The 57,671-nt window shown below is 33.0% G+C and carries 49 protein-coding genes, 4 tRNA genes and 1 pseudogene (2 of these 54 only partly in view); 27 read left to right on the top strand and 27 right to left on the bottom strand.

The genetic code is table 11. The features are described 5' to 3' along the window. Positions 1–968 carry the 5' portion of an MFS transporter gene (locus tag GQ594_RS01345; RefSeq protein ID WP_160411118.1) on the bottom strand. The gene continues 226 nt to the left of window position 1, outside the view, so only the first 968 of its 1,194 coding nucleotides appear in the window; it begins with the start codon at positions 966–968; its stop codon lies beyond the left edge, outside the window. Between the two features lie 234 nt (positions 969–1,202). Further along, the gene (nfsB, locus tag GQ594_RS01340; protein WP_160411117.1) at positions 1,203–1,847 is read right to left on the bottom strand and encodes an oxygen-insensitive NAD(P)H nitroreductase; all 645 of its coding nucleotides are present in this window, start codon (positions 1,845–1,847) and stop codon (positions 1,203–1,205) included. Positions 1,848–2,294: 447 nt separating this feature from the next. On the opposite strand from nfsB, the gene leuA reads away from it, so the two are divergent. The 5 genes from leuA (at position 2,295) to GQ594_RS01315 (ending at position 7,905) form a co-directional block, all read left to right on the top strand. Further along, a complete protein-coding gene (gene leuA / locus GQ594_RS01335; RefSeq protein ID WP_160401294.1) occupies positions 2,295–3,842 on the top strand; it encodes a 2-isopropylmalate synthase in 1,548 nt (515 codons plus the stop codon). Between the two features lie 67 nt (positions 3,843–3,909). Further along, positions 3,910–4,989 (top strand): 3-isopropylmalate dehydrogenase, encoded by a 1,080-nt coding sequence (gene leuB / locus GQ594_RS01330; RefSeq protein WP_160401295.1) that lies wholly within the window; start codon positions 3,910–3,912, stop codon positions 4,987–4,989. Between the two features lie 87 nt (positions 4,990–5,076). Next, a complete protein-coding gene (leuC, locus tag GQ594_RS01325) occupies positions 5,077–6,477 on the top strand; it encodes a 3-isopropylmalate dehydratase large subunit (RefSeq protein ID WP_160401296.1) in 1,401 nt (466 codons plus the stop codon). Between the two features lie 11 nt (positions 6,478–6,488). Continuing rightward, positions 6,489–7,091, top strand: a complete 603-nt coding sequence (gene leuD, locus GQ594_RS01320; protein ID WP_160411116.1) for a 3-isopropylmalate dehydratase small subunit — start codon at positions 6,489–6,491, stop codon at positions 7,089–7,091. A gap of 49 nt (positions 7,092–7,140) precedes the next feature. Continuing rightward, the gene (locus GQ594_RS01315; protein WP_160411115.1) at positions 7,141–7,905 is read left to right on the top strand and encodes a class I SAM-dependent methyltransferase; all 765 of its coding nucleotides are present in this window, start codon (positions 7,141–7,143) and stop codon (positions 7,903–7,905) included. Positions 7,906–7,935: 30 nt separating this feature from the next. Here the strand turns inward: GQ594_RS01315 and GQ594_RS01310 are convergent, their stop codons facing one another. The 5 genes from GQ594_RS01310 to yccX all read right to left on the bottom strand — a co-directional run bounded on the left by GQ594_RS01310 (position 7,936) and on the right by yccX (position 11,560). Beyond that, positions 7,936–9,351, bottom strand: coding sequence for an RNA polymerase factor sigma-54 (locus GQ594_RS01310; RefSeq protein WP_160411267.1), 1,416 nt, complete (start codon positions 9,349–9,351; stop codon positions 7,936–7,938). Beyond that, positions 9,351–10,076: an LPS export ABC transporter ATP-binding protein gene (gene lptB, locus GQ594_RS01305; protein WP_160401299.1), complete on the bottom strand. Its 726-nt coding sequence runs from the start codon at positions 10,074–10,076 to the stop codon at positions 9,351–9,353. The genes GQ594_RS01310 and lptB overlap by 1 nt, the downstream gene beginning before the upstream one ends. Before the next feature lies 1 nt (position 10,077). Beyond that, positions 10,078–10,632, bottom strand: coding sequence for a lipopolysaccharide transport periplasmic protein LptA (lptA, locus tag GQ594_RS01300; protein WP_160411114.1), 555 nt, complete (start codon positions 10,630–10,632; stop codon positions 10,078–10,080). Between the two features lie 3 nt (positions 10,633–10,635). After that, positions 10,636–11,199, bottom strand: a complete 564-nt coding sequence (gene lptC, locus GQ594_RS01295; protein WP_160411113.1) for an LPS export ABC transporter periplasmic protein LptC — start codon at positions 11,197–11,199, stop codon at positions 10,636–10,638. Between the two features lie 82 nt (positions 11,200–11,281). Continuing rightward, positions 11,282–11,560 (bottom strand): acylphosphatase, encoded by a 279-nt coding sequence (gene yccX, locus GQ594_RS01290; RefSeq protein ID WP_160411112.1) that lies wholly within the window; start codon positions 11,558–11,560, stop codon positions 11,282–11,284. Between the two features lie 145 nt (positions 11,561–11,705). Here yccX and GQ594_RS01285 point away from each other — a divergent pair, with 145 nt between their 5' ends. Further along, positions 11,706–12,302: a CHAP domain-containing protein gene (locus GQ594_RS01285; RefSeq protein ID WP_160411111.1), complete on the top strand. Its 597-nt coding sequence runs from the start codon at positions 11,706–11,708 to the stop codon at positions 12,300–12,302. Between the two features lie 90 nt (positions 12,303–12,392). Here GQ594_RS01285 and GQ594_RS01280 read toward each other — a convergent pair whose 3' ends face one another. The 5 genes from GQ594_RS01280 to manD form a co-directional block, all read right to left on the bottom strand. After that, entirely contained in the window at positions 12,393–13,076 is a 684-nt protein-coding gene (locus tag GQ594_RS01280; RefSeq protein ID WP_160411110.1) for a GntR family transcriptional regulator, read from the bottom strand. Positions 13,077–13,271: 195 nt separating this feature from the next. Next, positions 13,272–14,753, bottom strand: coding sequence for a mannitol dehydrogenase family protein (locus tag GQ594_RS01275; protein ID WP_160411109.1), 1,482 nt, complete (start codon positions 14,751–14,753; stop codon positions 13,272–13,274). Positions 14,754–14,776: 23 nt separating this feature from the next. After that, a complete protein-coding gene (locus GQ594_RS01270; RefSeq protein ID WP_160411108.1) occupies positions 14,777–16,126 on the bottom strand; it encodes an MFS transporter in 1,350 nt (449 codons plus the stop codon). Positions 16,127–16,189: 63 nt separating this feature from the next. Next, entirely contained in the window at positions 16,190–17,206 is a 1,017-nt protein-coding gene (locus GQ594_RS01265) for a Zn-dependent oxidoreductase (RefSeq protein WP_160411107.1), read from the bottom strand. Between the two features lie 15 nt (positions 17,207–17,221). Further along, positions 17,222–18,436, bottom strand: coding sequence for a D-mannonate dehydratase ManD (gene manD / locus GQ594_RS01260; RefSeq protein WP_160411106.1), 1,215 nt, complete (start codon positions 18,434–18,436; stop codon positions 17,222–17,224). Positions 18,437–18,729: 293 nt separating this feature from the next. On the opposite strand from manD, the gene GQ594_RS01255 reads away from it, so the two are divergent. Together GQ594_RS01255 and pabB are read left to right on the top strand one after the other, a co-directional pair. Further along, a complete protein-coding gene (locus tag GQ594_RS01255) occupies positions 18,730–19,299 on the top strand; it encodes an anthranilate synthase component II (protein ID WP_160411105.1) in 570 nt (189 codons plus the stop codon). 7 nt (positions 19,300–19,306) lie between these two features. Further along, positions 19,307–21,052, top strand: coding sequence for an aminodeoxychorismate synthase component I (pabB, locus tag GQ594_RS01250; protein WP_160411104.1), 1,746 nt, complete (start codon positions 19,307–19,309; stop codon positions 21,050–21,052). A 48-nt stretch (positions 21,053–21,100) separates the two neighbouring features. Here pabB and GQ594_RS01245 read toward each other — a convergent pair whose 3' ends face one another. Genes GQ594_RS01245 through GQ594_RS01235 form a run of 3 tightly spaced genes read right to left on the bottom strand, consistent with a single transcriptional unit; the run spans position 21,101 to position 24,583 of the window. Next, positions 21,101–21,685, bottom strand: coding sequence for a PqiC family protein (locus GQ594_RS01245; protein ID WP_160411103.1), 585 nt, complete (start codon positions 21,683–21,685; stop codon positions 21,101–21,103). After that, on the bottom strand, positions 21,685–23,322 hold the full coding sequence (gene pqiB, locus GQ594_RS01240; protein WP_160411102.1) for an intermembrane transport protein PqiB: 1,638 nt from the start codon (positions 23,320–23,322) through the stop codon (positions 21,685–21,687). Before pqiB ends, GQ594_RS01245 begins: the two co-directional genes overlap by 1 nt. A gap of 7 nt (positions 23,323–23,329) precedes the next feature. Beyond that, positions 23,330–24,583, bottom strand: coding sequence for a PqiA/YebS family transporter subunit (locus GQ594_RS01235; RefSeq protein ID WP_160411101.1), 1,254 nt, complete (start codon positions 24,581–24,583; stop codon positions 23,330–23,332). Between the two features lie 361 nt (positions 24,584–24,944). On the opposite strand from GQ594_RS01235, the gene recA reads away from it, so the two are divergent. The 10 genes from recA to GQ594_RS01185 all read left to right on the top strand — a co-directional run bounded on the left by recA (position 24,945) and on the right by GQ594_RS01185 (position 32,106). Further along, positions 24,945–25,997: a recombinase RecA gene (gene recA, locus GQ594_RS01230; RefSeq protein ID WP_160401315.1), complete on the top strand. Its 1,053-nt coding sequence runs from the start codon at positions 24,945–24,947 to the stop codon at positions 25,995–25,997. After that, a complete protein-coding gene (locus GQ594_RS01225; protein WP_160411100.1) occupies positions 25,990–26,490 on the top strand; it encodes a regulatory protein RecX in 501 nt (166 codons plus the stop codon). The genes recA and GQ594_RS01225 overlap by 8 nt, the downstream gene beginning before the upstream one ends. Before the next feature lie 202 nt (positions 26,491–26,692). Then, complete coding sequence (gene alaS, locus GQ594_RS01220; RefSeq protein ID WP_160411099.1) at positions 26,693–29,326, top strand: alanine--tRNA ligase; 2,634 nt, start codon at positions 26,693–26,695, stop codon at positions 29,324–29,326. A 138-nt stretch (positions 29,327–29,464) separates the two neighbouring features. Then, entirely contained in the window at positions 29,465–29,665 is a 201-nt protein-coding gene (csrA, locus tag GQ594_RS01215; RefSeq protein ID WP_160401318.1) for a carbon storage regulator CsrA, read from the top strand. Positions 29,666–29,786: 121 nt separating this feature from the next. After that, a tRNA-Ser gene (locus GQ594_RS01210) sits at positions 29,787–29,879 on the top strand. Positions 29,880–29,898: 19 nt separating this feature from the next. Continuing rightward, a tRNA-Arg gene (locus GQ594_RS01205) sits at positions 29,899–29,975 on the top strand. An 18-nt stretch (positions 29,976–29,993) separates the two neighbouring features. Beyond that, positions 29,994–30,070: transfer RNA gene (locus GQ594_RS01200), tRNA-Arg, on the top strand. Positions 30,071–30,089: 19 nt separating this feature from the next. Further along, positions 30,090–30,166, top strand: a tRNA-Arg gene (locus GQ594_RS01195). 198 nt (positions 30,167–30,364) lie between these two features. Continuing rightward, positions 30,365–31,573 (top strand): tyrosine-type recombinase/integrase, encoded by a 1,209-nt coding sequence (locus GQ594_RS01190; RefSeq protein WP_160411098.1) that lies wholly within the window; start codon positions 30,365–30,367, stop codon positions 31,571–31,573. 44 nt (positions 31,574–31,617) lie between these two features. Then, complete coding sequence (locus GQ594_RS01185) at positions 31,618–32,106, top strand: helix-turn-helix transcriptional regulator (RefSeq protein ID WP_160411097.1); 489 nt, start codon at positions 31,618–31,620, stop codon at positions 32,104–32,106. A gap of 49 nt (positions 32,107–32,155) precedes the next feature. Here the strand turns inward: GQ594_RS01185 and GQ594_RS01180 are convergent, their stop codons facing one another. Genes GQ594_RS01180 through GQ594_RS01170 form a run of 3 tightly spaced genes read right to left on the bottom strand, consistent with a single transcriptional unit; the run spans position 32,156 to position 33,149 of the window. Then, entirely contained in the window at positions 32,156–32,464 is a 309-nt protein-coding gene (locus GQ594_RS01180; protein WP_160411096.1) for a hypothetical protein, read from the bottom strand. Between the two features lie 19 nt (positions 32,465–32,483). Then, the gene (locus GQ594_RS01175; RefSeq protein WP_160411095.1) at positions 32,484–32,777 is read right to left on the bottom strand and encodes a hypothetical protein; all 294 of its coding nucleotides are present in this window, start codon (positions 32,775–32,777) and stop codon (positions 32,484–32,486) included. Between the two features lie 48 nt (positions 32,778–32,825). After that, positions 32,826–33,149 carry a hypothetical protein gene (locus GQ594_RS01170; protein ID WP_160411094.1) on the bottom strand — a complete coding sequence of 108 codons (324 nt, stop codon included), beginning with the start codon at positions 33,147–33,149 and terminating at the stop codon, positions 32,826–32,828. 735 nt (positions 33,150–33,884) lie between these two features. Between GQ594_RS01170 and GQ594_RS01165 the strand changes: the two genes are divergently transcribed. Both GQ594_RS01165 and GQ594_RS01160 read left to right on the top strand, forming a co-directional pair. Continuing rightward, on the top strand, positions 33,885–36,554 hold the full coding sequence (locus tag GQ594_RS01165; protein ID WP_160411093.1) for a DotA/TraY family protein: 2,670 nt from the start codon (positions 33,885–33,887) through the stop codon (positions 36,552–36,554). 1,066 nt (positions 36,555–37,620) lie between these two features. Continuing rightward, positions 37,621–38,760 carry a site-specific integrase gene (locus GQ594_RS01160; protein WP_160411092.1) on the top strand — a complete coding sequence of 380 codons (1,140 nt, stop codon included), beginning with the start codon at positions 37,621–37,623 and terminating at the stop codon, positions 38,758–38,760. Between the two features lie 52 nt (positions 38,761–38,812). Here GQ594_RS01160 and GQ594_RS01155 read toward each other — a convergent pair whose 3' ends face one another. Genes GQ594_RS01155 through GQ594_RS01145 form a run of 3 tightly spaced genes read right to left on the bottom strand, consistent with a single transcriptional unit; the run spans position 38,813 to position 40,568 of the window. Continuing rightward, entirely contained in the window at positions 38,813–39,748 is a 936-nt protein-coding gene (locus tag GQ594_RS01155; RefSeq protein ID WP_160411091.1) for a DNA-primase RepB domain-containing protein, read from the bottom strand. 32 nt (positions 39,749–39,780) lie between these two features. Next, positions 39,781–40,077: a hypothetical protein gene (locus tag GQ594_RS01150; protein WP_160411090.1), complete on the bottom strand. Its 297-nt coding sequence runs from the start codon at positions 40,075–40,077 to the stop codon at positions 39,781–39,783. A 56-nt stretch (positions 40,078–40,133) separates the two neighbouring features. Next, entirely contained in the window at positions 40,134–40,568 is a 435-nt protein-coding gene (locus GQ594_RS01145; protein ID WP_160411089.1) for a hypothetical protein, read from the bottom strand. Positions 40,569–41,670: 1,102 nt separating this feature from the next. On the opposite strand from GQ594_RS01145, the gene GQ594_RS01140 reads away from it, so the two are divergent. From GQ594_RS01140 to rarD, 4 genes are all read left to right on the top strand, one after another. Continuing rightward, positions 41,671–42,465 carry a RepB family plasmid replication initiator protein gene (locus GQ594_RS01140; RefSeq protein WP_160411088.1) on the top strand — a complete coding sequence of 265 codons (795 nt, stop codon included), beginning with the start codon at positions 41,671–41,673 and terminating at the stop codon, positions 42,463–42,465. A 213-nt stretch (positions 42,466–42,678) separates the two neighbouring features. Beyond that, complete coding sequence (locus GQ594_RS01135; RefSeq protein WP_160411087.1) at positions 42,679–43,212, top strand: hypothetical protein; 534 nt, start codon at positions 42,679–42,681, stop codon at positions 43,210–43,212. A gap of 364 nt (positions 43,213–43,576) precedes the next feature. Beyond that, positions 43,577–44,869, top strand: a complete 1,293-nt coding sequence (gene serS / locus GQ594_RS01130; protein ID WP_160411086.1) for a serine--tRNA ligase — start codon at positions 43,577–43,579, stop codon at positions 44,867–44,869. 81 nt (positions 44,870–44,950) lie between these two features. After that, positions 44,951–45,850 (top strand): EamA family transporter RarD, encoded by a 900-nt coding sequence (gene rarD, locus GQ594_RS01125; RefSeq protein WP_160411085.1) that lies wholly within the window; start codon positions 44,951–44,953, stop codon positions 45,848–45,850. Between the two features lie 44 nt (positions 45,851–45,894). Here rarD and pflA read toward each other — a convergent pair whose 3' ends face one another. The 6 genes and pseudogenes from pflA to GQ594_RS01095 all read right to left on the bottom strand — a co-directional run bounded on the left by pflA (position 45,895) and on the right by GQ594_RS01095 (position 54,979). Next, positions 45,895–46,674 carry a pyruvate formate lyase 1-activating protein gene (gene pflA / locus GQ594_RS01120; protein ID WP_237398396.1) on the bottom strand — a complete coding sequence of 260 codons (780 nt, stop codon included), beginning with the start codon at positions 46,672–46,674 and terminating at the stop codon, positions 45,895–45,897. Between the two features lie 324 nt (positions 46,675–46,998). Continuing rightward, positions 46,999–48,663 (bottom strand): annotated as a pseudogene (gene ltrA / locus GQ594_RS01115) (group II intron reverse transcriptase/maturase). Positions 48,664–49,886: 1,223 nt separating this feature from the next. Beyond that, positions 49,887–52,169, bottom strand: coding sequence for a formate C-acetyltransferase (gene pflB / locus GQ594_RS01110; RefSeq protein ID WP_160401321.1), 2,283 nt, complete (start codon positions 52,167–52,169; stop codon positions 49,887–49,889). 67 nt (positions 52,170–52,236) lie between these two features. Beyond that, entirely contained in the window at positions 52,237–53,085 is an 849-nt protein-coding gene (gene focA / locus GQ594_RS01105; RefSeq protein WP_237398448.1) for a formate transporter FocA, read from the bottom strand. A gap of 545 nt (positions 53,086–53,630) precedes the next feature. Next, positions 53,631–54,701, bottom strand: coding sequence for a membrane-bound lytic murein transglycosylase MltC (gene mltC, locus GQ594_RS01100; RefSeq protein ID WP_160411084.1), 1,071 nt, complete (start codon positions 54,699–54,701; stop codon positions 53,631–53,633). Positions 54,702–54,709: 8 nt separating this feature from the next. Further along, a complete protein-coding gene (locus tag GQ594_RS01095; RefSeq protein ID WP_160400628.1) occupies positions 54,710–54,979 on the bottom strand; it encodes an oxidative damage protection protein in 270 nt (89 codons plus the stop codon). Positions 54,980–55,196: 217 nt separating this feature from the next. Here GQ594_RS01095 and argD point away from each other — a divergent pair, with 217 nt between their 5' ends. From argD to GQ594_RS01080, 3 genes are all read left to right on the top strand, one after another. Next, on the top strand, positions 55,197–56,408 hold the full coding sequence (argD, locus tag GQ594_RS01090; protein ID WP_160411083.1) for a bifunctional acetylornithine/succinyldiaminopimelate transaminase: 1,212 nt from the start codon (positions 55,197–55,199) through the stop codon (positions 56,406–56,408). Between the two features lie 67 nt (positions 56,409–56,475). Next, a complete protein-coding gene (gene yihA / locus GQ594_RS01085; protein WP_160411082.1) occupies positions 56,476–57,087 on the top strand; it encodes a ribosome biogenesis GTP-binding protein YihA/YsxC in 612 nt (203 codons plus the stop codon). A gap of 8 nt (positions 57,088–57,095) precedes the next feature. Further along, positions 57,096–57,671: the 5' portion of a serine/threonine protein kinase gene (locus tag GQ594_RS01080; RefSeq protein ID WP_160411265.1), read on the top strand. 411 nt of this gene lie beyond the right edge of the window; the window shows 576 of its 987 coding nt (coding positions 1–576); its start codon is at positions 57,096–57,098; its stop codon lies off the right edge, out of view.

Here is a 57,671-nt window from a genome sequence, read left to right as displayed (position 1 = left end):
ACATGTGTTATCTGTGCGGCTAAATTGATTAGCATAATACCAATAATTAAGACAATGATTGATGACGGGGCGAAGGATATTGGTAGCCATGAAAATAACAGTACTCCTAATCCAGAAAGAATTAACCAACTACCTTTTCCTTTATCTGATAATTTACCGACGATGGGTGATCCTAATGCACTTACACTACCTGCTAGTCCAAATAGACCAATAATAAAATCGGAATACTTATAAGGAGGATGACTCAATAAAAATGTTAATGGCGTCCAAAATAAACAAAATAAAGCAAAAGATAAACTACCAATTATGGCGAAAACTCGCAAAGAACTATTGCGTAATAGAAGCATAAAAATAGAGCCAATAAGCGGCCAATATTCAATAGTGTTGTTACTTTTATAACGTGGCAGTAAATATATAAATAACAATGTAATTACCACCATGCAACTGGCAGCAATTAAATAGACCATTCGCCAATCCATTAATGTAGAAATTGCACCAGCAAAAGTACGTCCAAGTAAAATGCCTAATAACATTCCACTCATTATCACACCTACAACTTTACCTTTATGACTAGGCTTAGCCAAAGTTGCAGCAAATGGCAATAATACTTGTGCTACTGCCGAAAATAGCCCTGTGATTGCCGTGCCAACAATTAATAATGTCAATGAATGAGAAAGCCCACTAATTAACAAACCTACTATTGTTAATAACATTAAAGCAATAATTAAAGTTTTACGCTCAATTTTATCGCCTAAAGGTGCAATAAATAATAGACCTAAAGCATAACTAAACTGAGCCGTTGTCATAATAGAACCAGCACGATCAACAGAAATATTTAAATCTTCGGTTATTGAATGTAATAATGGTAAAGCATAATAATTACTGGCAACGGTGATACCAACAGCAATAGCCATTAAAAGTATCATTCCAAATGAAAGTATAGGTTTATGCGGTTGGGATAAATTCATAACAAAATTCCTAAAATGATTAGGTAAAATATTATTAATAAATTATATTCATAAAAACAATTAGTTAGTTTTAACTAAATACTATTATATAACCCCAAAATTATTGCAAATATTTATAAAAATTTAAATATTATGTTGTTATTTTAATAACAGCGAGTATATTTAGTTAGAATAGTAAACAAAAATATCCACCATATCTTAGTACAATTAATACGGAGGATATTTCAATTTATTTTATAAAAACGTGATAATTTGTTCTTTAGGTAGGCGTGATTTTGGACGATGTGCATTGCCGTCATTTTCAGCGCGATAGCCTAATGTTACAACAACTACACTTTTCAATCCTTTGCTTTTAAGATCTAATATTTCATCCATTTTTTCGGCGTCATATCCTTCAATAGCTGTTGAGTCAATACCAATTGCCGCTGCAGCAAAAAGCAGTTGCCCCAATGCAATATAAGCTTGTTTACTTTCCCAACATTGTTGTGATTCACTGGTTGTACTATTGAGCTTTACAAAGTGCCTACGACCTTGATCTTGAGCTTGTTTAAGATCGGCTGACGGGTATCTACCGTCTTTATCTTCTTGATTGAGTAGATTAACTAAATGGGCGTCGTCTAATGGTGTTTTAATGCAAAAAACAATAGTATGTGAAGCACCCGTCACTCTTGGTTGATTAAATTCAAGTATAGCCGGTAAAATTTTATTTTTTGCCACATCATTATCAATAACATAAAAATGCCACGGCTGAGAATTTACAGACGATGGACTGTTTCTTAAAACTGTTAACAATTGTTCCAACTGATTGGCAGGAATTTTTTTTGTTTCGTCGTAATGTTTGGTGGTATAGCGGTTTTGTGAAATATCAACGATATTCATGGTTATCCCCTCATGATGTTGTGCTTTTAATTATTATAATTAGGTTAAATTACATCTCAACTTATCATTTTAATAGATTTGTTAAATAATCTATCTACGCTTGTTACTTAATTTTTATGATTTAAAAATTTTTATGACTTAAAAAATTAGGCTGTATTAAGATTGAAGGAAATAATCATTGACATAAATAATATCATTTGGTAAAAGTATTACTAGTTTAGTCTATTTTAATAAAAACGAAATCAGAGATTATTATGTTTATTAGCTTTTTATCACTTAACCTCAGCCTCCTCCTCGCATCAACTTGCGCGGATAGCTTGTGTGTGGAGTAAAGAAGTTATTTAATAAATATCTCAACAAATCAAGAACCCGCGCTAAAGTGCGGGTTTTTTTGTTTTCATAACTTGAAATACCGAGCTAGCGCTAAAATATATAAAAGGAAAAACAATGAGCGATCAAGTCATTATTTTTGATACAACATTACGTGATGGCGAACAGGCATTGCAAGCAAGTTTAAGTGTTAAAGAAAAGTTACAAATCGCACTTGCGTTAGAAAGAATGCGAGTCGATGTGATGGAAGTTGGCTTTCCTGTTTCATCGCCTGGTGACTTTGAGTCGGTTCAAACCATTGCAAAAACTATTAAAGATAGTCGTGTTTGTGCTTTGTCTCGTTGTGTTGATAAAGATATTGATGTTGCAGCAGAAGCCTTAAGAGTGGCCGATCAGTTTCGTATTCATACTTTTATGGCGACCTCAACATTACATGTTAAAGATAAATTAAAAATGACATTTGAGGATGTCATTGAACGGGCTGTGCACTGTATTAAGCGTGCACGTAATTATACTAATGATGTGGAGTTTTCTTGTGAAGATGCAGGCCGTACCCCAATTGATAACTTATGTCGGATCGTTGAAGCAGCAATTAAAGCAGGGGCAACAACGATCAATATTCCAGATACTGTCGGTTATACTGTCCCTTATCAATTTGGTGGCATTATTCATACCCTATTTGAACGTGTCCCGAACATTGATAAGGCGATTATCTCTGTTCATTGCCATGATGACTTGGGCATGTCGGTGGCTAACTCGATTAGCGCGGTTCAAGAAGGTGCTCGGCAAATTGAAGGTGCGATGAATGGTTTAGGTGAACGTGCGGGTAATACCGCACTTGAAGAAGTCATTATGGCAATAAAAGTTCGCCAAAATATCTTAAATGTTCACACCAATATTAATCATCAAGAAATTTATCGTACTAGCCAAATTGTTAGCCAAATCACGAATACTCCAATCCCTGCAAATAAAGCCGTTATAGGTAGCAATGCTTTTGCTCATTCTTCTGGCATCCATCAAGATGGTGTGCTTAAAAATCGTGAAACCTATGAAATTATGACACCTGAATCAATTGGCTTAAATCAAATCCAATTGAACCTAACTTCACGCTCTGGGCGTGCTGCTGTTAAACATCGTTTAGAAGAACTTGGTTATCACGATAAAGACTATAACTTGGATCAAGTCTATGCATCATTTTTAGAGCTTGCAGATAAAAAAGGTCAAGTGTTTGATTATGATCTAGAAGCGTTAATCTTTATCAATCAATTAAAAGATGAAAAAGAGCATTATGTTTTAGATTACTTTAATGTGCAATCAGGCTCTACTGTTGTGTCTACCGCATCAGTCAGCCTTATCATTGGAGATGAAAAATTTTCTGATGCCGCAACCGGTAATGGCCCTGTTGATGCGGTTTATCAAGCAATCAACCGAATTACTGGCGAGCCGATTTCGATCGTTAAATATCAATTAGCCTCTAAAGGACAAGGTGAAAACGCTTTAGGGCAAGTGGATATTGTTGCTGATTATAAAGGCCGTAAATTCCATGGCGTTGGACTAGCAACCGATATTGTTCACTCATCCGCTTTGGCCTTAATTAATGTGTTAAATAATGTCTATCGAGCAAACCAAGTTGCACAAGAAAAACAAAAATTACACCAAGATTAAAAATAATTTGTTTTGCTCGCTTAATAGCAAAACAAGCAAATTAAATGAGATTGTAAAGGAATAAAAAATGTCACAAAACTACCATATAGCAGTATTACCCGGCGATGGCATTGGCCCAGAAGTAATGAAACAAGCCTATAAAGTATTAGATGTTATCCGCCAAAAATATCAACTTTCAATCACCACTAGTGAATATGATGTTGGTGGTGCCGCGATTGATATTCACGGCTGTCCACTACCGAAAGAAACACTAGAAGGATGCGAAAAAGCCGATGCTATTTTATTTGGTTCGGTTGGTGGCCCAAAATGGACAAATCTACCACCTGAAAAGCAACCCGAACGTGGCGCGTTATTACCATTACGTAAACACTTCAAATTATTTGCAAATATGCGCCCTGCTCGTTTATATCAAGGTTTAGAAGATCTTTGTCCATTACGTGCCGATATTGCAGGACGTGGTTTTGATATTTTATGTATGCGCGAGTTAACGGGTGGTATCTATTTTGGTTTGCCAAAAGGACGTGAAGGAAGTGGTGCTCAAGAAAAGGCTTTTGATACTGAAGTGTATCACCGTTTTGAAATTGAACGTATCGCCAAAATGGGCTTTGAAGCCGCACGTTTACGTCGTAAAAAAGTCACATCAATTGATAAAGCGAATGTATTACAAACCTCGATTTTATGGCGAGAAGTCGTGACAGAAGTTGCGAAAAACTATCCTGATGTAGCGCTTGAGCATATGTATATTGATAATGCAACAATGCAACTTGTTAAAGATCCTTCACAATTTGATGTGATCTTATGCTCAAATTTATTTGGTGATATTTTGTCTGATGAATGTGCCATGATAACTGGCTCTATGGGGATGTTACCTTCTGCTAGCCTTAATGAGCAAGGTTTCGGTTTATATGAACCAGCTGGCGGTAGTGCACCTGACATTGCTGGTAAAAATATTGCTAATCCTGCTGCGCAAATTTTGTCATTGGCATTGTTAGTCCGTTACAGTTTAAAACGTGACGATATTGCATCCGCCATTGAAACTGCAGTAAATAAAGCATTAGAACAAGGTTATCGCACTGTCGATCTTGCGCAAAAAGAACAATCCGTATCGACTGATGAAATGGGTGATATTATTTGTAAACTGATTTAAGCGCATTGTTTAATGATAACTGAAAATAAAATAATGTGATAAAACTGAGTCTTTAGTACTTGTTGTAAAAATAATAAGGAATATGCAATGTCAAAAACACTGTATCAAAAATTATATGATGCACACGTCGTTTATGAAGCGCCAAACGAGACGCCTATTTTATATATCGATCGCCATTTAGTGCATGAAGTAACTTCACCTCAAGCGTTTGATGGTTTACGTGCTATGAACCGTAAAGTGCGTCAACCACAAAAAACATTTGCAACCATGGATCATAACACTTCAACAAAAAGTAATGATCTTAGCGCATGTAGCGAAATGGCACGAATTCAGTTAACTGAACTGGCAAAAAATGCCAAAGAGTTTGGTGTTTCGTTATATGATTTGCAAAGCCCATTACGAGGAATTGTGCATGTTGTAGGACCAGAACAAGGTATGACTTTACCGGGCATGACGATTGTATGTGGTGATTCTCATACTGCCACTCATGGTGCATTTGGAGCCTTAGCTTTTGGTATTGGAACTTCCGAAGTGGAACATGTGTTAGCTACTCAGACTTTAAAACAAGGTCGTGCTAAAACCATGAAAATTGAAGTTAAAGGGCAAGTCGCTGACGGTATTACGGCCAAAGACATTATATTAGCCATTATTGGTAAAACCACTAGTGCTGGTGGTACAGGTCATGTGGTTGAGTTTTGTGGTGATGCTATTACATCATTATCCATGGAAGGACGCATGACATTATGTAATATGGCAATTGAAATGGGGGCGAAAGCCGGTATTATTGCACCAGATGAGGTTACGTTTGAATACCTAAAAGGTCGTCAATTTTCACCTAAAGGTGAAGATTTTGATAAAGCTGTTGCCTATTGGAAGACGCTAAAAACTGATGAAGGTGCCCAGTTTGATTCTGTTATTACACTAGAAGGAAAAGATATCGCCCCACAAGTCACTTGGGGAACTAATCCTGGACAAGTTACATCAATTGATGCAAAAGTACCAAACCCAAATGAATTTGCTGATCCTATTGAAAAAAACTCAGCAGAGCGAGCACTTGCTTATATGGGATTAACAGCAGGAACAAACATGTCTGATATTAAAATTAATAAAGTATTTATCGGTTCATGTACAAATTCACGTATTGAGGATTTACGAGCTGCAGCACAAATTGCTAAAGGTCGTAAAGTAGCTGATGGTGTGCAAGCTTTAGTTGTTCCAGGTTCAGGACCGGTGAAAGAACAAGCCGAAGCAGAAGGATTAGATAAAATTTTTATCGAAGCAGGTTTTGAGTGGCGCTTACCGGGGTGTTCAATGTGCCTTGCGATGAATGATGATAAATTAGCACCAGGAGATCGCTGTGCTTCAACCAGTAACCGTAACTTTGAAGGTCGCCAAGGGCGCGATGCAAGAACCCATTTAGTTAGCCCAGCAATGGCCGCAGCAGCAGCAATTACTGGTCATTTTACTGATATTCGTAAACCATTTTAAGGAGACTTGTCATGGCTAAATTTACAAAACATACCGGATTAGTTGTTCCTTTAGATGCGGCTAATGTCGATACAGATGCGATCATTCCAAAACAGTTTTTACAAAAAGTCACACGCACTGGATTTGGTAAACATGCTTTTCATGAATGGCGTTTTTTAGATGATGCTGGCGAGCAACCTAATCCTGAATTTGTTTTAAATAAACCACGCTACAAAGGTGCTAGCATTTTACTTACGCGTGAAAATTTTGGTTGTGGATCATCGCGTGAACATGCCCCTTGGGCGCTTGCTGATTATGGGTTTAAAACGATTATCGGTTCAAGCTTTGCCGATATTTTTTACAATAACTCATTTAACAATCAGTTATTGTTGGTCAATTTATCAGAAGAAGATGTTGATGAATTATTCAAAATCGTTGAAGCCAATGAAGGTATTGAATTTACCATTGATTTGGTCAATGAAGTCGTTATTGCTGGTAATAAACAATATTCATTTAAAATTGATGCTTTTAAGCGTCATTGTTTGTTAAATGGATTAGATAATATTGGCTTAACTCTACAACATGAAGATGCGATTAGTAATTTTGAACATAAAATTCCTTCATTTTTAGCTTAACTTTAAATTTTGGACGCATATTTGCGTCCGATAATAAGGAACATCAACAATGGCAACACATCATGACAATGTGAAACAACAGTTTGGTGAACAAGCCAATGCTTATTTGACCAGTCAAGTACATGCTCAAGGTCCAGATCTTGAATATTTATCTAACTTCCTTATTCCACATTCAGAAGCAAATCTACTTGATATGGGATGTGGTGCAGGTCATGTCAGTTTTATTGCAGCAAAACATGTTAAACATGTTACAGCCTATGATCTTTCAGATGAAATGTTATCGATTGTAGCGCAAACAGCTAAAGACCGTGATTTACAAAATATCTCTGTAAAACAAGGTTATGCTGAATTTCCACCTTTTGCAGATAATCAGTTTGATATTGTTGTAAGTCGTTATTCAGCACATCACTGGCACGATGTGGGCAAAAGTATTCGTCAGCTCCATCGAATCACTAAAGCTGGTGGTAAATTAATTATTATGGATGTTGTTTCTCCAGGTCATCCTGTATTAGATATTTGGCTACAAACCGTTGAAGCCATGCGTGACACCTCACATGTTCGCGACTATACTCCCGGTGAGTGGTTAACTTTTTTAACTGAAGCCGGTTTCGTCATTAATAATATAGCCCGCCATCGTTTAACACTTTCTTTTGATACATGGGTTAAACGGATGCGTACTCCTGAACAGTTAATCGAGGCAATACGAATTTACCAAAAAACAGCAGCCGACGATACAAAAAAATATTTTGAACTTCAAGCAGATGGTTCTTTTACTACAGATATGATGATTATTGAAACTGAAAAAGTCATTTAAAATGATCTGTTGTTATAAACAGCTTTACATTTAAAGCTGTTTACGTTGGCTTGATGGTGGAATGGATAACGCCTCACGATATTTAGCGACAGTTCTTCTTGCAATTATAATACCTTGTTCTTCAAGCATTGATACCAATTTACTATCACTTAAAGGCTTTTTACTATCTTCTGTTGATATGTATTTTTTAATTAAAGCACGAATAGCTGTAGATGAAGCTTCACCACCAGAATCTGTATTAACATGACTTGAAAAGAAAAATTTAAGTTCATAGATTCCATTCGGGCATTGTAGATATTTTTGAGTTGTTACGCGAGAAATCGTCGATTCATGCATTTCAATAGCAGTAGCTACATCAGATAAAATCATCGGCTTCATATGTTCTGCACCATTCTCAAAAAATGCTTGTTGATGCTCAACAATGAACTGACTAACTTTTAATAAGGTTTCATTACGATTTTTGATACTTTTAATAAACCAATTGGCCTCTTGCAAATGTGAGCGAATATATTGACTATCACTTTCATTTACTACCTTTTCCATTGCTGCATACTGCTGATTAATACGTAGATTAGGCATTGTGTCATTATTCAATTCAACAATCCATTTTCCATTCAATTTTTTGACTAACACATCAGGTAGAACATAATCTGGTGGCGTAGTATTTACTGATTCGCCAGGATAAGGGTGTAAATGTTGAATAAAATTGACCGCTTCTTTTAACTGTTCATCACTAGCATTTAATACTTTTTTTAAGGTTCTATAATCACGACTCGCTAATAAATCTAAATATTGATTAATTATTTGATTAACAAGCGGTGGAGGGGATAAATTTTGAATTTGAATAGATAAACATTCTTGTAATGATCTTGCACCAACACCAATGGGGTCAAAATGCCAAATTCGTTTTAATACAGCTTCAACTTCGGCAATTTCAATTTCATCATTACCCTGTTCTTCTAAAATTTCATCTAATGAAACCGTCAAATAGCCTCGTTCATCAATCGCCTCTATAATTGAAATGGCTATTGCTTTATCTGCATCACTAAAAGGCGTTAGCTCTAATTGCCATTCTAAATAATCATGTAATGTTTCGTGAGTTTCACCTTGATAAATAGGTAATTCATCATTACGGTAATCTGAACTTGTTCCAGAGGGAGTTCCTGCTGTATAAATATCATCTAACGATGCATCAAGTGGAATATTATCGGGTATTTCCTGACTATCTAGAGCTTCACGTGTGTCAAGATGTTCAATTTCATTGTTTTGTTCAACGTTAATTTCGTCATATTGATCGGCAACTTCAAGTAATGGATTATTTTCTAAAGCAGTTTGAATCTCTTGTTGAAGTTCTAAAGTTGACAACTGGAGTAATCGAATCGCCAATTGTAATTGTGGTGTCATCGAAAGTTGTTGCGAAACTTTCAGTTGCAAACTTGGTTTTATCATAACCTAAATTCATTTCCTAAGTAGACTCGTTTTACATATTCATTACTTAAGATATCACTAGGCGAACCTTCAGCAATTAAATGTCCTTTATTGACAATATAAGCGCGTTCACAAACATCTAATGTTTCACGCACATTGTGATCTGTTATTAATACACCCAATCCACGATCACGCAAATGTTTAATAATACTTTTGATATCAATGACTGAAATAGGATCAACACCAGCAAAAGGCTCATCAAGCAGAATAAATTTTGGATTAGCCGCTAATGCTCTGGCAATTTCAACTCGCCGTCTTTCCCCCCCCGATAAAGATTGCCCTATACTGTCACGAATATGGGTAATATGGAACTCTTCAAGTAATTCTTCAGCACGATCAATTTTTTCATTTTTATCAATATCTTTGCGTGTTTCTAAAATTGCCATAATGTTATCAATTACAGACAGTTTTCTAAAAATAGACGCTTCTTGCGGTAAATAACCAATACCTTTTTGAGCCCGTTCGTGTAAAGGTAAAATGCTGATATCATGATCATCAAGGTAAATTTTACCTGCATTTAATGTCACTATACCAACCACCATATAAAAAGTGGTGGTTTTTCCCGCACCATTTGGTCCTAAGAGTCCTACAATTTCACCTGAATTAACTGTTAAGCTAACATCTTCAACTACACGTCGTTTTTTGTATACTTTGGCTAGGTTTTCTGCTTTTAAAATTGACATTTTATTTGTTCATCCCTTTAACTTGATTTGGGATGATAGTGCTTTTTACTCGCCTATTTTTACCCGGTTGCGCAAGTATTTGCTGCTTTTTAACATCATAAGTAATCAGATCACTAACAATATGATTATCTTGCTGAAATAACTCAGCATGTCCTTGTAAAACAACATTATTTTGTTTTACATCGTAAATCACTTGAGCAGAATGACCTGTTACAATTTTATTTTTTTCTGGAAAAATTTGCTTATAGTTTACAGGATTACCATAAGCTGTAATTTTCTGTTTTTCCGTATCCTGCATGTCGGTAATAACAACTTTATCAGCATTTATGGTTAACCCGTCTTGAACAATAATAACATTACCAATAAATGTAATTGTATTATTTTCAATATCAATTTGTTGGTTATTTGCATCAATCGTAATAGGCTTATTATCAGCAAATATTTTATGTTCTTCTTTAGTGTCTGTCGATTGCTTAGAAGGCTCATTCGCAAAACTACTCAAAGAGATAGGTAATAATAAAATTAATGAAAAAACAATTTGTTTTAACGAACCCATGTTTTATTTTGCCTCAGTATTATAATATGTTTTTACATTTTCAAGTATATCAGCCGTTTTGGTATGCAAATCACTGGCTAACCCAATGCCTGTTGAATAAAACCCTACCCCGTTAATAATGACAGGATCTTTTGATGTAACTAGATGTGAAGTTAAATCTATCACTGCATTATCTGTTTTTACTTGTTTTAATTGAGCGTCTTGCGTCAAATTATCTAACTGAACATCCTGATAAAGATAAAGATATTTATCATTCGTTAGCGTCGCTTTTTTTGCTTTAATATGCCATGTAGCTAAATGTTCTTGATCATAAAATGTAAAATTGGGTAAATCAAATTCAGTATTGCCTGAATCATCAAAATGCCTAACATGACTAGAATAAATTTTATAAATAAGTTCACCTGATAAGTCATAAATATCGGTTAACATATCATCACTTTGATAAATCGGCTTATCTAATGTATTTTGAGTAGATAGGTTTGCAGGCTCATCTCCCTTTTGATAATTAAAATAAGCACCGATAACAATAATAAGAAGTAAAAGACAAATCAGATTTTTTTTATTCATAACATATGTTAATCACATTAATAAGAATGTTATTATTTATAACGTTCAAGATTTTATGTATTTTACTTTATTTTTTGTCAAATTAATATCGAACATTAAAAGAAGTTAAATCGTTTTGTGGCGATAATTCACAAATATTGACATGTGAAATTCTCGACGAAACAGGACCACCATTTTCGATCCATTGTGTTAACTTCGCTATTTGTAAACTATCACCTTGTGCAATAATTTCAACATTACCATTATCTAAATTTCGAACATAGCCGACTAAACCAAGCTTTTGGGCTTGTTGATAAGTAAAAAATCGAAATCCAACACCTTGAACAAGGCCACTAACATCTATTTTAATTTTTTTAATCACTTTATAATTCCCATTTTTGTTTCAAATTGTAAGCTTAATTTTACATATATGAATAATAATGTTTTTATTATTGATTAAATTCTATTTTTTAATAAAAATAAACAATTATAATTAATAATATATAATTAAAGTAATGGAAATAAACATGTTGTTGAAATATAAAAAAGTTTTTTTTGGAATTTGGCTATTATCAGTATTAAGCTACTATACACTTAATTCATGTACTTTTGCCAATATTGAAATTAATGAACAAAAAATTGGAAATGTCATCGATGAATTTAATGGGGTGAAAGTATATTATAACGGTAGTATTTATAATGTAAGTGGAAGAAATATTGCTAAAGATGGCTATAACTTAGGTCTGAAATATCAATGTGTTGAATTTATAAAACGTTATTATTATCAACGATTCAATCACAAAATGCCTAATAGTTATGGACATGCAAAAGATTTCTTCGATCCGTTAGTTGCTGATGGAAAAATTAATCGACAACGCAATTTATTACAATTCCACAATGGTTCCCCAACAAAACCAAAAGTTGAAGATATCATTGTTCTTAACTGGACAAGTTATGGACATGTTGCCATTGTAAGTAACGTGACTGATAACGAAATTGAAATTGTGCAACAAAATTCGGGACCAAATGCAAACAGTAGAGCAACGTTTCCTTTAATTTTTAAAGATGGAAAATGGACAATAGAAGGTTTTGGCGTTTTAGGTTATTTACGCAAAATATCCTAAAATAGCGAATAAAAATTATTGCTTAAAAGTTAATAGATCTGTTGTGTAGACTTAAAAAGTCTACACAATAACTAATCATTGTAAATAAGACTAATCAACAAACCATTCTCTTTTTTGGTGAGCAACAATTTGTATTGTTTTTAAAATCGTAGATAAATGTTCGTGCTGGGCAATTACGGCTAGTTCTGGGTCATGATTTTTTAAAGCTACTAAAATTTTCTCATGTTGTTTAACAAGATCTTCTGGGGGAGAAATTGCTTCTAATGAAAGAAATCTTACTCGATCCATCATGGCTTTAATATTTTCAACTGTTTCCCATGCCATTTGGCAGTCTATTACGTTCATTAAAATTTGGTGGAATTCATCATCTTTTTCTAGAAAAGATTGAATATTTTTATGTTTATTGGCCTCTTTTTGTTCATCAATGTTTTTTTGCAGTAATAAAATATCTGAGTCATTAATTTTTAATGCGGTTTGTCTAATAATTGCACACTCAACAGCATCTCGAATAAATTGCCCATCCATCACTTTTTTTACCGAAATTTTAGTGACAAATGTTCCTCGTTGGGGAAGAATTTGTACAAGTCCTGCTTCGGCTAACTTAATAAATGCTTCTCTGACCGGTTGCCTTGAAACATTAAATTGGCTAGAAATTTCTTTTTCTGAAAGTAAAACACCAGGCAATACCTGACAAGTAATAATAGCTTTTCTTAATTTACGGTAAATTTGTTGATTAACGGGTTCTGAAATATTTAAGTCGGCAGATTTAAACATATATCATCTTAGGTAAAAATTAAATTATGAAGAATAGTAGGGGATTTTTAAATATAAGAAAAGTTTTTTTGATAAATGGCTATCAATATAAAAAAGATTGTTTGGGCTAAATTGAGGTACAAGTGAAAAGTGTAACGCCATTGCAGACAATTACACTTTGCTTTTATTAATTATGTTAGTTTTATTAGTAATGCTTTAAAAAATTTTTTCTAACCGTTTTACTGACTGTTTAGCACCAATATCCCGCAAAGATAAATAAGCTTTAGTCACCTGCTCAACAAAATATTGATTGTTAGGTAGATCATCGCCAAATACATGTGATAATGACAATAACGATTTTACTCGTTCTTGATTATCTTGGCTATTTGCTACTAGCTCTTTTAACTTATGAGCAATTGGATCACTTATTTCAATCACCTTACCTGCATCATCTGTGCCGCTTACATACCGCATCCAAGCTGCAATACCTAAAGCTAAGCAATCAAATGGTGTATTATTTGCTAAATGAAAACGGACTGAATCAAGCATACGCTGAGGTAACTTTAAAGTGCCATCCATGGCTATTTGCCAAGTACGATGTTTTAAACCTGTATTACGGTAACGATCAAGCAACGAATCGGCATAAGCCTGTAAATCAACACCTTTTACTCGTAGTGTGCTTGCCTGTTCATTTATCATCAAATGCCTTGCAGCTTTAACATAAAAAAGATCTTGCATACATTCGTCTATATGTAAATATCCTGCTAAATAGCCTAAATAAGCTAGAAATGAGTGACTACCATTTAACATCCGTAATTTCATTTCTTCATAAGGCAAAACATCACTAACTAGTTCAGCGCCAGCTTTTTGCCAATCAGGTCGACCAGCAACAAAATTGTCTTCGATCACCCATTGCTTAAAAGGTTCGCCTGCAACACCAGCAGGATCTTCTATACCTCCGAGTTGGTTTTGTATTTTTACCATAGTTTCAGGAGTTACTGCTGGCACTATTCGATCAACCATTGTCGAAGGAAACGTTACATTTTGTTCTATCCAATTAGCCAAATTTGGATCACGCTGTTTTGCTAAAGCCAAAACAACATTCCGCGTTACATGACCATTTTCTGGCATATTATCACAAGACATAACAGTAAAAGGTTTTAACCCTTTTTCTTTACGTAAGTATAATGCTTCAACAATTACCCCAGGAACAGTTTTTGGTTTAGTTGGGTTTTCAATATCGTGTTTAATTAGCGTATTATTAGTATCAATTGATGCCGTTGCTGGTAAATAGCAATAACCTTTTTCGGTAACGGTTATTGACACAATGGCAATTTCAGGGCACGTCATAACTTCTAATATTTTGGCAATACCGTCTATATCGGCATGTAATGCCTCTTTAGCGACACCAACAACTCGAGTTGACCAATTGTCATAAGCCATTTCACAAACACTAAATAAGCAATCTTGCTGTTTTAAATCTTCAATTTGCTTTTCACCACCGATTAAATTGACTTCACAATATCCCCAATCACTACCATATTTAGCCGCTAAAATATCGGTAAAAACCGCTTGATGGGCTCGATGAAATGCACCAAAACCAAGATGGGCAATTTTAGTTTTAAGCTTATTTCTATCATAGTTTGGTACAACTACCTCTTTAGGTAGTTGTGATATAGCTTTTGTTGATAGTTTCATTATTTTTCCTTAAAAACCTTAAATCATAATGCGGCATCATTTAAATCAGATAAACCACGATCTTTAACTTCAGGCATAAAAATCGCTGATATCAAGCCAATAAAAGAATACACAATAATCATAACAACAATTGGCCACCAATCGTTGACAATATTACAGAAAATTCCAGCTAACAAAGGACCAAATCCTACAGCAATAAGACCTCCAGCTTCTTTAGATATCGCCATTTGAGTGAAGCGATTACGAGCACCAAACATTTCAGCCATAGTAATATTTTCTAGTGCAAATAACCCTAGTACTGCAATGTTATGAATAATAATCAAGCATAACATTATAGTGTTAACAGAACGACTTTTATCAACAACAATAGATAACATTGGATAAGCAAGAATAATTGCAGAAACTGTCAAAATAATATATGGAATTCGTCGCCCAATTTTGTCAGATAACCATCCTAAGAAAGGAATAGTAACAAATCCTACAATTGAACTAATCATTAAAGCATCTGTCGGTATACTTTTTTCGAATAATAAAGCCTGCACTAAGTAACCTGCTAAAAAAGTTTGAATTAGCCCTGAATTTCCTGCTTGTCCGAAGCGTAAACCAGTTGCTAACCAAAATGACTTACTTTTTATCATTTCAATTAATGAAATGTGTTTGATTGGTTGTTTATCATTGATTGATTGGGTATTTACATCATTAACACCATCAAATACAGGGCTTTCTTTTAAGTTCATTCTGAGCCATATAGCAAAGATCATAACAATCGCGCTAGCAAGAAAAGGTATTCTCCATCCCCATGCAATTAGCTGTTCCTTATCTAATAAAAAAAACATAACTGCCCAAATTGCAGTAGCACTTAATGTGCCACAATTAGTACCCATTGCAACTAATGAAGAAATAATACCTCTTTTCCCTATAGGTGCATATTCTGCAAGCATGGTACCCGCTCCAGAAATTTCAGCACCAGCTCCCAAACCTTGGACTATACGTAAGAGAACCAACATTAAAGGAGCTAAAATACCTACTTGAGCATAAGTTGGCAATATACCGATAAGTGTTGTACAAATTCCCATCATAGTAATTGTTATAAATAATACTTTTTTTCTACCTATGGCATCGCCCATTCTTCCAAAGATAAAAGCGCCAACAATGCGGGCAATGTATCCTGCACCATAGGTTCCCATAGCTAAGATTAGAGCCATAATTGCCGATTGTTCAGGGAAAAATATTTCACGAAATACTAGTGCTGCCCCTAAAGAATATAACTGAAAATCCATAAATTCTAATGCTGTTCCAAGCCATCCTGAAACAGCTGCTTTAACTAAGTCTGAAGAATTTCTTTCACATTTAATATTTCCTATGTTATTCATATATTACTCGCCTTATAATTTTATATATAAAAAGATCATCAATAAAACTGTGTTTAAAAAATCCTAAATAATAGTTAGTAACACCTTACAACACTGTTTTTGATCTTTTTCAAAAGTTTCTATCGCTTGAATGACTTGTATATAATCAAATTTATGTGTGATTAACTTTTGCGGATCAATTAATTTTTTCTTAAGCCAATCAATTACAACTGGAAATTTATTTGCATTTAATCGCGATGAAAAAATAGATAATTCTTTGCTAGTAATACCTTGTTGAGTTATTTGACAAGATTCATTTGAAAAGCCCATTATCAAAATTCTTGCTGCTGGCGATGCAATCGTTATTGCTTCTTGTAAAATGGATGGATGACAAGCTGCATCTATAATAACTGTTGGTTTAATATTAAGTTTATCTAGCTCATCTTTTAAAGATAAAGAGGTGTTGTTTATTACTCTGTCAGCACCATTATTTTTTGCCATATTTAAGCGTTCTTCAATCCGGTCAACAACAATGACTTCTTTAACATTATAAACGCCTTTTAATGCTTGTACTGACGTTAATCCCATTGGACCCGCACCATAAATTAATGCAATATCATTCTCAGTTGGTTTTAAATGATTGGTTGCATTTGCTGCAATAGTAAATGGCTCAATCATCACTGCAAACTCATCACTAATTTCATCTGGAATAACATAAGCATTTTTACTTGGAACTATCACGTACTGGCTAAATCCTCCATCTCTATGGACACCTAATACAATAAGAGATGTACAAACATTAGGACGTCCCACTAAACAAGGATAACAATGTCCACAACTAATTACAGGATCAACAGAAACACGCTCGCCGATTCTTGATTGCTCAACATCTTCACCTACTGCATCAATCACACCAAAAAATTCATGACCAATTACTCTTGGATATTTAGCAAAAGGATTATGACCTCGATAAATATGACTATCTGACCCACAAATACCTGCTAATTTTACTTTTACTCTAACTTCTCCTGATTTAGGTTGAGGAACTTCACGTTCCTCGATTACTAACTCATTGGGTTGTTTGATTACAATACTTTTCATATAAACTCCTTTAAATTACCAATTCCACAATGTGCCATCTTCAAGACGAGCAATCGGTAAATATGCTGGATTGTATGGGTATTTTTCAGCTAGTTTTTCGTCAAAATCGATACCTAACCCTGGTTTGTCACTTGGATGCATGTAACCATCGTTAAAAGTCCAATTCGGAGAAAAAACTTCCAACATTTGCTGTGAATACCCCATAAATTCTTGCACACCAAAATTAGGCACCCACATATCAAAATGTAGTGCAGCTGCATGGCAGATTGGGGATAAATCAGATGGTCCGTGGGAACCTGTTCTCACTTGATAAAGAGCAGCAAAATCTGCAATACGACGCATATGGGTAATACCACCTGCATGGGTAATGGTGGTTCGAATATAATCAATTAATTGTTCTTGGATCAGTTGTTTACAATCCCAAATACTATTGAATACTTCACCGACAGCAATTGGTGTTACAGTATGTTGACGAATTAAACGGAAACATTCTTGGTTTTCAGCAGGAGTTGGATCTTCCATCCAAAATAGTCGATAATCTTCAATACTTTTCCCAAAACGAGCCGCTTCTATTGGTGTTAAACGGTGATGCATGTCATGTAGCAAATGTTCATTAAAACCAAATTTATTCCGCACTGCTTCAAACAATTTAGGCATAAAATCAAGATACTTCTCTGTTGCCCAAAATTGCTCTTCAGGATAATTTCCCCGTATTGCGGGTTCATAAGCAAGATTTTTCCCTTTACTTTGACCATAAGTCGTTTTCATACCGGGAATACCGCATTGCACACGAATAGCTTTAAAACCCATTTCTTTATGTTTAGCGTAATCATCAAGTGCTTCATCAATACTGGCACCAGTTGTGTGGCAATACACCATTACGCCTGTTCGTGATGCACCTCCGAGTAGTTGATATAATGGCATGTTTGCTAACTTACCTTTAATATCCCAAAGTGCCATATCAATTGCCGAAATTGCAGACATGGTAACAGGACCGCGGCGCCAATAAGCTCCTTTATAAAAATACTGGAAGATATCTTCGATTTGTTGCGGATCGCGACCAATTAGCTGTGGGCAAAGGTGATCTTTTAGATAAGAAGCAACCGATAATTCACGCCCATTCAGTGTTGCATCTCCTAAACCGTATACTCCTTCATCGGTAGTAATTTTTAATGTGACAAAGTTTCTTCCTGGACTACATACAAAAACTTCTGCTTTTACAATTTTCATTCAATACCTCTTTTGTGGAATTTGGTGTTATCAAAATAACAACACAAATACTACCATACAAGAATGGTTGTATGCTTATGTGAAATCTGTCACAAAAAAAGAGGCTTTTTATCAAAAAATTCAAGAAAAATTTGTGTCTTAGTATAAACAAAGAAATAAAAGATCATAAACTAGCAATAATATCTTCTTTTAATTGCATTGACGGTATAATACATTCTGTTATGGCTGGAATTTGACTGTTACAAGTGCCAGTATTTTAAAAACAATACTCTATGTAATTAACGGACTGTATTTTGATATTATTAATAGATAATTATGATTCTTTTACATTCAATATTAACGATTATTTGTGCCAAGTTGGTGCAAAAGTGAAAGTAATAAAAAATGATGAAATGACAATTGAACAAATAAAAAAGCTCGAATTTTCTAAGATTATCATCTCACCTGGTCCTAGCTCTCCAATCAATGCTGGAATATCACTTGCTACAATTGCCGAATTTAGTCGTGTTTGCCCAATATTAGGAGTTTGTTTAGGCCATCAAGCGATTGCTCAATCTTATGGTTATAAAATCATCAAAGCACCAACACCTATGCATGGAAAAGTCGATGAAATAACCCATGATGGTCAAGGAATTTTTAAAGGAATCAAAAGTCCGCTTTCGGTAGTTCGTTATCATTCATTAATTGCTTGTGATAAGCTTTTACCAAAAGACTCTCAACTGATTGTAACAGCTAGAAACAATCAAGGATTGATTATGGGATTACGTCATAAAATGCTACCTATAGAGTCAGTTCAATTTCACCCTGAAGCAATTAAAACCGAATTTGGTTTACAAATGATTGATAATTTTGTCCATGAGTAATACTAAAATGAAAATTCATATCGACTTTGAAGGTCAACACAAATGTTTTTGCAATCCAATAAAAGTTTTTGCTACAAATGACTATTCTTCAATTAAACAACAATTGGATGAAATAGAAAAATTCACACAACAAGGCTATTATGCAGTCGGATATCTGGCTTATGAAAGTGCAATGGGCTTCAATAGTGAACATAAAACAAAACAAAATCATGAGTTGCCACTATTGTTATTTGGTATTTTTGATAAATTTTCTATTGTTGAACAAAAACAGATAGAAATAAGTGATTATATACCACCAAGTTTTGCTTTGATAAGCGATACATCAATTGAGGAATATAATAAAAAGATTGATTTTATTCGATCACAAATCGAACTCGGCAATACTTATCAAACTAATTATACTATTCAATTTACCGCTCCATTTAATGAAAATGCTATTGATTATTACTATTTTCTACAAAAAAATAATCAAGCTGATTATTGCGCCTACATTGAGTTTGACGATTATTATATTTTATCGATTTCACCAGAATTATTTTTTAAATTAGATAATAAAATCATTACCACAAAACCAATGAAAGGGACCACTGCTCGGGGCTTAACTAATCAACAAGATAAGCAACAATTAAAATTTTTATTTTCTGAAAAAAACCAAGCTGAAAACATGATGATTGTTGATTTATTACGTAATGACTTAAGTCGAATTTCGAAACCAGGATCAGTGACTGTACCCAAACTATTTTCAGCCGAAAAATATCCCACCGTTTGGCAATTAACGTCAACAATTCAGGGAGAATTAAATGAAGATCTTAATTTATTTAAAATTTTTCAAGCTCTTTTTCCTTGTGGTTCAATCACTGGTGCGCCTAAAACAAGTACCATGCAAATTATTGCAGATACTGAAAATTCACCACGTGGTGTTTACTGTGGAACAATTGGTTATATTGGACCATATATGAATAAAGCTGTATTTAATATCCCAATTCGCACATTAACCATACATAATCAAAAAATGCGTTATGGTGTTGGTGGGGGAATCACTTGGGACTCAACATCAAAAGATGAATATAACGAAATCTTAGCTAAAACAGCAATTTTAAGTCGCACTACTTCTTCACCAAAATATATTATTGAATCGCTATTGCTAGAAAAAGGACAATTTTTATTATTGAATGAACATTTAAGTCGGCTTGCACAATCAGCTGATTATTTTGATTTTAAATGTGATATTAATGCGATTAAGTTACAACTTATTAAGTTAGCAAATACAACCACTCAAAATATTGTAAATACCTACAAAGTCAGAGTGTTACTGCAAAAAAATGGGTTATATACCATTAGCGAGAATATAATTAACACATCAATAAAAATTAATGAAATTCGATTAGCAACAAAGTGTGTTCATAATCAAAATATCTATTTGTATCATAAAACATCAAATCGTAAGCACTTTCCTGATTTAACTACTGGAAAAGAATATATTAATTTTAATCAATACAATGAAATAACTGAATTTGTTAATGGTAATCTTGCACTACTAATTGACGATCAATGGATTACACCTAAAAAAGAGTGTGGATTACTTGCAGGCACCATGCGGCAATTTTATTTAGATCATAATCAATTGTTAGAAAAAACGATTTTAAAAGACGATCTTATCAATGCTGATAAAATTGCATTTATCAATAGTGTTCGCAAATGGATAACGATTGATGATGAAGTTTTTAGTCACTTTAAGTTGCAATTAAAATAATTGATTTAAAATACTCCGTCAAAACTCTGACAGAGTATGATTATAACACTAATGTTTTATTGAACCAGCAAAGTCCAGTTCTTCATCTTGCCAACCTTTTGATAGTGCTTTAACTAAAGCACTATATCCATTGGATTCTAAAGGAACATAGCGCTCAAATGGTTTTGTTTCAATATTATTTTTACAGTCAGTGATCACCCATCGTCCTTTGATGACCGCATCGCCAGTATAACTGCCATGAAAACCATCAATAAATAATTTTACTGTTAGTGTAGGTGCTGTAATTGACTGGCTCGATACTAAATAATTAGGCAACAAAACAGTTAAATCTTGCGATAGCCTCTCTTGAAGTTGCTGAGATAGTGTTGAAGCCCATAAATGCTGGGTTGCCGTTTCATATTTAATATTGTCTGTTTGTAATACTATACCCGGCTTACTTAAAAAACTCGCAACATCGACTGATTCAATCCAAATAAAACGATTAGTCGTTTTTATTTTTTGCGATACAAGGGGTGGTAAATTACTAGTTAGTTGAAAATAGCTTTTACTTGGAGTGCTAGTTGAGCAACCTACTAATATAGCAAGTAATGGTATAAATACAACTATAAACAATTTTCTATGTATTTTATTCATTATTTTTTACCTTTTGCTTTAGGTTCTTGATCTTCCTTTGAAGAAGCAGAAAAGATCAAAGCATTACTCTTATTATTAAGAGTATTAAGTAATGGAGTTAGTTCATCCATCATTTGTTGAGCTTTTTGCAAACTTTCTTTCATTTGATTGTTTAATTCAGAGCCTGGCTGTAATCCTTTTAATGTTTTATTTAATGAACGTAATGTCTTTTGTAGATCTTTCGGCATATTCTGCATTTCTTTACTAGACATAACCTGATTTAATGAATCCATTAAATGTTGACTTGAAGCAAGCGATTGATTGAGTTGTGATACAGTATTGGTAAGAGGCAAGCTATTAAAATTATCTAATAATTGCATAACCTTGGATTGAATTTGTGCAATTCCTGTTGAAGTCGCCTCAATTGTGTCGTAACCAAACTGTTTTGCCATTTTAAAGTCATATTTATTTTTCAAATCAGGATAAAAATCAAGATCTATATACATTGCACCAGTGAACATGTTTGAGGTTTTTAACGAAGCCCTTAATCCATTTTCTTGCTCTTTCATAATTAATGCCGCAATATCGACTTTTTCATCAACTAATTCAGACAAACGAGCAGGTTCAATCCTAATTAATATTGGTACTTTTTTATTTAAAATCGAAGATTTTTCTAACATCTCGGCTGTATAAAATGGCACTTTAGATACTGTTCCTAGCCTAATACCATGATATTCAACAGGAACGCCTTCTGATAACCCAGATATTGAATCAGAAAGCATAACAAGAAATTCTTTATATTCAGTATATTGAGAATCTTTAATGGATTTTTTATCTTCATATAATTTATAAACTGCGTTTTGTTCTGCAGGTGCACCTAATTTAGACCCCTCAGGCAAATCAAAACTAATCCCCCCTGACATTAAGACATCTAAAGAAGGAACGTCTAAATTTGCTCCTTGAGGAGAAAGAGTTAAATTAACCCCGCCTTCTTTCCAAAAACGAACATTTTGTGTTACTAGTACATCGTAAGGTTTAGTAATAAAAACTTGATATTTCATTTTACGTGCTTCAACATCAAATTCTGAAGTTTCAACATTACCTACACGATAACCATGAAACATGACAGAAGCTCCTCTTGGGATCACACCATTTTGTTCACTTTCTAAATTTAAGCGAATCCCTTTAATACTTGGATCTGACAATGGTGGGGTATCAGAAAGCGTAAAAGGTTTGTTTTGAAAACTGTGCGTATCGTTTCCGGCAACTAATTCTATATAAACGCCTGATAAAATAGTTCCTAATCCAGTCACCCCATCTCGCCCAATCTCAGGCTTAACAACCCAAAAAATTGAATCATTTTTTAATAAAGGTTCCATATCATTATAAATACGCCCTTTTATTACCACTTGCTTGTAATCATCAGATAAAGTAACTTCATCAACGATACCAACATCAACACTACGGTTTTTAATGGTCGTTTTCCCTGCAACGATGCCACTTGCATCTTTTGCAAGCAAAGTGAAAGAGGTTCCCCTATCGGCTAAATAAGAGTAAATTATCCAAAGACCGACAATTGCTGTAACAATGGGAATAATCCATATTGCGGAAATAGCTCTAATTCTGGTTATTTTTGCTAATTTACTTGATGTTACCATATTGTTCCTATTGACCTATTTTTTTATTTTGCGGACGATCCCAAATTAAACGAGGATCAAATTTCTGTGATGCAATCATTGTGATAATAACGACATTTGCAAAAAATGTAACACCAATATCAGGGTAAACCCCCATCATTTGTTGATTTCTAACTAAAGAACAAATAACTGAAACCACAAATATATCTATCATTGACCATTTACCTATGAATTCAACAGCAGTATATAATTTTTTCATTTTTATGCAATTACGCTTATTTTTTTGCTTTACTGCTAGTGCAAAATAACAAAGCCAACTAAGCGAAATAATTTTTAAAATCGGAATCACAACACTTGCAATAAAAATAATAAGCGCAACAGGAACATCACCTGATTGCCACATATAAATAACACCATCAATAATGGTTGAAGTTGATGGTGCACCAAAAACAACAGTTATCATAATACCAAATAAATTAGCGGGAATATAAAGAATTAATGATGTTACCAATAACGCTATAGTCCATTGTATTTTATCTCGATTTCTAATTTTACTTTTTTGTTTACACCGAGGACACTTTTTATAATTTATAGGTAATATAGCCTGACAACAATTGCATAATTTTAAATTTTGACTTATTCCGGTTTTACCTGCTTTTAACGTATTAGAAGAAAAATTATTACGGTGAATTTCGTTCCAAATAATTTCTGGTGAAAAAATAACTAACGACTTGATATAAAAAAAGACAAATAAGCAAAATGCAAAAAACGAGTTAGTAACACCAATGCTGCCATAACTCATTAATTTAACAAAACTGACTAAAATCCCAACAAGAAAGATTTCAGGCATACACCAATGTTGAAACTTTTCATAAACAATAAGTAAATCTCGCTTTCGGTACTTTGTTAATCGTAATTTAGAACAAAGTAAGGTGATAATTGATAAATTTACTATAGGAAAAAGCAAAACAAATAAGATAAAAAGTGCAGAAATATAACCATATTTATCAAAAAAAAGGGTTTTAGGTATATCTAATACACTAACGCCAATAAAATTACCCACAAGACGAATATCAATAAAGATAAAACCGAAAGCAACAACAATCATAATCAACGAACAAACTGCATACATGGCAGATCTAAACTTCATATCATGATTATTTTTGACTAATGTTGTATTACAACGAGGACAAACAGCTTTGTGCCCTATCATTATATCAGATAATTCTACGACCAAATCACAGTGTGAGCATAAAACATAATGTTGCTTATCAATGGCCATTATTTCCCTTTATTCGATATCTTTAATCAACAAAAATATTCAAGTTAGAATAACATTGAAACGCAAAAACTAATAAATTATTTTAAACAGTTAGTCGAAGAATAATAACAACTAATAAGAAACACATCTGGTCAAAGAGCATAATTGAAAAATTAATAAGATAATCTAATAGATTTAATCTTGAATACCAATATTTTATCACCATTTGTTAGTTTCAGTTATTATAAAAACTGAGTTAGTTATAAAAAGCATAAGAAAATTGTAATAACTAACTAAATGATTATCGTATATAAAAAAAACTTGATACTGTATAACGATACAGTATAATATTCTACATCCTCACTCATTGGAATTTTATAATATGAACGAAAACAAACAACGCGCACTTTCAGCTGCATTAAGTCAAATCGAGAAACAATTTGGTAAAGGTTCAATTATGCGTTTGGGAGATACTCAAACGTTAGATGTGGATGCCGTATCTACTGGTTCTTTAGGGTTAGATATTGCATTAGGTATTGGTGGCTTACCAATGGGTCGGATCGTTGAAATTTTTGGGCCAGAATCATCAGGTAAAACAACGCTTACTTTATCAGTAATAGCACAAGCTCAAAAAGAAGGTAAAACTTGCGCATTTATTGATGCTGAACATGCACTTGATCCTATTTATGCTGCTAAATTAGGTGTACAAGTCAATGACTTATTAGTATCACAACCTGACACAGGAGAACAAGCACTTGAAATTTGTGATGCATTAGTTCGCTCTGGCGCCGTTGATGTGATTATTGTTGACTCTGTTGCAGCTTTAACACCAAAAGCTGAAATCGAAGGTGAAATGGGTGATTCTCATATGGGATTACAAGCTCGCTTAATGTCACAAGCTTTACGTAAACTTACTGCAAATATTAAAAATGCCAATTGTTTAGTTGTATTTATCAACCAAATTCGTATGAAAATCGGTGTCATGTTTGGCAATCCAGAAACAACAACCGGTGGTAATGCGCTTAAATTTTATGCCTCTGTTCGTCTTGATATTCGTCGTATTGGTTCAGTCAAAGAAGGTGAAGATATTATTGGTAGTGATACTCGAGTAAAAGTAGTTAAAAACAAAGTTGCAGCACCATTTAGACAAACCGAATTCCAAATTCTCTATGGTTGTGGAATTTCGAAAGAAGGTGAACTAATTGATTTAGGAGTTAAAAACAAATTAGTAGATAAAGCTGGTGCGTGGTATAGCTACAATGGTGAAAAAGTTGGTCAAGGAAAAGCTAATTCAATTAAATTTTTACAAGAACATCCTGAAATTGCTAAAGAGCTTGAAACTAAGCTACGCGATTTACTACTAAATAGCCCTGCTGTTTTTGCAGCAGATGAAGAAGATATTTCATCAGAAGATGAAATTTTGAATAATGAATAAAAACCTTAATAAATCAATTCTAAATAAAGCTGTGCAACTACTTGCACAGCGTGATCACTCTTCGCATGAACTATCTCAAAAAATAACATTTTTTTTTGCTAAAAAACTATCATCTCTAGACGAAGATTATCACGATCAACTAACTAAACTAAAAACTGAAATACAAGATGTTATTGGGTATTGTATCAATCAAAAGTGGATCAATGATGAACAATACATTGAAAAGTATATTGTTATGCGTGCCAATAAAGGTTATGGAAAATATAAAATCGCAATAGAACTTAAACAACGCGGTTTACCAACTGATTTAAGCCATCAACTATTACAAATGTCTGATATCAACTGGGGAAGTATTGCTCATGAACAATTGCTAAAAAAGCTAAAACAAATCAAACCACAAAATAATAATAAAAAACAAAAAGGTATTCAGTTTCTGATCGCAAGAGGTTATACACAAGATGATATTAAAACCGCATACGATTTATTGACTTAAATAATGAGAGTATCTACAATGCAGTATATAAAAGTTAGAAAAATAATTACAAATAAAACTCACTAATTCTTTTTTTATTTTTCCTTATTACTTGTAAAATTAACTAGATCCACTCCAATAGTAACAATATTTACTTTTCAACTTTAGTTGTAACGAGTATATTAATATGTTTAAAAATCTATCGTTTTATATGGAAGCATAAATGAAAAGTACTGCAGAAATTCGTCAAAATTTTCTTGACTTTTTTCGTGGCAAAGGACATGAAGTTGTCTCAAGTAGTTCCCTTGTTCCACACAATGACCCAACGCTATTGTTTACTAATGCAGGAATGAATCAATTCAAAGATGTATTTCTTGGTGTTGATAAACGTTCTTACTCTAGAGCAACAACATCACAACGTTGTGTCCGTGCTGGTGGTAAACATAATGATTTAGATAATGTTGGTTATACAGCTCGACATCATACTTTTTTCGAAATGTTAGGAAACTTTAGTTTCGGAGACTATTTTAAGCGTGATGCAATCCATTTTGCGTGGGAATTATTAACTAGTAAAGAATGGTTTAATCTACCTAAAGATAAACTTACTGTCACTGTTTATGAAACAGATGACGAAGCATATGCAATTTGGGAAAAAGAAATTGGAATTCCTAAAGAACGTATAATTCGTATTGGTGATAATAAAGGCGCAGCATATGCATCTGATAATTTCTGGCAAATGGGTGATACAGGTCCTTGTGGTCCTTGTACCGAAATTTTCTACGATCATGGTGATCACATTTGGGGAGGGCCCCCAGGTAGTGCTGAAGAAGATGGTGATAGATTTATCGAAATTTGGAACATCGTCTTTATGCAATTTAATCGTCATCCTGATGGAACGATGGAACCATTACCTAAACCATCTGTTGATACAGGAATGGGACTAGAACGTATTGCGGCTGTTTTGCAACATGTTAATTCTAATTATGAAATAGATCTATTTAAGAAATTAATTAAAGATGCAGCAGACATTATTCAAACTAAAGATTTAGAAAATAAATCACTACGAGTTATTGCTGATCATATCCGCTCTTGTGCTTTCCTCATTTCGGATGGAGTATTACCTTCAAACGAAGGTCGAGGTTATGTGTTACGCCGAATAATTCGACGGGCAGTGCGACATGGACATATGCTTGGCGCAAAAGGCATATTTTTCTACAAACTTGTAAAACCATTAATTGATGTAATGGAAAGTGCAGCGGTTGAATTAGCTAATAACCGTAAATTGGTCGAAGACGCGCTTAAATTAGAAGAAGAGCAATTTTTAAAAACATTAGAACGTGGATTATTTTTGCTTGATCAAGAGTTAACAAAAATCACAGACAAAATATTACCAGGTGATGTTGCATTTAAACTTTATGATACTTACGGCTTTCCACTAGATTTAACCGCAGATGTATGCCGTGAAAAAAATATCACTATTGATGAAGCAGGCTTTAATCAATGCATGGAAGAACAAAGAAAGCGTGCTCGTGAATCGAGTTCATTTAGTGTTGATTATAGCAACGTTATAAAACTTGATGATAAAACTGAATTTTTAGGTTATCAAGCAACTGAATCTTCAGGAAAAATTATTGCCATATTTAAAAATGGCCAAAAAATTGAAAGTATTCATGCTGGCGATGAAGCCATTATCATTCTAGACAAAACTCCATTTTATGGTGAATCTGGTGGCCAAATTGGTGATAAAGGCTTATTAACAACTGCAAATGTTGAATTTACTGTTTTAGATAGCCAAAAATATGGTAAAAGTATTGGGCATATAGGTAACATCGTTAAAGGCTCTTTAAAAGTTGGAGACACAGTTACAGCGGCAATTGACATTGAACTACGTGAACGAATTCGTCGCAATCATTCAGCTACACATCTATTACAAGCTGCATTACAACGTATTTTAGGTAATCATGTTCATCAAAAAGGATCTTTAGTCAATGATAACTATCTGCGTTTTGACTTTTCACATAACCAAGCGATAACGCAAGAACAAATTATTGAAATAGAAAACCTTGTTAACCGACAAATTCGTCGTAATTTACCGGTTGATATTGAACTTATGCCAATCAAGGAAGCAAAAAACAAAGGTGCTATGGCACTATTTGGTGAAAAATATGACGATATAGTACGAGTGCTTACTATGGGCGATTTTTCAATCGAACTTTGTGGCGGTACTCACGTAGATAGAACAGGTGATATTGGTTTATTTAAAATAGTATCAGAATCAAGCATTGCATCTGGTGTACGCCGTATTGAAGCGACCTCAGGGCAAAATGCAATGGATCTAATACATAATGAATCAAATTTATTGACTCAGATTGGACAAATTGTTAAAAGTGACAAGTCTGCAGTTTTAGCGCGTATTGAACAATTATTTGATCAAACTAAACAACTTGAGAAAACAATTGAACAATTAAAAGCACAAAAAGCTAGTCAAGAAAGTGCTCAATTACTTAACCAATGCGAAAAAATTAACAACACCAATATACTTATTGCCAAACTTGATAACATTGAAGCAAAAGTATTACGCACTATGATTGATGATCTTAAAAATCAATTAAAAACAGCTGTAATTATTTTAGCGGCTGTCAACGATGGAAAAATCAATTTAGCTGCCGGTGTAACTAATGATTTAATCAAAAATATTAAAGCTGGTGAACTAGTTTCTCAGCTAGCATTGAAAATAGGTGGTAAAGGTGGTGGGCGGCCTGATTTTGCTCAAGCAGGTGGAATGGATCTCTCGGCATTACCAGAAGCGTTGTCTTCTGTGAAAAAGGAAATCAGTAACAAATTACAAGCAAGTTAGCCATATATACTCAAGTGTTTGTTAATTAAATATTAGAGTTTTTCTGTAAATTCCGTCTTACATTCTTATGGATGGAGGCTGACGAAGCTATATCTTAAAATAGTTTGGATATATACTTAACTGATATTAGGAGATCTAATGTTAATTTTAACTAGGAGAGTAGGTGAAACACTAATAATTGGGGATGATGTAGTTATTACCGTCTTAGGCGTAAAAGGCAATCAAGTCAGAGTTGGTATTAATGCACCTAAAGATGTTTCTATTCATAGAGAAGAGATATATAACAGAATTCATCAGACACAAGATTCAAATGATGAATTCCCCGAGCCCAAAGGGTAATATTGGGCAGTAAATAAACAACCAGCACGCATAAGCAAAAAAATGTTTGACTTATTTTTTGTAAAAAGTAATATGTGCGCCACACATTATGATTTTGTTGTTCAAAAAGTCATAATGTCTTGGTGAGATGGCCGAGAGGCTGAAGGCGCTCCCCTGCTAAGGGAGTATGCGGTCAAAAACTGCATCGAGGGTTCGAATCCCTCTCTCACCGCCATTTTAAAAATTTAAAATATGCATCCGTAGCTCAGCTGGATAGAGTACCCGGCTACGAACCGGGCGGTCAGGGGTTCGAATCCCTTCGGATGCACCATTTTAAAAAATTCAAAACGCATCCGTAGCTCAGCTGGATAGAGTACCCGGCTACGAACCGGGCGGTCAGGGGTTCGAATCCCTTCGGATGCACCACTTTTTAACGAACTTACACGCATCCGTAGCTCAGCTGGATAGAGCACTCGGCTTCGAACCGAGCGGTCAGGGGTTCGAATCCCTTCGGGTGCGCCATTCACTACTTACAAACCCTTTTCAATTCGTTGTAACCAATTAAAAAATAACAATTTATTTAAGTTTAATGAGAACTAAAAGGAACACTTGAGAAGCACTAAGCATGCTTTTTTGTATATTTATTTTGTATATTTTAAGAGTTATACTCGTTTTTAAGTTGTTTTTTTGTATATCTTTTAAAAACGGATAAATAATATAATGAAAAAGAAATTGCTAGATTTAAATTTGCGTAATGCTAAACCTAAAAATAAAGATTATTACTTAAATGATGGGGATGGATTATATTTATTAGTTAAAACAACTGGTGCTAAGTTGTGGCGTTTTAAATATGTACATCCAATAACTAAAAAACAAAAAATGATGAGCTTGGGAAAATATCCTGCTGTAAGTTTTGCTGATGTGAGAGTAAAGAAACAACAATATTTAGATTTGTTAAAAGAAAAAATAGATCCGATGGCTTTTGAAAAAAATGAAGAGCTAAAAAAAATAGGTAATGAAGCATCGCAATTAAGGAATGTATTTAAAGAATGGTTTGAGTTAAAAAAGCAAGAAAATAAAGTGACCGAAAAACACTTGAGAAAAATAGAAAGTTCTTTTACAAAATATATTTTAAATAAAGATATTGAATTAGCACATAAACAAATAAAAGACTGTAAAGCAACCGATTTTGATGAATTAATTAAAAGTTGTGGAAAAACTGATTTAATAAAAAGATTATGTGAATACTTAAATAATGTTTTTGATTTTGCTGTTATTAAAAATTATATTGAGTATAACAAAATACAACACTTAAAAAAGATATTACCTACGCACACACCAACGCCACGCCCTACCCTGCCCCCTGCTGAGCTACCAAATATCTTAAAAACGGTTAATAATGCGAATTTAGAGCGTTCTACGAAGCTTTTGATGTATTTCCAGCTAATTACCTTATCTCGCCCTGCTGAAGCTGTTAAATGCGAATGGAGCGAGATCGATTTTGAAAACAAAATATGGACTATTAAAGCTAAAAAAATGAAAATGCGCCGTGATCACATCGTTCCATTACCCGAACTTGCCATTAATATATTAAATGAAATGAAAGAAGCTGATTTTAAAAATAACTATGTTTTTAGTAGTACTAAAACAAAATCAGGGCATATAAGCTTGGAAACAGCTAATAACGCTTTAAAAAGGCTTGGTTATAAAGGTATTTTAGTTGCGCATGGTTTTAGAAGTTTAGCAAGTACTGCGTTAAACGAAAGCGGTTTATTTAATCCTGACATTATTGAATTATCGTTAGCGCATGTAGATAAAAACACTGTTCGAGCAACTTATAATAAAGCTCTTTATTTAGATAAACGGCGTGAAATGTTGGAGTGGTGGGCTGATTACATAAAAAACGCTGGTAAATTTTCTATTTTTTAATTACATTTAATTAATTTACAAAGTTTTAAAAGGTTTTTGTATATATGATGGAAGAATATAAAAATATAGAATTATTAACAGTAAATGATGTAGAAAATTTATTAAAAATAACAAGAAGAACTATAGATAAATATTGTAAAAATCCTGATATTGACTTTCCAAAAAAAATAAAAATTGGGAAAAATAGCAGATTTAAAAGGGTAGAAATAGAGGAATGGCTAGAAAATCAACGATTAGTTGCTATGTATACAAATAATAAAATATTTAATTTAAATAATAAAGAAGAAGTTAATGAAAAAATAATTTTAGAAAATTTAATAACAAAAAAAGAAGCAATTATATTACTTAATAAAAGTAAAGAATTTTTTGAAAATAAAGAATTAAAGTTAACATGTTATAAAATTGGAAGTTTTTTATATTTTAATAGAAGTGAAATTACTAAAAAATGTAATTTAAAAGAAAAAGAATACTTATTAAATAAGTTTAAAATTGAAAAACAAAATAAAAAGGTAAAACTCCCAATAACATTATAAATTATAAAAGAGGGAACCCCTCTTTTATAATATTAACTAATTTTTAATTTTATTTATTCATGTTAATAAACTTATAAACAGCACCATTTTTACAAGTACTCGATGTATATTCTCCCTCTTTTAGCATTTGAGTAGTAGCTTTATTATAATCTTCTTCTGTTAAATTACAGTGTTTAACCATTTCACTAAGTAGTACAGCATAATGTTTATCAGCTGGTAATTGTATACTTTCATCAAAATTATCGCTTAACGTAACTTTATCTGTTAAAAAATCGTAAGTAATTATGTTTTTATCGCCACAACCAACTAAAACAAAACCTAAAACGCTAACACACACAAAACTAATTATTTTTTTCATTATTTAACCCCTTTCTTTTTTACTTAGCATTAATTAATTTGTAAGTAATGCCGTTTTTACATACTCCTGTAGTATATTTACCATCAGTATTTAAATTTATAGCAAGTGTTACAGTATCAATATTACAATTTTTACTAATCTCATTCATAATTTTCATATAATTCAAACCACTTACATTTGGAGCTTGAGAATCAAAACCGCTTGCTGTTGCTTTACCTGCTTTTAAATCATAAATAATTGTGTTTTTATCGCCACAACCAACTAAAACAAAACCTAAAACACTAACACACACAAAACTAATTATTTTTTTCATTTTTTTATTCCTTGTAATTAACACAAATAAGCCTTATTATTTAAATAACTATTTACCAAATATGTTTTCTACAATTTTTAAAATTCTTAATGTAAACATGCTTGGAAGCCAACCAAAAATAAAGCTAGTAAAGAAAAAGTAAATAATCAAAATCCCAAACCCTTGTAAACAGCCTAAATTATGAAACATATTATAAAATTCCTTAAAAATTTTAATAGGATTATCTAGTCCCAAAAATTTACTAAGAATAATTGAAGTAAACCCAATCCAATAAAGCAAAGCTATACCATCTCTAACTAAAGGATTCGTTGTAATATAATAATCTCCGTCAAGATCAGAATAATAACCGTTCAAAATTCTACCAAGCATCATTTTCTCCTTATCTATAAAAATTTATTAAAACTAAAGTAAAGGTTGAGTTAAAAAGGTTGACTATTGTATTATGATCGGTTTCACAGATCAATAAAATATATTATAATAGGTTTTATCTATCGTAATTAACCTTACTGATCGTTGTAATCTTTCAAAAATTTTTAAAAAGTAACAAGTTAAGTTAAAAATAAAAAATGTAATCAATAAAAAAGGGCTAAAAAGCCCTTTTATATTTAATTTATTAATCTATTATTTTGATTTATATATAATGTTTAGTGTAAAGTGAGCTAGTAATTGACACGGCACAGCAAATAAAAATGACCAACACACAATAAACAACCAAAACCAGTCCCAAGTTAGAACTTTAATAATGTTTGTACCGCCAAAATATATGCATACAGTAATTACAAACGTAGCTAATACATAAAATAATGTTAAAAAATTACTAGCTAAATCATATTTTATACTACTAAATTTATTTGTTTTCTTATTCATTCATCACCTCTTTTTTAATGTCCAATTTTAAAGTCTCATTTTTAAATTATTAATATTATTTATTTATAAAATATTTTAATAATGTCAATACTTTACAAGATTTTTATATTTAAATTTTTTAATAAAAATAATGAAAAAATAATGAAGTTAATAGTTGACATTATTTAAATATTTTATAAGTAACTATAAGTAGTTAAAAACTATACAAATAATAAAAATAAAGAAAAGAGGTAAGTTATTATGAATATTAGTATTTATAAAAAGAATTTAGTGTTTATAACACTAATAACATTATTATTAATGTTTACTAGCAATGCGTTTGCTAATGCTGTAGATGTAGATTTATTTAACATAGAAGACACTGATATATCAAAAAAATTATTTTTAGATATCTATTTTCCCGAGGATGATATGTCTAAAAGTCCACTTTCCGCCGCTTTGTTAGCTTTTAATAGTGTTGTGTTAATGGTTGGCGGTATTATTGTAGCTTATACGTTAATGGCTGGAACAATGTCTACAGCGCATGACGGTGAAATTCTAGGTAAAAAATGGTCATCTATGTGGTTGCCAATAAGAATGGCTACAAGTACTGCTTTTTTAGTCCCTGTGTCAGGTGGTTTTTGTGCTATACAAATGTTTATGCTTTGGGTTATTCAAATGAGTATTGGGGCGGCTTCCCATGTATGGCAAGAATATGTAGCAAATATGGGGGTAGCTAATGGTGTAGTTGTTCCTAATATTTCAAACCAAAAAATAGACACGTTAGCTAAGCAGGTTTTTTTATCAAATCTTTGCGTTGTAGCAACAAATGATTTGTATAAACAGATTGGTAAAGAAGATGTTGAATTGTCAAGCAAGTGGGTTTCACCAAAATCTAACGTTAATCAAATAAATAAAGAAATTTCTAGAAAATCATATAATTATGTAAGCACTGGCGGTTATTATGGTTATAGTTTAAAACCTGAAATTTTTGAATTACCATTTCAATACCTAAGTTTTGGTGCAGATCAAATAGCGGGCGTTAGCGGTTCTATAAATGGCATGGCTAATTCAATAAAAATCGACAATAAAAATTATAAAATTGGCAGGGATTTGCGTGCTTGCGGTGCTTATATAGTACAAACTAAAAGCAATGATTTAGATAAAAAATTGGGAGATTACAAAAACTTAGCACCTTTATTTGATACTGTATTACAAAATCAAGTTTATTTTTTGAATAAACTACATTCAGATATGTCTTTGTTAGCACGTCAGTATTATAAAGATACTAACAGCGTTGATTTACAAGCAAAAATTGATGAAGCAATAGATGCGTACAAAAAAAATAATGCGTTTGTTATTGAACAAGCATTTAAAAAGACTAATGCTTGGGATTCTTTTACTGAGTCAGTCAAAAAAGATGGATGGATGTTAGCAGGTTCATGGAGTATAAGATTAATTCAAATACAAGAAATTTTAGGGCAATTAGCTAATTTAACACCAGTTAGCGTGGAACCAAGCTTTAGTTTTGAACAACTTTGGCAAGGAACTGAATTATCGTCGGTGATGAATAAAGCAAGTAGTGATTTAGAAGCAAGTTCAGCTAATAGTAAGCATGTCAATGGATTAACTCAACAAGCGTTGGCAAAATATGAACAATACGAGCAAAAAAATAAGAAAGATGGTGACGCAGGAAGTCGAGCAATTACAGGAATTTTTAATGGTATAAATAAAGAAGCAAGTAATACTTTTTCGTTTTCAATTAACCCGTTTAGCAGTGACGGCAATGCTTCTGCGCACAGTCTGGTGAAGACGATGCAGGACTCAGCAGGTTCAATAAATCCGATTACTATAGCAAAATACTATGGAGATTTAGCAATAAATTTAGGTAGTGTTGTAATTGGTGTAAGCGCAGGAGTAGCTGGGGTTGCTGGGATTTTTTCGGGATCTATTGTTGGTAATGCGCTTATAGCTGTTGTCGCTTTTATGCCAATTTCTATTAGCCTTTGGATCGTCGGTAATTCACTGTCTGTACTATTACCACTTACTCCTTACATGCTATGGCTTGGTATGGTCGGCGGTTGGATGATATTAGTGTTAGAAGCTATGGTAGCTGCTCCGCTATGGGTAGTGACACAATTACAACCTGATGCCGACGGTTTCACTGGTAAAGGAAGTACTGGATATGGGCTTGTTTTGTCGCTTGCTTTAAGACCGACTTTAATGATCATAGGTTTAATCTGCGCAATTGAAATGTTAAATATTTTGGGTGGTCTATTATCAGAAACTTTCCCTGCTATGTTAGCTTTAACGGGAATTGCGGGGGGTAGTATAATAAAAACAATAGCAATTTTATTTGTATACTTTGGTGTTTTGTACAGTATTATAAACAAATCATTTTCATTAATACATGTTATTCCCGATGAAATTATGAAATGGTTAAATGTCAATGCTGGACAAAGCTTAGCTTCTTATGCAAAAGAATCTCAAAACACAACAATGGCAAAAGCAGCAATGGCAAAAGTTGGTTTAGATCAAATGGGTAGTGTAGCAAGAGGAGCAGGAAATAAAGTAAATGCCTTTAAAGCAAACGCTGTTGCTAATAAAAAACAACAAGCAAAACAAGCAGAAATACAGCAAAAAGAACAAGCACAGCAACAAGAAAAAATGAATAAAAAAGAAGATCTGAATATGCTTGAAAATGCATATAATGAAACTGCTACAAAGCAAGAGTTCGACAGTTTAGCGCAACAAGCAAATAGTAAATTAGCATTATCCAAGCTTGCTTTTGAAGCAGGTGACAGAACAAAAGCTAATGCTTATATGCAACAAGCAAAAGATTTAGGTAAACAATTACCAGTAGATCAAGCAAGAGAATCTGGATTGGATGAAACTTTGATAAATTACAACAATAGAAATACTAAAAAATAATTTAAATACTAAATAAAAAGAGGTTAAAAGCCTCTTTTTTTTTGTGTTTAATTTATTTATTTTGTGTGTTTTTTTGTCAAAAAAAACCAATTAGTTTTATTAAATTTTACTAATTTTTGATTAAAAAAAATAAGCAAATTTCACCAAAATTTTTAAAAAAAAATAAGCAAAAAAAAGCTATTTTTAATTAAAAAAAATAGCTCAAATTTTGAATTATGCCCACCACTTTTTATAGCTTTTTAATAATTTTGAGGTGAAAAATTGATGCGAATAGCTTCAATTTTTTTGTGAAAAAATTAATAAAAAGTAACAGGTTAGCGTTGACAAAATGCTAAAACTGATTAAATAAATAGATGTGGGCATAATGAAAGTGGACTAATTAATTGGACAAATTAATTGGACACAAAATATACATTCATTCGGACAATTTTATTGTCCTAATAATGTGGGCAATGGTCTGCTATATTTTGATTTGAACGAAGTGAAAAGCGAAAGATAGCGGATTGGCGATGAGCCAAAATTGCCCCCATTATTGTATCGAGTTTTGAGATGAACGAGCAAGCGAAGCGAGCAAGTGAAGAACTTAACGAAGATAGAATAATGTTAGTTAATTGAAAATATTGATTTGAAGCTGAAGCGAAAAGCAATTTTTTAATTAACTAATTAGCCGTTTAATTTTTCTATTTTTTTTGATTTGAAGCTTGAGCGAAAAGCAAAAAAACATAAAAAATTAATAAGGCTAAAAATGCTTAATGTAAGCAAAAATAAATAAGCAAAATGTAAGCATTAATTTTATTTTTTGTTGGATTTTTTGAGCAAAAAAGCGAGAAAAATACAAAAAAAATAAAATAAAAAAAAGTGAATATGCCCCAATTTTTCATTAAAAAAAAATGGAATTTTTAGTGATTTTTGAAAAGAGTTTTTGAGCAAAAAAGCTTAAAAACGAAGTGAAAAAATCAATAAAAACAATGAATTTTTTTAATTTTTGGACTTTGTTTTTTGAGCAAAAAAGCGAGAAAAACAAAACAAAAATTAAGAAAAATAATAACAAAAATAAGGGGGCATTATGAAACTTACATTATTACAAAACAAGCTAAAAAATGAATATTTAAGCGAAATTGAACAACAAGCAAAATTAGAAAATACAGTTGTAGGTATTTGTAAAAACAAAAAAATTAATGAAATTGTAAATGAGCTAAATGAGCATTATACAAGCAATAAAGCAACTTATGAAACTTATTTGAAAGTATATAATAGATTAATAAATAACAATAAAAATGTTGAAAAATCTGAAATTAATTTATTGCTACATAAAGCAAAAACGAGATCAACTTATGATTTGTATAGAACTTCGCTGAAGTTTGGACTAATTAACGAAATCAAAGAATTACAAAAAAAATCGGATTACGCACGAAAAAACAAAAAAACGAATGAAATGATAGAGTTAACTAATCAAGCTTTTGATTTAGCAATAATTTTAAAAGATAATTTTGAGCTGAATAAAGAAAGTATAATTTTTGAAAGAGTGAATAGTAAAAGAAAAACGCTAAATAAAATGCCTGAACTTAAAAATATTTTAAAAAACATGGATGAAGTTTGTGTAAAAAAATATAAAGATATTTTAATAGTTTATGAACTTTTTGGGTTAAGACCTGCTGAATTTAAAAAGGGTGTTAGTTTAAAATTAAAGCAGGATGAAAATGGAGAAAATGTAATTGAAGCGACGATAAAAGGCGCAAAAATCGGCAAACATTCGGGTCAAGATGTTCGAATTTGTACTACAACGCTTGAAAAAGATAATGAATTACATAATGAATTTTATAAAAATGTTTTTAGACAACAACTTAAAAATGGCGGTGTTTATAAAATAGAGCAAAATGAAAAAACTTATAAAAGTCTAAGCAAATTTTTTTATAGAAAATATGGAACTGCTGTAAGTTTGTATAGTTTTAGACATAAAGTTGCAAGTGACTTAAAGCGCACAAAAACGGATGAAGATACTATAGCTGCTTTTTTAGGACATCGTGTCGATAAGTCACAAACTTATTACGGCAACTACCAGCGGGGTGGCGGTGGCGGTAGAAAGTTTGAAGCAACAGCAACGCATAAAATAAAACACACTAAAAATTATAATTTTGATTTTAACTATAGTAATAGTAATAGTGTTATTAATAAATATAAAAAGAATATTACTATATTGTACTAATAATAAAAAAGCTCCAAAAAATTGGAGCTTTTACTTAAAAACAGGTTAATTTTTATATACTAAAACCTTTTTTATTTTCTTTTTTGTGTTCTTCTTCTAATTTATCCAAAACTTTGTTAATAGTTCTTGTTGTGTAATCTTCTGTATGTTCTCTTTTATTATCATCTAAAACAGCTGCACAAATATTCTTATATTCTGAATATTTATTCAGCGTGTTTTTTATTGCGTTAAAATCAATTACACTATCATCTAAAACCCATTTTTGTTTTTTAGCTAAACCTATAAATCGATTTTTTTCTTTATTAAAGAATTTACTAATTTCTAAATATTCTTCACTATTTCTATCCACTTGTTTTATTTCGTTAATTTCAATATCGTTATTATTGTTAGTATTGTTTGTAGTAAGTAAAATGTTTGGATTTTTAATGCAATTTTGAATATATTCATTTTCATCCATAATTTTTAGAAAATTAAAAACTTTAAAACGTATATCATCTTCTTTAATTGCTCTGACTAAAAAATCATTTCTACCCTCTTTTTTATTTCTAAATCCAGCAACTCGAAATGCATGTTCAGCTCCAGAAAAATTCGGATCACCATATTTTTTGTTCATTGCTCGCACAAAAAAATTAGCAAGCTTTTGATTCGCTTCTTTTTTGCTAACTGTATAAATAAATTGATAATTTTTTTCAGAAGTTTCTAAACGAAGTATAGGTTTTCCAAATTCCATTTTTAGTTCATTAACTGCTTCTTCTGTTTTTATATCATCAATTACTAAATAATAACAATAATTACTAAGCGGTGTTATATAAATATCTGAACCATTTTTATTTAAATTGTATAACTCATTATATATTTTAAATTCTTTAATTTCTGAACTATTATATATTTTTGTATTAACACAATTATTAGTTCTATTAATGGTGGTAATTCTGTATTTTTTTGCTAACAACGTATCTATTTGATTTTCATACTTTTCATATTCCATTTTTTAATCCTCTTTTTTATTATTGTTGTTGTTTATATACTTTTATTTAATGCTTTGTAATGTACTCTACTGTTTTTTAAAATAATGTTATATAAAACATTAATATAAAGTAATAAATTGTCTTCTTTTTCAGCTTTGTTTAAGTTTACTAAGTCAATCTTGTATATTTTATAATCATTGTCGATTATGAAATTTGTTAAACTTAATAACTTTATATTTATTGTATTTTTTATACTCTCTAATATGTTATTTTCTCTAACTGTGTGATTTTCTTTATCTTTTAAGCTGTTGTATGTTTTTATATCATTAATTAAATTTTCTATTTTCATTGCTTACCTCTTTTATTCTTATATTCTTATAAGCCCCAGTAATGGGGCTTTTATTATTAAATAGTTGCTGTTGTTGTTTGTTCTACTTGTTCTTCTACTTGTGTTGCTTGCTCTGTTTGTACAACATTTCTTTTCTTGTAAACTCTTGAATATTCAATTTTTTCTTCATTAATCCACTTTTTTAAATACTTAAGTTGCTTTGTTTCAAAATCTCTTATAATAAAAACCGATCCAGATGGAACAACAACTTTGTGATATCTTCTTGAACCATCAGAGTATGGATAATTTTTAATAAATTCGATTTTTGAACATACACGTGCATCGGATCTGTTGCTGTATGTGTAAGCAATTGGTACACCTGCTATTCTCAATGCACCAATCGTTCTACTCAAATCTTCTTTTACTTTAATTTTTATATCAATTAATTTATTTACTACTGCTTTAGTTGCTTTTTTAGTTGTTTTTTTAACTTTCATTATTTCTTTTGACATAACTCAATTCCTTATATTAATTATTATTATTTAGAAAAACTGCGTAACTTTTTGTTTTAGTTACATTATTTTGTTTTCTCACTTATAGTTATATAAAATCTGGTTAAATTGTAAAGTTAGTTTTTTAGCATTTTGTGCTATTCAGTGTATTTTTTTAAACTTTTATATGCTATAGTTATCGGTTTTTCTTTATTTGTAATAAATAAAAGTTTATACTTAAATATAATTGTTATTTTTAAAAAAGACAAAACTGATTGATTATTTATTGAGCGATTGAACTTATTTTTGTTGTATTTTTTGTAAAATAATGGTAAGTTGGAGAGTTGTTTTTATTTTAGACAATAAAAAACCCTTTAAAAAAAGGGTTTTGGTTAAAAAAGTACATTTTCTATCATAATAATAATAATAAGTTTGAGAGATAAAATTATTATTACTTATACTTATAGTAAATATATTTGAATTGTCAATACCAAATTCATAAAAATTATATAGTTAGTAATTATAAAAATTACTTTGTTTTTTATGGCACGTTACTTATGTACTTATATTACTTAACTTATATTTAGCACATACATATAATCCCTTTCCAAAAACATTTTTTATTTATTTAGCTTATTGATTTAAAAATCAGCAGATTTTTAAATGTTCTACACAAGTCTTTTTTAGCGCAAGTCCAAGCAAGCTTGCTTGCTATGGTTTTGTGTGTGCTGCCAAGCACCCAATCCCTTGACCAGTCTTTTTTATTTTTAAAAATCTACAGGTTTTTAAAAATCTTTATTAAAATTATTCTTGTTTTACTTTATTATTTTATTATTTTCTTATTTTCGGCTTGTTTTTCAGCTAAATTAATCAATAATATCAATATGTTACAAAATTCATTGACGACAAAAAGAATGTAAATAACGACATTTCGAATGTAAAAAACGACAAAAAGAATGCTAAAAACGACAAAAAGAATGTGGAACGACAAAACGAATGTTAAAAAAAATATTCATTTTTTTTGGATTATTTTATAAAAAACGATTATTTTTAAAGTATGCGTGTTGACAAACAGCAAAAGCTAATTAAATAAATAAATATAATAATAAAAAAGGAGATAATAATGAGCGATTTAATAGTATATAAAAGCAACGATTTAGTAAATGCTAGTTATAATTTAACACTAGCAGAACAGAGAATAATATTATTTGCTATTAGTAAGTTAAACCCAGCAAGTGACAATAATAAAACAGTTGTTATAAAAGCAAGCGAATTTGCTAAACAGTTTAAAAAGATAGATAAAAACAGTATATATAAAGCAATAAAAGACGGTTTGGATGACTTGTATAATAAGTCTATAATTTTAAAAAATGAGCAAAAAAAAATCACATTTAGATGGCTACAAGCAAAAGCTTATGTTGACAATGAAGCAACTGCAGAATTAGTTTTTTCAGATCAAATAATTCCATATCTATTTGATTTAAAAAACAAATTTACTAAATATAAGTTAAGTAATATAAGTACATTTAAAAGCGTATATAGCATTAGATTATACGAATTATTAGTACAATATAAAGTAATAAAAGCAAGAAATATAGAAGTTAAAGAATTAAGAGAAATGTTATTGCTTGGCAACAAATATACAAGACCTTTTGACTTAAAAAAAAGAGTAATTGAAAAAGCAGTAAAAGAATTAAATGAAAAAAGTGATTTAAATATTAGTTATAAAATCGATGATGATGTTATTGCTTTTAGTATTAAATCAAAAAAAATGGAAAATGAAGAATTGGTAGCAATAAATAGTAGTAATAAAAAAGAGTATAAAAGTAGATCTACAACAAAATATACAAAAAAACAACAAAAAACAAATAAATCAAGTAGTTATATGAATAATTTAAAAAATGGTTTATTTCTTTAAATATACAAATAAAGCACTTAATAGTGCTTTTTAATCTACTGTTTAAGTACGTGTACTTGAGCAGTCAATTCACCTTCCAATTACCTAAAAAAATATTAAAAAACATAATATTAGCTATTGACATAATTAAAAATATTTTACATATATTATATAAATAAGTTCCTGTTTAAGTACATGTACTTGAACAAACAAAATAATAACGAGGTAAAAAATATGGATGAAAAATATGATGATTACAATAAAAATTTAGAAAAATTACATAATGAAATCAATGAATTAGTAGAAAGAGAAAAAGAATATGAAGAACTTAAACAACATTTTAAATTTTGTAAAAAAGAACGTTTGGGATTCAATTTGAAATTTTTTAAAAAGATGGGTGGAGTAAAAAGGGGTTTAAACGCAAAAAGAAATCAATTGAATATAATTTACACTATAATTTTATTAGAAAGAAAAAAAGGTTTAAAAATAACTGCGTATTTTGCTAAAAAATTAATAAAAAATTTTTTTAATGTAAGTATAAAAAATGCTGAATTATTTAAGTATTTTAGTTGTAAAAATAACATTAAAATATGTAAAAATATGAATGTTAATACATATTGTAAAATTGATGAAATAAGTAATTTATATGAATATGCTACTTTAAAAATTGAAGATGATATATTTTTATTAAAAAATAAAAAAGAAAGTAGTAATAAAGAAGAAGTTAAAAAAGTAAACATTAAAAATATACAAAAAATAAGTATATAGCTTTGTTTAAGTACGTGTACTTAAACACGTGTAAGTAATAAAGCATTTAAAAGTGCTTTATTATTTGTATATTATATTTACTAATAATATATTAACTGCTATTATAAAAAATATTTATGTGTATACGATTTGTATATCAAAAAATATATACCTGCCTATCATATTGAATAAAATAATCTTTTTAAGGTAATTTGAAGTTCTTCGGGTGCGCCATTTCGGTTGAATCCCGATATAATTCTAGTATACTAAACTCACAAAATTTAATATCTAAATCAATCTACTTTTTGATTTATATGTTCTATTATCTATATTAGAATAACGACAAAGTAGAAAGATATACCCTAATTAATAATGGACATTATTTATGTTGGACCCGAATTTACTCCGAAATGAATTAGATCTTGTTGCTAAAAAATTAGCTCGTCGTGGATTTAAATTAGATGTTGAAACTATTCGTCATCTTGAAGAAAAACGTAAAGTATTACAAGTTGAAACCGAAAACCTACAAGCAGAACGAAATGCTCGTTCAAAAGCGATTGGTGAAGCAAAAGCACGAGGCGAAGACATTACCACTGTTCGTGAAGAAGTGAATAAACTTGGTGAAAAACTTAACAGCGCAAAAGCAGAGCTTGACATCTTACTAAACAAAATTAAAGACATTGCCTCAACCATCCCTAATATGCCTGATGACTCTGTCCCAGATGGTAAAGATGAAAATGACAATGTTGAAGTTTCTCGCTTTGGCACACCAAGAACATTTGATTTCCCTATTCAAGACCATGTCGCATTAGGTGAACGTTTTGGTGGTCTTGATTTTGCAGCTGGCGTAAAACTAACAGGTGCACGCTTTGTGGTGATGAAATCACAAATTGCACGCTTACATCGAGCAATCACTCAATTTATGTTAGATTTACACACCGAACAACACAGTTATGCCGAAATTTATGTACCGTACCTTGTCAATCAAGCGACACTATTTGGTACAGGGCAACTACCTAAGTTTGCTGGTGATTTGTTCCATACCAAGCCATTAGATGAAGAAGCAGAAAGCAGTAATTATGCTTTAATTCCAACTGCTGAAGTTCCTGTAACAAATCTAGTGCGTGACGAAATTCTTGATGAAAGTGTATTACCATTAAAAATGACAGCCCATACCCCATGCTTCCGTTCAGAAGCTGGATCTTATGGTAAAGATACTCGAGGCTTAATCCGCATGCATCAGTTTGATAAAGTAGAACTGGTACAAATCGTTAAACCAGAAGAATCAATGAAAGCACTAGAAGAGCTTACAGCGCATGCAGAAAAGGTACTACAGCTACTTGAACTTCCTTATCGTAAAATTGTACTTTGTACAGGGGATATGGGCTTTGGTTCATGTAAAACTTATGATCTTGAAGTATGGGTACCTGCGCAAAATACTTATCGTGAAATCTCGTCCTGTTCTAATATGTGGGATTTCCAAGCACGCAGAATGCAAGCTCGTTATCGCAATAAAGCAGATAACAAAACTTATTTAGTCCATACCCTAAACGGTTCAGGATTAGCTGTAGGGCGCACACTTGTCGCCATTATGGAAAACTACCAACAAGCAGATGGCACAATTAAAGTACCATCAGTTTTAGTTCCTTACATGAACGGCGTTGAAGTCATTGGCTAAGTGAAATCAGACCTATGTAGTTAATAGCGCTACTTATTAGTTAGCGCTATTTTTTTATTAACAAAAAAAGGGGGAAAAGAGATGATAAAAGGCATCACGCTTTTAATATTTTCATCATGCCTTTTTGCTTTGCTTTATTACTACCCTGTACTATTACAACCATTATCAGTTATCGATATTTTTTGCTGGCGACTATTAACCTCATTTCCGGCAATTATTGTATTGATTATCGTCCAAAAACAATGGTCAGCAATAACAGCCCTATTTATACGAATAAAACAGCAACCGCTTTATTTATTAGGATTGATGTTTTCTTCTTTTTTACTGACTATTCAAATGATGATTTTCATCTGGGCACCACTTAATGGACATGGACTATCGGCATCGCTAGGCTATTTTTTACTGCCATTAACCATGGTTATTTCAGGACAGATCTTTTACAAAGAAAAACTCAGTTTTTTACAAAAAATAGCCGTTGGGTTAGCTGCTTTAGGCGTAATAATCGAAATTGCAACCACAGGCGCATTTTCGTGGGAAACAGCCGTCATAGCTCTAGGATACCCCATCTACTTCATCACAAGGCGAAAATTGCAAATAGAAGGCATTGCGGGCACTTTTTCAGACTTCTTGTTTATCTTTATCGGTTGCCTTATTTACTTCTCGTTAAATTATAATGCGGACAAAATTATTGGAGATATTATTCATTTCCCTATTTATATTCCAATGTTAGGAATTATAACCGCCATTGCTTTTGCTATATACTTCTTCGCAAGACGTCTACTACCACTGGGATTATTTGGTTTACTCGGCTATGTAGAGCCCGTATTGTTAACCATTGTTTCAGTATTATTTTTGCATGAAACAGTGTCTCCTAAATACATTGCCTCATATGGACTAATTTGGCTATCTGTATGCGTACTCGCTTTAGAGGGGACTATTTTTGTTTTACGAGCAATAAAACGTAAACGAATACGATACTAAAAAATAGGCACCTTACCAAGTGCCTATTTATTCATTTATACGGTTTATTTACTAAAAGTCACATAATGACCATAACTTTCTAAAATAGATTGTATTTTATCAAGCGTTTCGCGTGGTGGAGCATCGACCCCTTCCAATTTATATGTATCACCGAGGGTATCCCACTTATAAGCACCTAATTTATGGTAAGGTAGCAACTCTACACGCTCAATATTATCCATACCTTCAATAAATTTACCTAACAAATGCGCGGAATTATCATCATCAGTCCAACCGGGAACGACAACATAACGGATCCATGTTCGTTTATTAATTTTATGCAAATGTTTAGCAAACTCAAGGACTCGCTTATTTGGCACACCAACTAATTTTTGATGAATTTCATCATTTACTTGTTTTAAGTCAAGCATAACCAAATCGGTCACAGCCAAAAGTTCATCAACTATATGGTCCAACTGTCTTGCATATCCATTGGTATCCAAACAAGTACTAATACCTTCTTGATGGCAAGCTTTAAACCATTCTGTCACAAACTCAGCCTGTAATGTTGCCTCACCGCCTGATGCGGTCACACCACCACCATTAGGCATAATAAAACTTTTGTAAGAAACGATTTCTTTCATCAGTTCATCAACGGTGACTTCACGCCCTGCTTTCACGTCCCAAGTATCCCGATTATGACAATACAAACAACGCATAAGACAACCTTGAAAGAAAACGATAAAACGAATCCCTGGACCATCAACAGTACCAAAAGATTCAAAAGAATGGATACGCCCTTTAATGGGCTGCTTTGTTGTCATAATAATATTTTGTTGTTCCATAGATACGCTCTAATCACTGCTCACATTGCTTTTGAATTTATTTTAGCTTAAATGATGTCTTTTATGCACCGATTGCATTAATCAGGCATCTCTTTCAACTTGTTTAATTATACAGAATAAATTCACATAATAATTAAATTATTATCACAATAACTATCATTAATTAAAAATGATAAAAAAATAGCGTCCATAAGGACGCCATTTATCAATAAAGTTAAAATAATTAAGTCGGGTAGTAACGACACATTCCTGTGTCGCCGCCCCCTAAGAACTGTACGAGCGAATTTCTCCGCATACAGCTCAAGCCTTCCTATTAACTTATTGCTAAGTCGGTTTCAATACCTCTAACTTCAGTGCATGAACTTTAGTATGGCAGACGGGGTGTAATAATACCCTGTTTTCCAGTTTATTATCTCCACCCTGTACACGGTATATAATATGATGGTCATGCCATCCCGTCTCTTTTGTGATAGGGAGATGACATAGTCCACAACGCCCTTTTTGTTCCTTATACAACCTTTGCCATTGACTTCTGTGCGAATAATCTTCGCACATCCGTTTTTGGTATAACGTTTCGCCGTATAATTCCCATTCAGGTAAAAACGGGTTGTATTCCGATTTTACCTTAACATGACGTTTAATCTCTGTCCTACTGCAAATCAGTAATTCAGTCCATATTTTCTCGCCGTGCCGATTCGTTGTCTGTGTCCCGAATATCCAGTCTCTGCTTTGTATCTTTGTAAAGTATTTCTCTTTAACAAATCGTTTCCGCCTGTTACCGTGTCTTCGACAGCACCATTTCCAAATCGCTTTCCAGATTAAATGGTCTACTTTACTGTACGTTTTTTTAGCGACAATGCTACGGTGATAGTTAGCTCATCCCCTTAACATTGGATTTAATTTTGCTATAAGTATGTCCTGCTTAACCATTTTCATTTTGCTTATCGTTTCTTTTACCTTGCGATAGAATGCTTTCACATTCTTTTTACTCGGTTTAATCAACAATTTGCCCTTAAATGATTTCACCGTCCACCCTAAGAAATCAAACCCTTGTTCGATATTAATAACCCGTGTTTTCCTTTCCGATAAGGTTAAGCCCCTTTCTTTCAGAAATTCCCGAATTCTTGGTACTACTTCATTTTCAAGTAACTCTTTCGAACTCCCTGAGATAATAAAGTCGTCCGCATATCGAACCATGTACACCTTATTAGCACGTCGTTGCCTGTTCCCAATGACACCAAAGTGTTGGGTTAATAGCGCCTCCATGCCATCCAGTGCCATATTCGCTAAAGTCGGAGAGATGATGCCCCCTTGCGGTGTGCCTTCTTCCGTCCGCTTGACCTGTCCCATGTCCACAACGCCCGATTTTAACCATTTTGCTAATATCCGCTTATTCATCGGAATATTGGCTATTAACCAATCATGGCTAATATGGTCAAAACAACCCTGTATATCCGCATCCAATACCCATTGCGCCGTTTGTCTCATTTGACTCCCTTTGCGTGAGAATATCTTATGCACGTGGCTTATCGCATCCGCCGTTGAACGATTGATTCGAAAACCATACGAGTTTTTATCTGCCGTCGTTTCTGCAACAGGCTGTAAAGCAAATAAGTACAGCGCTTGCATTGCTCTGTCTTTCATGGTCGGAATGCCCAAAGGACGCTTCTTTCCGTCAGACTTGGGAATATAAACTCGCCTTAATGGCATGGGTTTATATCCTTTACTTGTCAGCGTTGCAATGGCTTTCCATTTACTCATTGGTGTTGACCATGTTACTTTGTCAACCCCTGCCGTTCTTTTACCTCTGTTTTCTGTCACTCTCCGCACCGCTAATTGCTTAGCATACGTTGAGCGTGTCAGTAACCGTTGTAAGCGTTTAACCTTACGGTAGTCACCTTCAATTGTTGCCTTCGCAATCCGTACCTGCAACCCTTTAACATGCTTTGTTGCTTTGACCCAATCAATCTTGTGCCATAGCTCATTCATGTCAGGAGTCGCTGGAGCTGGACTACTTTTAACTTTTTCGTTAAACTTAGAGTACTCTTTCATACTTACTCCTGTAGTAACAGAAATAAGCAGAAATCTACTTGGTTGTTTGTGAATAATTTCTTCGCCTCGTGAAAAGAAGAAGAATTATTCAATATTCCAAATAAATTCTACTTCTCTGTCACATGGTGAATTGTTAGAGTAGGGAAATGGGCTTGTTTTCACTTGCCTATTTCCTTTCCTCACCCAATCATTCCCGAAGAAATGACCACAAAAGGATTTGCCAACATCTTGCGATGAAAGACCAGTTAGAAGTCTGCACCCTTTCGGGTTAGGTCATGTTTCATACCCTATATCAGCCATTACAGCCAATCATTCGCTTTCTCTAACCTCCCTTACCTGCACCCCCATCAGTATCGCTTGCGCTCTACCTGCCCTAGGGCGGAAATACAGGCTTACCAAGTTCCATTATTATCACACAAATAGTTAAGATGCTGTCTGTTCGCCGATAGTGTTATGATGACGTATCCCCAATTTAGAGAAGGATATCCCACTATGTACCTTTTGGTTAGAGCTTGTCAGTAGCTTAAGCTCTTTACAATTCACGACGTTTATCAACAGTTCACTTACGTTCATCTTTCTATTTAGCCTAGCCCCTCATGGCATGCTACTTGCCACTACTTAATGTTACCTCACGGTATGCATTAACCTTGCTACTCCTCAAGGGGGTACATTGTCAGGAAGCTCCGCACCAGACCGTTGCCAGTCTCGCACTATCCCTAGGCTACTGTTAGTCATATAACAGGTTGACTCGCACTTTCACCTAATTTATAAGCAATTGTACTTCAACAATGATAATAACAGCTTATGCACTTATAACTTCACAATAGGTCAATTCTAGCTTAAACTATACGCTGATGGGTTCTTTCGTTTCCTTGGTCGATTCAATAAATTCTTATTGAACTCCTTGGAATCTTCCAGAATATCAGATATGATTAATTGAATTGTCCAAAGACTAGTTCTTTAAAGTGTGAGAGTTGTCTCCCATGGACTTTAATATATTCTTTACCGAGTACAGGTTATACAATATCCTTTCGGACATGTATAACGCCCTACTCGGATATTGTGAGGGTGGCTAATTAAAGTTATTCACCTTAATCAACCCACCTAACTTTTGATTAAAAATCAAAGAGTTAGGCACCATAAGTGCGCTCTTGTCGCACCTAAATAGACTGTGTAAATGTACGACTAATTACGTCTTTTTGTTGCTCTTTAGTTAAAGAGTTAAAACGTACTGCATATCCAGAAACACGAATGGTTAATTGCGGATATTTTTCAGGGTGTTCCATTGCATCTAATAATGTTTCACGATTTAACACATTAACATTTAGATGTTGGCCACCTTCAATTGTCGCTTCGTGATGGAAGTAACCATCCATTAAACCAGCTAAATTACGTTTACGCACATCATCATCTTTACCTAACGCATTTGGAACGATAGAGAAAGTATATGAAATACCATCTTTAGCGTAAGCAAATGGTAGTTTTGCAACAGATGTTAATGACGCAACTGCACCTTTTTGGTCACGACCGTGCATTGGGTTAGCACCTGGTCCAAATGGTGCACCGGCACGACGTCCATCAGGTGTATTACCTGTTTTCTTACCGTATACAACATTTGATGTAATAGTAAGTACTGATTGAGTAGGGATAGCATTACGATAAGTTTTAAGTTTTTGAATTTTCTTCATAAAACGTTCAACTAAATCAACAGCAATATCATCAACTCGTGGATCATTGTTACCGAATTGTGGATATTCACCTTCGATTTCAAAGTCAGTAGCTAAACCATCTTCATCACGAATGGTTTTCACTTTTGCATATTTAATTGCAGAAAGTGAGTCAGCAGCAACAGAAAGACCTGCAATACCACATGCCATAGTACGAATAACATCACGATCATGTAATGCCATTAATGACGCTTCGTAGCTATATTTATCATGCATATAGTGAATAGCATTTAATGCAGTTACATATTGTTTTGCTAACCAATCCATAAAGTGATCTAAACGAGCAAACACTGTATCAAAATCTAAATATTCATCAGTGATTGGGTCTTCTTTAGGGCCTACTTGCATTTTTAATTTTTCATCAACACCACCATTGATTGCATATAGAAGTGTTTTAGCAAGGTTAGCACGCGCACCAAAGAATTGCATTTGTTTACCAACGATCATTGGGCTTACACAACATGCGATAGCGTAGTCATCGTTGTTAAAGTCTGGACGCATTAAATCATCGTTTTCATATTGTAATGATGAAGTATCGATTGATACTTTTGATGCGAACTCTTTAAATCCACTTGGTAACTGTTCAGACCAAAGGATAGTCATATTCGGTTCTGGTGAAGGACCCATTGTATATAAAGTATTTAAGAAACGGAAAGAAGTCTTAGTTACTAATGTACGGCCATCAACACCCATACCTGCGATAGATTCAGTTGCCCAAATTGGATCGCCTGAGAATAACTCATCATATTCAGGAGTACGTAAGAAACGAACCATACGTAGTTTCATCACGAAATGGTCAACAATTTCTTGTGCGTCTTTTTCAGTGATTAAACCTGCAGCAAGATCACGTTGGAAATAGATATCAAAGAAAGTTGAAGTACGACCTAAAGACATTGCCGCACCATTTTGTGATTTAACCGCAGCTAAATAACCAAAATATGTCCATTGAACAGCTTCTTGTGCAGTTTTTGCTGGTCCAGAAATATCAAAGCCATATTTAGCAGCCATTTCTTTAATTTGACCAAGCGCACGATGTTGTTCAGCGATTTCTTCACGACGTTGCATAGTCATAGTTAAATCAACGCCATTTTCAAAATCAGCTTGTAAAGAAGTGAATTGTGCAAATTTGTCTTGCATCAAATAGTCAATACCGTAAAGTGCCACACGACGGTAATCACCAATGATACGACCACGACCGTAAGCATCAGGAAGACCAGTGATAACACCAGATTTACGACAACGAAGGATATCAGGAGTATAGATATCGAAAACACCTTGGTTGTGAGTTTTACGATATTCAGTGAAGATTTTTTTGACTAAAGGATCAAGTGTTCTGTTATAAGCTTTACAAGAATTCTCGATCATTTTGATACCACCAAACGGGATAATCGCACGTTTTAGTGGTTTTTCAGTTTGTAAACCAACAATTTTTTCTAAATCTTTTTCGATATAACCTGCATCATGAGCAGTAATTGTCGAAATAACACTTGTATCAAAATCCACAGGAGCATGGGTAGCATTTTCAATTTTAATGCCTTCCATTACTTTATCCCATAACTTAGTAGTAGCTTCTGTTGCGCCAGCTAAGAAAGACTCATCGCCCTCATATGGCGTGTAGTTCTTTTGAATAAAATCGCGGACATTGACATTACTTTGCCAATCACCATCTTTAAATCCTTTCCAAGCAGCTGCTTGTACTTCGTTTAAATTACTCATAATTTTCACCTCAGGTTTACAAAAATATCTATTTACCCTCTTACATATTAGGGCAAATATTATAAAATCAATGTGGCTTACGTAAATATAAAGCCCAATAAGGTAGCGCAACTGCTAAACCACCTAAAATATTCCCGATTGTAACTGGAATTAAATTGTTAAATATAAAATGTTCAACAGTTAGTGATTTAAATGTATCTGGCGCTACGCCAACAGCTTGCCAAAATTCAGGGGAAGCAAAATTATTAATCACAATACCCATCGGGATCATAAACATATTTGCAATGCTATGCTCAAATCCACTAGCAACAAACATAGCGACAGGAAGAACCATGATTAACATCTTATCAAGTAAGCTACGACCAGCATAACTTAACCATGCAGCCAAACAAACCATTAAGTTAGCTAAAAAACCAAGGAATACAGCTTCAATAAAAGTATGATGCAACTTATGATCAGCAGTTTGCAATACATTCAATCCCCACTGCCCGTTAGCTACCATATACTGACCTGACATCCAAATAATCGTTACAAACAGTATAGCACCAATAAAGTTACCAACATAGACTAAAATCCAATTACGGAACATTTTTAACCAACTTACTCTATGCGTCATTCTTGGTAAGATAGTCAATACTGTTGAAGTAAAAAGATCAGCGCCACAACAAACAACTAACATTAATCCTAATGAAAAGCAGATACCACCAACTAATTTGGCTAAACCAAACGCAACGGTTGCAGTGCCAGTTGTAACGGTAATATAAAAAACAAAAGCAATAGAGATAAAAACACCAGCAAGAATTGCAGATAAAATTGTGCTACATGGGTGTTTATTTACTTTGTAGTTGCCAATGTCTTCGGCAATTTGTGTCATTTGTGCGGGGGAATAGGAATCCACAAGTTTATCAGTACTCAAACTAACATCCTCAAAAAAACTAGGGTTTTATGAGACGCATAGTATACTCAAAATTTGAAGCAGATCACGTTTTTTTTATTAAAAAAAACGCTAAAAGTAAAAATTTATTGTTTATTTAAGTAATTACCGATAACAGAGCTTTTAAAGCAAATATTTGTTTTTATAAAAAAACATCAAATAAAAAACTCAATAAAATCAATACCTTTCCTGACCGATTTTTTTGTGGAAAATAACCGCTTTTTTGTTGGCGAATAGAATGGATTGGTGCGGTGGTTTTGGATGCTTTGCTTTGGGGAAATAAAATAACAACAGTGACCAAGTTTGAGTTAGGGAATTAAAGTGAATTCCCTGACAATCCAAGCTTTAAGTGTTTTTTGTAAATTGCTTTTTTATTAAAAAGCAATGCAATTATCACTAAAAATCGATCAAAAAATATTGATTTTATTGAGGTTTTTTGCTGTTTTTTAATGAGATCATATTATTTTTTATTTAAAAAAACACCCCACTTTCCATAAAGTATAAAAAGTGGGGTATTTATATGCCATTTATTTGTTATCTAAAATTCGACTTACTTTCACTAAATAATTACGTGATTCTTGCGCAACATGCGAAGTCACAAGCTTTCGATATACTTGCTGCGGTGTCATTGAGTTGATAATGTTAATAGCTTCGTTGCGATCGTTTGAAAACGTACGCAACACGCTACCTACCCCGCCGTTATATGAGGTAATCATAGCGTATCTTAGCGAAATAGGGTTGTTAATTCCTGCTAAGTATTTTGTTTTTAATAATGATAGGTACGCTGTACCCATATCAACATTGTTACGAGGATCTAGCAAAAACTTTCGACTTGGTTCGCCTGATTTACCTCGTAATTTAAAAATATCACGCCCTGCCGTATGTTGTTGTACTTGCATTAGTCCAAGTGCATCAGTGCGGCTAACCGCATAAGGGTTGAATGCGGATTCAACTTCCATAATGGCAAGTATTAAGCGTTCATCAATAAAATAGCGGTTTGATGCTTCAGTAACCAGTGGTAAGAATTTTTTTGCACGCTGATTTATGTGGTTAGGAACAAGTTTAATTTCGACATAGGCAATTTTATGTGGACCAGAGGTGCGAATTTTTAGGTTGTTGGCAAGAACATAATCAGCAAAGCTGTTGGCTCGACCGCTCCAGCGGATTGGTTGGAGCTCTTGGTCGAGTACCTGATTGTATAAAAATGGGTCTTTAGATAAGTCTTGGCTGATTTTGTCATGACGTATAATGTCTACTGGTTCTGACATAAGCAATGTTGAAACAATTGCTTCTTTTAAATTTTCTATTGGTGATTCAGCCATGGTTTCAATGGTTATAATACCTGAAACAAAATTAATATGGACACGGGTTTTTAGGTTATCTTCATATTGAACATAATCTTTAGGACCAGCAATAAGCACTTCTTTAGGCCCCCAAATTTGTTCGATGTTGTTAGCATATTGGCTAATTAAGATATTGAATGCGTTGGTATCTTTGACGTAATAATCTTCATCTTCTTTGTGCGAATTGCGGCTTGGGCAGCCCGCTAACAGGCTGACTGCAATAATTAATGCAATGAGTTTTTTATTGTTTTTCATTTTTTATCTCAATGTTGAGGTTTATATCCATCAATAACAATATCTTCACCTTCAAATAAAAATTTGACCATTTCTATTTCAATTTTTTTGCGGTGTTCAGGATTCATCATATTCAATTTATTTTCGTTAATTAACATCGTTTGCTTTTTAAGCCACTCCTGCCATGCTTGTTTTGATATTTCATTAAAAATACGTTTGCCAAGCTCCCCAGGATAAAGCTGGAAATCTAAACCATCCGCTTCTTTTTTTAAATAATGGCAATAAATAACACGACTCATTTTTATCTCTTTTTTAAGTACAATTAACGAACAGGTGCTGATTATACCTGAAAATAATTAGAGATAAGAAGAAAATTATCGAATAAGTTTGCAAATTGAAATTACTTTTACAAGTGAATATTAATTTAAAATAAATGAATAATTATTTACTTTACACTGCGGTTAATTTGCTTAAAATAACATGAAATTATCATTAAAAATAAATAAGGATTAAACAATGCCAGCAAAAATCACTCGTGAACTTTTTGATCAAGTTATTTTACCTGTTTATGCACCAGCTCAATTTATTCCTGTTAAAGGTCAAGGTAGTCGTGTTTGGGACCAGCATGGTGAAGAATATATTGATTTTGCGGGTGGTATTGCAGTTAATGCGCTTGGTCATTGTCATCCACGATTAGTGAAAGCTTTGCAAGAACAAAGCGAAAAACTGTGGCATGTTAGTAATGTGTTTACTAATGAGCCAGCTTTAAATTTGGCGCAAAAATTGATTGATAATACCTTTGCTGATCGCGTTTTTTTTGCTAATTCAGGAGCTGAAGCAAATGAAGCGGCATTTAAACTGGCTCGATATTATGCTATCCAAAAACACAGTCCTTATAAAACTAAAATTATTGCCTTTTATCAGTCGTTCCATGGTCGTACATTTTTTACGGTTTCAGTGGGTGGGCAAGCCAAATATTCTGATGGTTTTGGTCCCAAACCTGCTGATATTATTCACGTTCCTTTTAATGATCTTGATGCTGTTAAAGCGGTAATCGATGACCATACTTGTGCTGTTGTGTTAGAGCCGGTTCAAGGTGAAGGTGGGTTAACCTCAGCAACGCCTGAATTTTTGCAAGGTGTGCGTGAGCTTTGTGATGAATATAAAGCCTTATTGGTATTTGATGAGGTGCAATGCGGAATGGGTAGAACAGGCAGTTTATATACTTATCAACAATATGGTGTCATGCCTGATATTTTGACCTCGGCTAAAGCTTTGGGGGGGGGGGTTCCAATTAGTGCAATGTTAACCACAAATGACATTGCTTCAGTTATGCACCCTGGCGTGCATGGCACTACTTACGGTGGCAATCCTCTTGCCTGTGCTGTAGCTTGTGAGGCTTTCGATATCATTAATTCTGCCGAAGTGCTTGAGGGTGTGCAAAAGCGACGCGCTATTTTTATTGAAAAACTAGAAGAAATTAATGATAAATTTAAGTTGTTTCGGGAATATCGCGGTAAAGGGTTGCTGCTAGGTGCTGAGTTACAACCTGAGTTTCATAATAAAGCCCGAGAGCTTTTAAATGTTGCTACTGAATTTAAGGTGATGATTTTAAATGCCGGCCCAAATGTATTGCGGTTTACTCCGTCGTTGATAATATCCGAAGACGAAATTGAAGAAGGCATGAAGCGATTAACAAAAGCGGTTGAAAAAGTTGTCAATAGTTGAGTTTTTCTATACAGTAACGACATTTTAATCAATTAAGCACAGTTAATGTGCTTAAAGGATACTTTTTATGACAAATATTCGACCATTAAATTACGCAAAAACACATTTTATTTTAAGTGCACCTGATATTTCTCATTTACCGAGCGATAATGGGGTTGAAGTTGCCTTTGCTGGCAGATCTAATGCTGGCAAATCTAGTGCACTGAATACATTGACCAATCAAAAGGCATTAGCAAGAACCAGTAAAACACCGGGAAGAACACAATTAATCAATTTATTTCAAGTGGAAGAAAATTGTCGCTTAGTTGATTTGCCCGGTTATGGCTATGCACAAGTTCCCGAGGCAATAAAACGCAAATGGCAAAAATCATTAGGAGAATATCTTCAAAAACGTGAAAGCTTAAAAGGTTTGGTTGTATTAATGGATATAAGACATCCTTTAAAAGACTTAGATCAACAAATGATTGAATGGGCGGTTTCAGTAGATATTCCTGTTATGTTACTACTCACAAAGGCCGATAAATTAGCTTCTGGTGCACAAAAAAAACAAGTTAACATGGTTAAAGAAGCCATTTTACCTTTTCAAGGTGATATTACTGTGGCTCCTTTTTCATCGCCTAAACGTATGGGTTTAGAGCCTTTAAAACAAAAGTTAGATGAATGGTTTAGCCAACAATGAAGCCTGTAATTGATAATGCTGCTTTTTCATTCCATGCTTTATCGCCCGAGTTAATTTTTGAGAGTTTGTTGTCAATCGGCATTCGTATTGATTCAGGTCTGACTGCTTTAAATAGTTATGAGAACCGAGTTTATCAATTCCATGATGAGGATCGCATTCGTTATGTTGTAAAATTTTATCGACCTTATCGTTGGAGTAATGAGCAAATTATTGAAGAACACCAGTTTACTAAACAATTAGCTGATGCTGAGATTCCTGTTGTTGTCCCTTTGACAATTAACAATACCACGCTACATGAACATGAAGGCTACCGATTTGCCCTATTTCCTAGTGTTGGTGGGCGACAATACGAAGTAGATAATCTGGAGCAGATGGAATCAGTTGCAATGTTGCTTGGGCGTATTCATCAAATTGGTGCAAGCAAGCCCTTTTTACATCGACCAACTATCGGATTAGAAGAATATCTTTATTATCCCCAAGAAATAATATTATCGTGTCATTTTATTCCCCAAAAAGTACAATCTGATCTGAAAACAATTTTAGCGCAATTAATTAAAACCGTTGAACACGATTGGCATAATGAT

The organism is Gilliamella sp. Pra-s52 (genome assembly GCF_009795805.1).
In the GTDB taxonomy this organism is placed as follows: Bacteria; Pseudomonadota; Gammaproteobacteria; order Enterobacterales; family Orbaceae; genus Gilliamella.
The sequence above is the reverse complement of the archived record's forward strand: the minus strand, read 5'-3'. Positions and strand labels throughout refer to the sequence as shown.

Bases quoted from the DNA above. Each gene is read 5' to 3' on its own strand.
- GQ594_RS01135 (WP_160411087.1), top strand. From the start codon at position 42,679: ATGGATGAAAAATATGATGATTACAATAAAAATTTAGAAAAATTACAT.
- GQ594_RS01235 (WP_160411101.1), bottom strand. From the start codon at position 24,583: ATGGCCATTGATAAGCAACATTATGTTTTATGCTCACACTGTGATTTG.
- manD (WP_160411106.1), bottom strand. From the start codon at position 18,436: ATGAAAATTGTAAAAGCAGAAGTTTTTGTATGTAGTCCAGGAAGAAAC.
- GQ594_RS01170 (WP_160411094.1), bottom strand. From the start codon at position 33,149: ATGATGCTTGGTAGAATTTTGAACGGTTATTATTCTGATCTTGACGGA.
- GQ594_RS01150 (WP_160411090.1), bottom strand. From the start codon at position 40,077: ATGAAAATAGAAAATTTAATTAATGATATAAAAACATACAACAGCTTA.
- mltC (WP_160411084.1), bottom strand. From the start codon at position 54,701: ATGAAAAACAATAAAAAACTCATTGCATTAATTATTGCAGTCAGCCTG.
- GQ594_RS01315 (WP_160411115.1), top strand. From the start codon at position 7,141: ATGGCAACACATCATGACAATGTGAAACAACAGTTTGGTGAACAAGCC.
- leuB (WP_160401295.1), top strand. From the start codon at position 3,910: ATGTCACAAAACTACCATATAGCAGTATTACCCGGCGATGGCATTGGC.
- lptC (WP_160411113.1), bottom strand. From the start codon at position 11,199: ATGAATAAAAAAAATCTGATTTGTCTTTTACTTCTTATTATTGTTATC.
- GQ594_RS01245 (WP_160411103.1), bottom strand. From the start codon at position 21,685: ATGAATAAAATACATAGAAAATTGTTTATAGTTGTATTTATACCATTA.
- lptA (WP_160411114.1), bottom strand. From the start codon at position 10,632: ATGGGTTCGTTAAAACAAATTGTTTTTTCATTAATTTTATTATTACCT.
- pqiB (WP_160411102.1), bottom strand. From the start codon at position 23,322: ATGGTAACATCAAGTAAATTAGCAAAAATAACCAGAATTAGAGCTATT.
- pflB (WP_160401321.1), bottom strand. From the start codon at position 52,169: ATGAGTAATTTAAACGAAGTACAAGCAGCTGCTTGGAAAGGATTTAAA.
- leuA (WP_160401294.1), top strand. From the start codon at position 2,295: ATGAGCGATCAAGTCATTATTTTTGATACAACATTACGTGATGGCGAA.
- GQ594_RS01280 (WP_160411110.1), bottom strand. From the start codon at position 13,076: ATGTTTAAATCTGCCGACTTAAATATTTCAGAACCCGTTAATCAACAA.
- GQ594_RS01140 (WP_160411088.1), top strand. From the start codon at position 41,671: ATGAGCGATTTAATAGTATATAAAAGCAACGATTTAGTAAATGCTAGT.
- GQ594_RS01225 (WP_160411100.1), top strand. From the start codon at position 25,990: ATGAATAAAAACCTTAATAAATCAATTCTAAATAAAGCTGTGCAACTA.
- GQ594_RS01190 (WP_160411098.1), top strand. From the start codon at position 30,365: ATGAAAAAGAAATTGCTAGATTTAAATTTGCGTAATGCTAAACCTAAA.
- argD (WP_160411083.1), top strand. From the start codon at position 55,197: ATGCCAGCAAAAATCACTCGTGAACTTTTTGATCAAGTTATTTTACCT.
- csrA (WP_160401318.1), top strand. From the start codon at position 29,465: ATGTTAATTTTAACTAGGAGAGTAGGTGAAACACTAATAATTGGGGAT.
- GQ594_RS01155 (WP_160411091.1), bottom strand. From the start codon at position 39,748: ATGGAATATGAAAAGTATGAAAATCAAATAGATACGTTGTTAGCAAAA.
- leuD (WP_160411116.1), top strand. From the start codon at position 6,489: ATGGCTAAATTTACAAAACATACCGGATTAGTTGTTCCTTTAGATGCG.
- GQ594_RS01185 (WP_160411097.1), top strand. From the start codon at position 31,618: ATGATGGAAGAATATAAAAATATAGAATTATTAACAGTAAATGATGTA.
- alaS (WP_160411099.1), top strand. From the start codon at position 26,693: ATGAAAAGTACTGCAGAAATTCGTCAAAATTTTCTTGACTTTTTTCGT.
- pflA (WP_237398396.1), bottom strand. From the start codon at position 46,674: ATGGAACAACAAAATATTATTATGACAACAAAGCAGCCCATTAAAGGG.
- recA (WP_160401315.1), top strand. From the start codon at position 24,945: ATGAACGAAAACAAACAACGCGCACTTTCAGCTGCATTAAGTCAAATC.
- GQ594_RS01270 (WP_160411108.1), bottom strand. From the start codon at position 16,126: ATGAATAACATAGGAAATATTAAATGTGAAAGAAATTCTTCAGACTTA.
- leuC (WP_160401296.1), top strand. From the start codon at position 5,077: ATGTCAAAAACACTGTATCAAAAATTATATGATGCACACGTCGTTTAT.
- yihA (WP_160411082.1), top strand. From the start codon at position 56,476: ATGACAAATATTCGACCATTAAATTACGCAAAAACACATTTTATTTTA.
- GQ594_RS01095 (WP_160400628.1), bottom strand. From the start codon at position 54,979: ATGAGTCGTGTTATTTATTGCCATTATTTAAAAAAAGAAGCGGATGGT.
- lptB (WP_160401299.1), bottom strand. From the start codon at position 10,076: ATGTCAATTTTAAAAGCAGAAAACCTAGCCAAAGTATACAAAAAACGA.
- GQ594_RS01175 (WP_160411095.1), bottom strand. From the start codon at position 32,777: ATGAAAAAAATAATTAGTTTTGTGTGTGTTAGTGTTTTAGGTTTTGTT.
- GQ594_RS01145 (WP_160411089.1), bottom strand. From the start codon at position 40,568: ATGTCAAAAGAAATAATGAAAGTTAAAAAAACAACTAAAAAAGCAACT.
- GQ594_RS01180 (WP_160411096.1), bottom strand. From the start codon at position 32,464: ATGAAAAAAATAATTAGTTTTGTGTGTGTTAGCGTTTTAGGTTTTGTT.
- nfsB (WP_160411117.1), bottom strand. From the start codon at position 1,847: ATGAATATCGTTGATATTTCACAAAACCGCTATACCACCAAACATTAC.
- rarD (WP_160411085.1), top strand. From the start codon at position 44,951: ATGATAAAAGGCATCACGCTTTTAATATTTTCATCATGCCTTTTTGCT.
- GQ594_RS01165 (WP_160411093.1), top strand. From the start codon at position 33,885: ATGAATATTAGTATTTATAAAAAGAATTTAGTGTTTATAACACTAATA.
- GQ594_RS01160 (WP_160411092.1), top strand. From the start codon at position 37,621: ATGAAACTTACATTATTACAAAACAAGCTAAAAAATGAATATTTAAGC.
- GQ594_RS01275 (WP_160411109.1), bottom strand. From the start codon at position 14,753: ATGAAACTATCAACAAAAGCTATATCACAACTACCTAAAGAGGTAGTT.
- GQ594_RS01285 (WP_160411111.1), top strand. From the start codon at position 11,706: ATGTTGTTGAAATATAAAAAAGTTTTTTTTGGAATTTGGCTATTATCA.
- pabB (WP_160411104.1), top strand. From the start codon at position 19,307: ATGAAAATTCATATCGACTTTGAAGGTCAACACAAATGTTTTTGCAAT.
- serS (WP_160411086.1), top strand. From the start codon at position 43,577: ATGTTGGACCCGAATTTACTCCGAAATGAATTAGATCTTGTTGCTAAA.
- GQ594_RS01265 (WP_160411107.1), bottom strand. From the start codon at position 17,206: ATGAAAAGTATTGTAATCAAACAACCCAATGAGTTAGTAATCGAGGAA.